At 66.6% G+C, this 57,671-nt stretch carries 48 protein-coding genes and 1 pseudogene (2 of these 49 cut by a window edge); 36 read left to right on the top strand and 13 right to left on the bottom strand.

Features of this window, described 5'->3' with window-relative positions:
• Positions 1 to 470: the 3' portion of an IS3 family transposase gene (locus tag OHB12_RS12230; protein ID WP_327119053.1), read on the top strand. Its footprint begins 151 nt before the window's first position; only the last 470 of its 621 coding nucleotides appear in the window; its start codon lies off the left edge, out of view; the stop codon is at positions 468 to 470.
• Here OHB12_RS12230 and OHB12_RS12225 read toward each other — a convergent pair.
• The 5 genes and pseudogenes from OHB12_RS12225 to OHB12_RS12205 form a co-directional block, all read right to left on the bottom strand.
• Positions 425 to 574, bottom strand: a pseudogene (locus OHB12_RS12225) (IS30 family transposase); the annotation flags it as partial. The gene OHB12_RS12230 and the pseudogene OHB12_RS12225 overlap by 46 nt on opposite strands.
• A 10-nt stretch (positions 575 to 584) precedes the next feature.
• Positions 585 to 1,637, bottom strand: coding sequence for an IS630 family transposase (locus OHB12_RS12220; RefSeq protein ID WP_327119051.1), 1,053 nt, complete (start codon positions 1,635 to 1,637; stop codon positions 585 to 587).
• Positions 1,638 to 1,817: 180 nt separating this feature from the next.
• Positions 1,818 to 2,444 (bottom strand): DDE-type integrase/transposase/recombinase, encoded by a 627-nt coding sequence (locus OHB12_RS12215; protein WP_327119049.1) that lies wholly within the window; start codon positions 2,442 to 2,444, stop codon positions 1,818 to 1,820.
• A gap of 235 nt (positions 2,445 to 2,679) precedes the next feature.
• Positions 2,680 to 3,741 (bottom strand): IS110 family transposase, encoded by a 1,062-nt coding sequence (locus OHB12_RS12210; RefSeq protein WP_327119047.1) that lies wholly within the window; start codon positions 3,739 to 3,741, stop codon positions 2,680 to 2,682.
• A 345-nt stretch (positions 3,742 to 4,086) separates the two neighbouring features.
• Complete coding sequence (locus OHB12_RS12205; protein ID WP_327119045.1) at positions 4,087 to 4,944, bottom strand: helix-turn-helix domain-containing protein; 858 nt, start codon at positions 4,942 to 4,944, stop codon at positions 4,087 to 4,089.
• Between the two features lie 670 nt (positions 4,945 to 5,614).
• Between OHB12_RS12205 and OHB12_RS12200 the strand changes: the two genes are divergently transcribed.
• Complete coding sequence (locus OHB12_RS12200; protein WP_327119043.1) at positions 5,615 to 6,100, top strand: hypothetical protein; 486 nt, start codon at positions 5,615 to 5,617, stop codon at positions 6,098 to 6,100.
• A complete protein-coding gene (locus OHB12_RS12195) occupies positions 6,097 to 6,537 on the top strand; it encodes a hypothetical protein (protein WP_327119041.1) in 441 nt (146 codons plus the stop codon). Before OHB12_RS12200 ends, OHB12_RS12195 begins: the two co-directional genes overlap by 4 nt.
• Here the strand turns inward: OHB12_RS12195 and OHB12_RS12190 are convergent.
• The 3 genes from OHB12_RS12190 to OHB12_RS12180 are packed head-to-tail and all read right to left on the bottom strand — an operon-like array spanning position 6,494 to position 9,425.
• Positions 6,494 to 7,897 carry a cytochrome P450 gene (locus OHB12_RS12190; RefSeq protein WP_327119039.1) on the bottom strand — a complete coding sequence of 468 codons (1,404 nt, stop codon included), beginning with the start codon at positions 7,895 to 7,897 and terminating at the stop codon, positions 6,494 to 6,496. The genes OHB12_RS12195 and OHB12_RS12190 overlap by 44 nt on opposite strands.
• Positions 7,894 to 9,066: an MAB_1171c family putative transporter gene (locus OHB12_RS12185; protein ID WP_327119037.1), complete on the bottom strand. Its 1,173-nt coding sequence runs from the start codon at positions 9,064 to 9,066 to the stop codon at positions 7,894 to 7,896. Before OHB12_RS12185 ends, OHB12_RS12190 begins: the two co-directional genes overlap by 4 nt.
• Entirely contained in the window at positions 9,051 to 9,425 is a 375-nt protein-coding gene (locus tag OHB12_RS12180) for a hypothetical protein (RefSeq protein ID WP_327119035.1), read from the bottom strand. Before OHB12_RS12180 ends, OHB12_RS12185 begins: the two co-directional genes overlap by 16 nt.
• A 1,088-nt stretch (positions 9,426 to 10,513) precedes the next feature.
• Between OHB12_RS12180 and OHB12_RS12175 the strand changes: the two genes are divergently transcribed.
• The 32 genes from OHB12_RS12175 (at position 10,514) to OHB12_RS12020 (ending at position 44,231) form a co-directional block, all read left to right on the top strand.
• Positions 10,514 to 11,452 (top strand): hypothetical protein, encoded by a 939-nt coding sequence (locus OHB12_RS12175; RefSeq protein WP_327119033.1) that lies wholly within the window; start codon positions 10,514 to 10,516, stop codon positions 11,450 to 11,452.
• A 44-nt stretch (positions 11,453 to 11,496) separates the two neighbouring features.
• Positions 11,497 to 12,696 carry a cutinase family protein gene (locus OHB12_RS12170; RefSeq protein WP_327119031.1) on the top strand — a complete coding sequence of 400 codons (1,200 nt, stop codon included), beginning with the start codon at positions 11,497 to 11,499 and terminating at the stop codon, positions 12,694 to 12,696.
• The gene (locus tag OHB12_RS12165; protein ID WP_327119029.1) at positions 12,693 to 13,838 is read left to right on the top strand and encodes a lipase family protein; all 1,146 of its coding nucleotides are present in this window, start codon (positions 12,693 to 12,695) and stop codon (positions 13,836 to 13,838) included. Before OHB12_RS12170 ends, OHB12_RS12165 begins: the two co-directional genes overlap by 4 nt.
• Before the next feature lie 71 nt (positions 13,839 to 13,909).
• Positions 13,910 to 15,517 carry a cutinase family protein gene (locus tag OHB12_RS12160; RefSeq protein ID WP_327119027.1) on the top strand — a complete coding sequence of 536 codons (1,608 nt, stop codon included), beginning with the start codon at positions 13,910 to 13,912 and terminating at the stop codon, positions 15,515 to 15,517.
• Positions 15,518 to 15,630: 113 nt separating this feature from the next.
• Complete coding sequence (locus tag OHB12_RS12155; protein ID WP_327119025.1) at positions 15,631 to 16,248, top strand: hypothetical protein; 618 nt, start codon at positions 15,631 to 15,633, stop codon at positions 16,246 to 16,248.
• Positions 16,249 to 16,251: 3 nt separating this feature from the next.
• Complete coding sequence (locus OHB12_RS12150) at positions 16,252 to 16,917, top strand: hypothetical protein (RefSeq protein ID WP_327119023.1); 666 nt, start codon at positions 16,252 to 16,254, stop codon at positions 16,915 to 16,917.
• Positions 16,914 to 17,210, top strand: coding sequence for a hypothetical protein (locus OHB12_RS12145; RefSeq protein WP_327119021.1), 297 nt, complete (start codon positions 16,914 to 16,916; stop codon positions 17,208 to 17,210). The genes OHB12_RS12150 and OHB12_RS12145 overlap by 4 nt, the downstream gene beginning before the upstream one ends.
• A gap of 3 nt (positions 17,211 to 17,213) precedes the next feature.
• Positions 17,214 to 18,221, top strand: coding sequence for an alpha/beta fold hydrolase (locus OHB12_RS12140; protein ID WP_327119019.1), 1,008 nt, complete (start codon positions 17,214 to 17,216; stop codon positions 18,219 to 18,221).
• Positions 18,218 to 18,451: a hypothetical protein gene (locus OHB12_RS12135; RefSeq protein WP_327119017.1), complete on the top strand. Its 234-nt coding sequence runs from the start codon at positions 18,218 to 18,220 to the stop codon at positions 18,449 to 18,451. The genes OHB12_RS12140 and OHB12_RS12135 overlap by 4 nt, the downstream gene beginning before the upstream one ends.
• 21 nt (positions 18,452 to 18,472) lie before the next feature.
• Complete coding sequence (locus OHB12_RS12130; RefSeq protein WP_327119015.1) at positions 18,473 to 19,111, top strand: hypothetical protein; 639 nt, start codon at positions 18,473 to 18,475, stop codon at positions 19,109 to 19,111.
• Between the two features lie 12 nt (positions 19,112 to 19,123).
• Positions 19,124 to 19,930 (top strand): hypothetical protein, encoded by an 807-nt coding sequence (locus tag OHB12_RS12125; RefSeq protein ID WP_327119013.1) that lies wholly within the window; start codon positions 19,124 to 19,126, stop codon positions 19,928 to 19,930.
• A complete protein-coding gene (locus OHB12_RS12120) occupies positions 19,927 to 21,384 on the top strand; it encodes a hypothetical protein (protein WP_327119011.1) in 1,458 nt (485 codons plus the stop codon). Before OHB12_RS12125 ends, OHB12_RS12120 begins: the two co-directional genes overlap by 4 nt.
• Positions 21,381 to 22,853 carry an SCO6880 family protein gene (locus OHB12_RS12115; RefSeq protein WP_327119009.1) on the top strand — a complete coding sequence of 491 codons (1,473 nt, stop codon included), beginning with the start codon at positions 21,381 to 21,383 and terminating at the stop codon, positions 22,851 to 22,853. Before OHB12_RS12120 ends, OHB12_RS12115 begins: the two co-directional genes overlap by 4 nt.
• A 53-nt stretch (positions 22,854 to 22,906) precedes the next feature.
• A complete protein-coding gene (locus tag OHB12_RS12110) occupies positions 22,907 to 24,559 on the top strand; it encodes a hypothetical protein (RefSeq protein ID WP_327119007.1) in 1,653 nt (550 codons plus the stop codon).
• A gap of 6 nt (positions 24,560 to 24,565) precedes the next feature.
• A complete protein-coding gene (locus OHB12_RS12105; protein ID WP_327119005.1) occupies positions 24,566 to 25,687 on the top strand; it encodes a C40 family peptidase in 1,122 nt (373 codons plus the stop codon).
• Positions 25,688 to 26,026: 339 nt separating this feature from the next.
• The gene (locus tag OHB12_RS12100; RefSeq protein WP_327119003.1) at positions 26,027 to 27,850 is read left to right on the top strand and encodes a hypothetical protein; all 1,824 of its coding nucleotides are present in this window, start codon (positions 26,027 to 26,029) and stop codon (positions 27,848 to 27,850) included.
• Between the two features lie 205 nt (positions 27,851 to 28,055).
• On the top strand, positions 28,056 to 28,724 hold the full coding sequence (locus OHB12_RS12095; protein WP_327119001.1) for a hypothetical protein: 669 nt from the start codon (positions 28,056 to 28,058) through the stop codon (positions 28,722 to 28,724).
• Positions 28,721 to 29,251 carry a hypothetical protein gene (locus OHB12_RS12090; protein WP_327119000.1) on the top strand — a complete coding sequence of 177 codons (531 nt, stop codon included), beginning with the start codon at positions 28,721 to 28,723 and terminating at the stop codon, positions 29,249 to 29,251. The genes OHB12_RS12095 and OHB12_RS12090 overlap by 4 nt, the downstream gene beginning before the upstream one ends.
• Positions 29,248 to 30,252, top strand: a complete 1,005-nt coding sequence (locus OHB12_RS12085; RefSeq protein ID WP_327118999.1) for a hypothetical protein — start codon at positions 29,248 to 29,250, stop codon at positions 30,250 to 30,252. Before OHB12_RS12090 ends, OHB12_RS12085 begins: the two co-directional genes overlap by 4 nt.
• Before the next feature lie 137 nt (positions 30,253 to 30,389).
• Positions 30,390 to 31,334 carry a hypothetical protein gene (locus OHB12_RS12080; RefSeq protein WP_327118997.1) on the top strand — a complete coding sequence of 315 codons (945 nt, stop codon included), beginning with the start codon at positions 30,390 to 30,392 and terminating at the stop codon, positions 31,332 to 31,334.
• A 14-nt stretch (positions 31,335 to 31,348) separates the two neighbouring features.
• Positions 31,349 to 32,326, top strand: coding sequence for a hypothetical protein (locus OHB12_RS12075; RefSeq protein WP_327118995.1), 978 nt, complete (start codon positions 31,349 to 31,351; stop codon positions 32,324 to 32,326).
• A gap of 278 nt (positions 32,327 to 32,604) precedes the next feature.
• Positions 32,605 to 33,855 (top strand): hypothetical protein, encoded by a 1,251-nt coding sequence (locus OHB12_RS12070; protein WP_327118993.1) that lies wholly within the window; start codon positions 32,605 to 32,607, stop codon positions 33,853 to 33,855.
• Between the two features lie 46 nt (positions 33,856 to 33,901).
• Positions 33,902 to 35,779 (top strand): type IV secretory system conjugative DNA transfer family protein, encoded by a 1,878-nt coding sequence (locus OHB12_RS12065; protein ID WP_327118991.1) that lies wholly within the window; start codon positions 33,902 to 33,904, stop codon positions 35,777 to 35,779.
• Entirely contained in the window at positions 35,776 to 36,669 is an 894-nt protein-coding gene (locus OHB12_RS12060) for a DUF4913 domain-containing protein (protein ID WP_327118989.1), read from the top strand. Before OHB12_RS12065 ends, OHB12_RS12060 begins: the two co-directional genes overlap by 4 nt.
• Complete coding sequence (locus OHB12_RS12055) at positions 36,666 to 37,601, top strand: hypothetical protein (protein WP_327118987.1); 936 nt, start codon at positions 36,666 to 36,668, stop codon at positions 37,599 to 37,601. The genes OHB12_RS12060 and OHB12_RS12055 overlap by 4 nt, the downstream gene beginning before the upstream one ends.
• Positions 37,598 to 38,221, top strand: a complete 624-nt coding sequence (locus OHB12_RS12050) for a hypothetical protein (protein ID WP_327118985.1) — start codon at positions 37,598 to 37,600, stop codon at positions 38,219 to 38,221. Before OHB12_RS12055 ends, OHB12_RS12050 begins: the two co-directional genes overlap by 4 nt.
• A gap of 24 nt (positions 38,222 to 38,245) precedes the next feature.
• On the top strand, positions 38,246 to 38,533 hold the full coding sequence (locus tag OHB12_RS12045) for a hypothetical protein (RefSeq protein WP_327118983.1): 288 nt from the start codon (positions 38,246 to 38,248) through the stop codon (positions 38,531 to 38,533).
• Positions 38,534 to 38,782: 249 nt separating this feature from the next.
• Entirely contained in the window at positions 38,783 to 39,646 is an 864-nt protein-coding gene (locus OHB12_RS12040) for an MBL fold metallo-hydrolase (protein WP_327118981.1), read from the top strand.
• Between the two features lie 82 nt (positions 39,647 to 39,728).
• Entirely contained in the window at positions 39,729 to 40,355 is a 627-nt protein-coding gene (locus OHB12_RS12035; RefSeq protein ID WP_327118979.1) for a GNAT family N-acetyltransferase, read from the top strand.
• Positions 40,352 to 42,091, top strand: coding sequence for a flavin-containing monooxygenase (locus tag OHB12_RS12030; RefSeq protein ID WP_327118977.1), 1,740 nt, complete (start codon positions 40,352 to 40,354; stop codon positions 42,089 to 42,091). Before OHB12_RS12035 ends, OHB12_RS12030 begins: the two co-directional genes overlap by 4 nt.
• On the top strand, positions 42,088 to 43,344 hold the full coding sequence (locus tag OHB12_RS12025) for a cytochrome P450 (RefSeq protein ID WP_327118975.1): 1,257 nt from the start codon (positions 42,088 to 42,090) through the stop codon (positions 43,342 to 43,344). The genes OHB12_RS12030 and OHB12_RS12025 overlap by 4 nt, the downstream gene beginning before the upstream one ends.
• A gap of 26 nt (positions 43,345 to 43,370) precedes the next feature.
• Positions 43,371 to 44,231 carry an alpha/beta fold hydrolase gene (locus tag OHB12_RS12020; protein WP_327118974.1) on the top strand — a complete coding sequence of 287 codons (861 nt, stop codon included), beginning with the start codon at positions 43,371 to 43,373 and terminating at the stop codon, positions 44,229 to 44,231.
• Between the two features lie 627 nt (positions 44,232 to 44,858).
• Here the strand turns inward: OHB12_RS12020 and guaB are convergent.
• The 5 genes from guaB to OHB12_RS11995 all read right to left on the bottom strand — a co-directional run bounded on the left by guaB (position 44,859) and on the right by OHB12_RS11995 (position 56,977).
• Entirely contained in the window at positions 44,859 to 46,364 is a 1,506-nt protein-coding gene (gene guaB, locus OHB12_RS12015; RefSeq protein ID WP_327118973.1) for an IMP dehydrogenase, read from the bottom strand.
• Positions 46,365 to 46,516: 152 nt separating this feature from the next.
• Complete coding sequence (gene asnB / locus OHB12_RS12010) at positions 46,517 to 48,322, bottom strand: asparagine synthase (glutamine-hydrolyzing) (protein ID WP_327118972.1); 1,806 nt, start codon at positions 48,320 to 48,322, stop codon at positions 46,517 to 46,519.
• 3 nt (positions 48,323 to 48,325) lie between these two features.
• Positions 48,326 to 55,348, bottom strand: coding sequence for a non-ribosomal peptide synthetase (locus tag OHB12_RS12005; RefSeq protein WP_327118971.1), 7,023 nt, complete (start codon positions 55,346 to 55,348; stop codon positions 48,326 to 48,328).
• A 1-nt stretch (position 55,349) separates the two neighbouring features.
• Entirely contained in the window at positions 55,350 to 56,015 is a 666-nt protein-coding gene (locus OHB12_RS12000; protein ID WP_327118970.1) for a DUF6875 domain-containing protein, read from the bottom strand.
• The gene (locus OHB12_RS11995; RefSeq protein ID WP_327118969.1) at positions 56,012 to 56,977 is read right to left on the bottom strand and encodes a TauD/TfdA dioxygenase family protein; all 966 of its coding nucleotides are present in this window, start codon (positions 56,975 to 56,977) and stop codon (positions 56,012 to 56,014) included. Before OHB12_RS11995 ends, OHB12_RS12000 begins: the two co-directional genes overlap by 4 nt.
• A 178-nt stretch (positions 56,978 to 57,155) precedes the next feature.
• Between OHB12_RS11995 and OHB12_RS11990 the strand changes: the two genes are divergently transcribed.
• Positions 57,156 to 57,671, top strand: the beginning of a protein-coding gene (locus OHB12_RS11990; RefSeq protein WP_327118968.1) for a hypothetical protein. It continues 864 nt past the right edge of the window; the window shows 516 of its 1,380 coding nt (coding positions 1-516); its start codon is at positions 57,156 to 57,158; the stop codon falls past the right edge of the window.

The raw sequence follows: 57,671 nt of genomic DNA, 5'->3' as shown, positions 1-57,671 counted from the left end.
CGCGCGGCGTCTACGGCGCGATGCGTGTTCACGCCGAGCTCATCCTCGGCCTCGGACTGACCGTTGGTCACGGCCAAATCGAGATGCTGATGGTCCGTGCCGGGCTCAAGGGCTTGCCCGGCAACCGGCGCCCGAGACCGCGTCACGAGACCCCGACCGCGGGCGATCTGGTTTCGCGTGCCTGCACCCGATCGGAGCCAAATCGTTTGTGGGTCACCGACATTACCGAACATCGCACCCGCGAGGGCAAGGTGTATTGCGCGGTCGTGCTCGACGCCTTCTCCCGGCGGGCGGTGGGTTGGTCGATTGATTCCAGCCAGACCGCGGCGTTGGTGACCAACGCTTTGGGCATGGCGATCGCCAACCGGGCACCCGAGCCGGGCGCCACCCATCATCCACTCCGATCACGGCGTGCAGGGCGGATTCAACTGGTCGTCGCAACACTTCTACGTTCGAGCGATTGTAGGTGATGGTCCATCGCTTCGGCCGGTGTGCGCCATCCGAGCACCTTTCGCGGACGTGTGTTGAGCGTGTGCGCGACCGCCGCGAGATCCTTTCCGGTCCAGCGTGATATTGAGCCGAAACTATGTCATTTCCTCCAGGGTCGTGTAGCGGACGTGTGGGGCGTGGAAGTAGCCGCGCACGATGTCGGGTTGCCGCTGGCGGCGGTGCGGGAACCGGCGGGTTTCGCGGGCGAGGTCGTTGCGGGAGCGGGCGCGGGCGGGGTGGACGTGTCGTTTGATGTCGGCGTTGAGGATCTCGTCGGGGTTGAGCTCGGGACTGTAGCCGGGCATCAGGTGCAGCTCGATGCGGTGGGCGTTGGCGGCCAGCCATGCGGTCACCGCCTTGCTGCGATGCACCGGGTGCCGGTCGGCAATGACATGGACCTTGCGGCCGGCCTGGCGGGCGAGCCGGTCGAGAAAGGTGATGAACACCTTCGCGGTGAAGCGGCCGGTGAACACCGAGAACCACAGTGCGCCACGAAAAGCGATGGCGGACATGATGTTGACGCGCAGGCGTTTGCCGTTCACATGCACCACCGGTGTGCTGCCCTTCGGCGCCCAGCTACGCCCTGGAGGGGCGGTGTCGCTGCGCAGCCCGCACTGATCGGTCCAGGCCACCACCGCGTTCTCGCTGCGGACGCGAGCGACGATGGCGGGGTACTCGGTATCCAGCCAGGCCCGCACCTTATCGGGTTTCTGCTGGTAGGCCCGCCGCGCCGGGCGTTGCGGAGTGAACCCGTGGCGGCGCAGCCATTTGCCCACACCCTGCTCGGTCATGACGACCCCGACGACCATGCGGATCAGCTCGGCGACCAGGGCGCGGGTCCACAACGGGCCGCCGATCAACAACTCCTCGGGGGTGTAGTCGGCCATCGCGGCGAACAACACCGCCCGGTCCTCGGCGCTGATCAGCTCGTCTCGGCCGGTACGAGATTTCACCGGCGCGGCAAGCGCTTCCCGACCCCCAGCCTGGTACCTACGCCACCACGTACCCACCGAACGCCGCGAGACACCGAACACCTCGGCAGCCTCGCCGTAGCTGCGTACCCGTTCCGACTCCAGCGCGGCCACCACCCGCAGCCGCACCACCTCCTGCGCAGCGGGTGACAACCGCCGCAGGTCCTGATCACTCACGCATCCTCAACGAGCAAGGCAATCAAGAAGTTTCAGTTCAAATAGCTTCGGTTTATCCGGGCATGTTCGCGCACTGGAAGCACGGCGCATTGCCTACTGGTTCAACAGCGGGAGCCGTGTAACGGGAGACTGTTAAGCACGGTTCTGAGAGCGGCGGTGGGTGCGATTCCCGCCGCCGACTCACCTCGTAGCTGTCGCCGACTGATCCCATGGATTGAGCAATCCCGTTGTCGACCAACTGATTAGCGAAGCGAACGCCGTGTAGGTCGAACCCCTGTCGAAGTGATGAACCAGCTCACCCTCACGCACGTCCCGAGACCAGACGCTGTATTCGAGCGCGCCGAGCACCAGGTCGGTGTCACAGCGATCCGACGTCTTCCACCCGACAATCCGGTTGGAGAACGCATCACCGACCGCGGCCAGCCAGAGCACGCCTTCCCCGGTCGAGATGCGCGTGGCATCGGCCACCCATAGCTTGTTCGGGCCGTCGGCGGTGAAGTCACGCTCGACCAGATCCGGCGCCGGCGTGGCCCGCGGATCCTGTCGCGTCGAGGGTGTACGCCACTTTCGCCGCAGGAACGCGCCCTGCAGGCCAGCGTGGCGCATCAACCGCTCCACCCGTTTACGGCCGACGGAGATGCCGCGGCGGGCCAGTGTTGAACCAAGATCGCGCGCCGCCAGATTCAGGTTTGGCTTGCTGCATCCGCTTTCAGGCACGGCTCGTGGCTGCGGTGACAGCGTGATTTTGCAGGGGTGTGATGAACGCACGTCATTCAGCCGATGAGGTTGCCGCCGCTCTTGGCACATCCAATGCGAAGTTTCTCGGTAGGGGCACCTTCGGCGACACGTGGCGAGTCGGCAATACCGCGGTCAAGGTGATCTGCGAGGACGGCTACCCTCCGGAACGCGTTCGACGTGAAGTCTCCGGGCTACTGAGGGTACTGGTCCAGCGCGGATTCGGCGAGCGGGGAGCAGCCGGAGGAATCAGGAACTCAACGACTGTTGGTTCATGGGCCCCAAACCCATGATACCTCTGTATTTGTCAAGCGGCATCGGTATGGCGGGTGAGTGTGGTTCGGGCCGCCTGTCTTTCGTCTCGGGTCATGGTTCGCCAACATCGGTCGGCGAGGCGTCGTTTCAAGCAACGCTTGGCTTCTTTTGGTGACTTCCCTGCGCCGATCTTCTTGTCGTAGTAGCTGCGCCCGACGCTGGTCCTCATCCGGATCTGGATCATCGCAATGGTGTGCAGAGCGGAGTTCAACTCCCGGTCGCCATAGCGCGAGAGTCGATGGCGAGATGACTCGGCACTAGCAATTTCGACAGGTGCGGTGCCGGTGTAGTTGGCGTAAGCGGCGGCGTTGGGGAACCGGCTCGCGCGGCGAGTGCGGCCGATAATCCGGGCGGCCATCACTGGACCGACTCCGGGTATCTCGCGAAGTGTGGTGCCGTGCAAATCAAGCAGCTCGTCCATCGCCGCAGCGTTGTCGGCGAGTTGGGTGTCATAGCGTTTGATGTCGGCCAGGAGATCTTTCGCGATGGACTTCCGTACTCGGTCGGTGGCGGTGATCGGGCGCAGGCGCCGCAGCACCGCTGCGGCCTTCGTCGCCGTCAGATCCGTAGGTGCGCCACCGGGCAGCAACTCCCGCAGCAGCGCGTGCAACTGGTTGACTGACCGAGTTCTGTTGCTGGACAAGTTCTTCCGCCGCTCATCAAGAAGTGCGAGAGAGTCCGCATGCGTTTCGGCGACGACCGGGCGGGCATCGCCGTGCAACGCCGCGACACTCGCGGCAGCAGCGGCGTCGATGCGGTCGTTCTTGCGGCGCCCGCCACGCGAAAGCTGTCGAACACGCGCTGTCGCGGCCGGCGCGACATCCACAACATCCTCACCGGAGGCCACCAGCCACATCGCCAAGTGATGACCGAGTCCCTCCGCATTTTCCACCGCCCAAGTTCGTTTGGGCCATTGCCGAGCCCATACGAGCAACCGTCGATAGCCAGTGTTGGTCGCGTCGATTCGGGCCGACCCCTGGTCGGTATTCGTCGCGGGATCGACCGCGGTGGCGGTGTGGCTGGACTTGTGCGGATCGACACCGATCAGCATCATCTAATTCAGGTTCCTCGCCTCGTCGGATGGGGAATCCGCGACCGACAAGTCGACTTCAAGAACCTCTCACAGCACCTTGATGTCACACCTCTGTCGAGTCAAGCCGCGAACGGAGACCGGGCGGGTGGACATATCACGGGCAAGTCAACCGCAAGGGTGACAGACGGTTCACGAGTCAACCCGCCCGATCTCCTGCGGCACGCTACGGGGCAGCTGACCCCGGACCACGAACCGCTCCCATCAGATAAGTCGACGGTTCATCTAGAGGATGAAGCTGGGTGTGGACGCGCCTGCCGGAGGCCGGTTCGGCGTAGCAGGCGCGTGTCGCAACAAATCTCGGAGTGGCTAGACGATGGTGGGTCCGCAGTAGGGTCTGCGCAGTGCGGTGACGAGAAGAACGTTCTGGGTCTGGTTTACCTCTGAGACGGTCATGATGTACGAGTTCGGCTGGCCGGTGGAGGGGTGCCGCCAGTGCAGCGGGTTGCTGGCGTCGCGGCCGTAGGCGACGTTGGTGCTCGGACCCCACAGCCGGTTGGCGTCACGGTTGGGGCGCAAGCGCCGCATGAGGTCTCGGACTTGTTCGGAGGCGCGGTAGCGGCCGAAGATCGCTTTCAGGACGGCCGCGGCGTGTGCGGCTTCTCGCTCCCATTCGATGACGATGGTCTTTGCAGTCGGGCTGTACAGCCAGGCCGGGATGGATTCGGCGGTCTCTTCCAAGCCAGGCAAAGCTGCTCGGCAGGAGTCGTTGCAGGCCAGGACGTTCCACATCGGGTCTATGTAGGCTCCGAGCACTCTCCGTTGCTCGAGCCCTTGAAGGTGCGACATCAGTACGTCGTTCGCAGTGAGGCACTCTCGCAGCTTGGCGGTCGGGAGAAGATCCTCGGCGGGTGCGCGTAGTTCGCGAAGATGGCGTGCCTGCATCAGGTTGAGACGGTAGCCGGCGATCAGTTTTTCCAGCGCCTCGAGGCTGGGTACGTGCTTGCCTCGTTCGATTTCGAACAAGTAGCCGTCGCTGAGCCCGGTGCGGTCCCGAGCCTCGGCCCGGGATAGGCCTAGGTCTTCTCTGATCGAGCGGCAGGTGCTGGATAGCTTCGGGATGCGGACTGCCGGTCCGGGTTTGAAGTGGTCGGACGGACGGTTTGCGGGATTCCGGCGCAAGCGGGCTCCCCCCCTTTTCTCTGGTTGCTTACGGAACAGGTACACGCAGAGATGTGACGATCGGCTTCCCCTGCTCTGATCCGGCGATCGTGCGCAATGCCACCGCGTGGCTAGTGCGTTGCCAGCCGCGCAGAATTTCCCGGTCCATGCGGTCAAGTCGTAGAAATCTGTTGTCGCTAAGTCAATTTCGCCGCTAGTCGTACCTGTGAGGTGGCTGCGCCGTCGGTACCGGGCGCCGCATCGGGGGTTACTCGACCGGGACGGTCGGGGAGTTGTTCTCCGTCCAGTGGCCTCGTCCAATCCGTCCTTCTCGCCAGTAAGGCTCTCGCAGGCGCGACTCCAGCAGCGCCCATCCTGAAAGGGCGCCCGTTTGCTAACATACGAAAATAATACGCAAATTGGCTCGAAGATCAACTGGAGAGCATGCGACTGCAGAACTCAGAACACCTGGCACATAGCGACACTCGGATCAGATGCCCGACATGCTGGGGCTCGTCTGCGCATAATTTTCGTATTAGGATGGCGCAGATGCCTGTGAACGGTCATACCCTCGGGAGGTGGCTCGATGGATGACGCATGTGCGAGGCGGTTGGCCGATGCAGTGCTCGCGCGCATGGCGGAGTTCACACCCCCTCGATCGAGGAGGCAGGTGTACCTGCACGGGGGTCCGACGGAGCCGACGCTGCTCGCTATCGAGCGTGCTGAGGCTCGGAATGTGAAGCCGAAGACCTTACGGAAGCTCAACGTGGGACTGGAGTGGGAGCCTGGATCGGCGGAGGACGTCTACTACAGCAGTGGCAAGCCCAGGCCGGTGGCGGGCAGATCGGGTATCGTCGTCGGTCCGCGCGGGGTGTATGTCGAGGGTGCGGTCGTTACTCAGCTGATTACCGTCGCACATGAGATCGGGGATCTAGCCGAATCCTGTGCCCCGGCCATGCGGGTAGCCACCGAGCGACTCGACGCTGCGATTCAGCCGTTGTATGCCCGGTACGTCACCCAACTGCTCGAAGCGAACCGCCGCCAGGGTGGGGCGTTGGGTCCGTTGGTGGCGGTTCTGGGCCCGTTTCTGGATCGTGTAGTCGACCAGTGTGATGACGAGGAGGAAGCGTTGTATCGGCGGTGGCTGGCTGGCTTACATATCGACCTCGACAAGTCGATGAGGCAGCGGTTCGAGACCCGTTTGGCGGAGGCGGAGGCATGAACCTGTCGTTGGCGGAACGTGTCGATGTGTTGTTCCGTGCATTGCACAGCCCTACCGAAGGCGAACCCGCCGTGGAGTTCGTTGCCGCGGCGCTGCGTGATCGAGGTATCGAGGTATCAGCCGACGATCTGACCGCGCTGCGCGCCGGTACCGCCGGCGCATCGTCAACGGAGTTGCTCACCGCGGTGGCCCGGCACTTCAAGCAGGAACCGTGGTTCTTGATTGAGGCCGGGGATGTGCAACGAGTGGTCGACGCGTACGTCCAGCTGGATCTGCTGCGAGCCTTGCGTGAGGCCGGAGTGCGCCGGGTCCGCCTGCGCGGCAGCCCGGGCACCTCCGACCGAAAAGCACTAGCTGACTCGCTACGCATGTGCCAACGGCACGGGATCGAACCTAGCTGCGCCGAGCTACCTTCAGGCGCAACCGATCCGGCTTGAGGGTGATCGTTTCCTTGACTTTCAGCCGATAGGCGGGGTCGGGTGTGAGGTCATAGTTGCGCAGGATCGTGGCCAGCACGAGCACGATCTCGTGATACGCGAACTGGCGGCCGATGCAGGCACGCATCCCTACCCCGAACGGCCGGTACAACTCGGGGTGGCGTGCCCGCACTCGTTCGGGCAGGAACCGGTCAGGGTCGAAGCGTTGCGGGTCATCGCCCCACAGTTGATGGCGATGCAGCTGTAACAGCACGATGAACACCCACTCACCGCGCTGGAACGGGTACTTGCCGCCCAACATCGTGTCCTGGCGGGCCTTGCGGAAATAACCCGGGGCGGTGGGCCACAACCTCAGAGTCTCATCGACAATGCGTCGCACGTAGCGCAGCTTGGCGACCTGCTCGAACGCCAGCTCGTCACCGGTCCAGATCTCGTCGATCTCCTTGCGTGCGCGGTCGACGATCTCCGGATGAATCGACAAATAGTGCAGGGCGAACGCCATCACCCCCGCCGAGGTCTCGTGGCCTGCGGCAAGGAAAGTGAGAATCTGGTAGCGGATGTTTTCCGGGTCCAGTCGTTGCCCGGTCTCCGGGTCGGCCGCGGTGAGCATCCGGTCCAGTAGGTCGCCGTGCTCGCCGGCGCCGTCTCGCTGCCGTTGCGCGATCACTGAGTCGACCTCTCGGTTGACGTAGTCGATGTCGGCCAGATGCCGAGTTCGCTGTTCCCGGTGCAGCGTCCGCTCCAGCAGCGGATGGCTGTAGGCGGAGCGGTTGACGTAGGTGAGGATTCGCAGCATTGCGGCCACGATCGGATGCGGATCGGTGCGATCGAACGAACCGAACGAATACCCGAAGCCGCAGCGCCCGATGACCTCGAGCGCAACCTTGTTCATGTCGTGGGGGATGTCGACCCACCTATCGCTGCGGCCTGCCCAGTGCTCGATCAGCTCGTTTGCGCGGGCCTGCATGGTGGCGTGGTAGCTGCGCATCGCTGTCGCGGTGAACGAGGGCGCCAAGATCGCGTGTGCCTTGGCCCAGTTCGGTTCACTGTTGAACGCGGTGAACAGCCCGTCGCGAGCCACCGTCCGCAGCGTGCCGATCGGGACGCCGAGGAATTTCGCCCAGTGTGTGTCATCGTTGATTTCGCGCAGTAGCTTCGGGTCGCACACATAGGTCACCCGTGTGCCGAAGATGTTCCGCTCGTAGAGGTCGCCGTAACGTTGCGCGCCACGCATGCCCCACTGGCTCGAATCCGTCACGTGCAGATCCCAGACATCGCCGAGGAACGGGATCCGGTACGGCGGATGCGGAAGCACCCGATCACTGGATCTAATCCGCTGCGGGGCCGGTGTTGTCGTCACTTCGCTCGGTCTCCATCCAGTAGCGGGGTGGCATGCACATGGTTTCGCGCCTCATGCCAGTGGTTGGCGATTCTGCGCAGGGCACGGGTTTCATCGACGATGTCACTGCCCGGCGCCGACGCCTGTAGCCGACGGTACTGCCCGGCCGCGGCACCGGATTGCTTGCGGTGCAACGCACGTGCGATCTGAATCGCCTCACCGGCTGGCCCTGCGACGTCCTCGGTGACCGGTTCGGTGTAACGTCCCAGCACCAGAAGTGAATCCCTGATCTCGACGGTCATCCGGTGTACGCGGCGCCGGGGGCTCACCGCGGCGGCTTGCCCCGTGGGGCGCGGGATTTCCGGACACGCCCCCACCAGCTCCTTCCACATCGGGGTCAGCTGCCGGATGGCGCGCGAGGCGGGATCGATCCGCAGCTGCCGCATGAACTCGGTCGCTACCCCAGCCGCGGCGACCAGGGCACCGCCGCCGAGCATGTAGGTGTAGTTGTTTTCGTTTGCCCCGACACGGAATTCGACGAAGGCACTGCCAGTGCCGGTTGCCGCGCACAGCGATGAGACAACGATCAACAGTGCTTCTTCCAGCGCCCAGATGCCGACGATCACGATCAACAGGTAGGTCAGCCGGTGCAGGGGCCGCAGGTGTCCGGCCCGAAGCTCCTTGACGCTCGTCGTCACCATCAGGACACCGGGCACGCCGCACCAGGCGGAGAAAATCGCGAAGTACACCGGGGTCTGCCAGCCCTCGGTCCGGTCGATGTAATCGCCCAGTTCCCGCGAGTGAGTTCCCACAATCAGCATCAGTGCAGCTGACACACAGACGGTGCCCCACACCAGCCGGCTCATGCGGGCAGCATGTGCTGGCGTGCGCTCCGACCACGAGGCCACCAGCAGCAGCAGCGGCGCGAACATGACCACCATGACCGCCGCCGACAACTGCCGGGTAAACGCGACACTGAAAGCACCTACCTGCGCGAGCCAATCCTGCACCACACGCTCACGCAGTAACCCCGACGCCGTGCCGAACAGCAGGCCATAAGTGATCAGACGTTCACTCGGGCGGGCACCAACCGAAAACCACAGCAGCCGAAACACCAACGCCGCCACGCTGAACCCGAGAACCGCCCAGGCAACCGGCGCCGGTGCCGACGAGGTCAATGCTCTCCCCACAGCGACGTCATCGGCCGGCTCGCCCGCCACCGCGACGTGCTCGACAGCATCAGATCGGCGAACACCTCCGCCTCCTCTTCCTGGCCGTCGGCGAACTCGCTTCGCCCCAGCACCCGCCGGATCGTCGCTGGGTCGATGTTCGGCAACAGCAGCCGCAACCCAGCCAGGTCTCCCGTGCCCGCGTTGTGGTTGAGCACCATGTGACCAACCTCGTGCCACAGGATCTGATCAACATGGAAGCTGGTGGTGCCAGCGGAGTACGCGACCACATCCGCTGACTCGGTGTCGAGCCACAATCCGCAGGGTGCACCGCGCCCGAGATTCCACACATCAGGGAGCACACTGGATTCCACTGGCATCAGCTGGATCGGACGACCGCGCCAGACCCCCAGCGCAGCCAGGAACCTGTCCCGGTCCCAGGGCGACGGAACCAGGTGGGCAATTTTGGCCCGGGCGTCGAATACTCGCCGTGTCGAGTCATCCACCCTGCATCACCCCGCGGCCAAGCCGCGAAGCTTCAGCACCGTCGCGACGTAACGCGCTCGAGGAGGTCGAGGGTACCGAGACGTGCCGCGGTTGATCAACTTGCCGAGTGACATGATTCCTCCTGTGTCCGTGCGTGTTTCGTCGGAAGGCGCCGCAGCGCAATTGGGCGACTAAAGGTTTGGACGTCATGGCGGATGATTCGGTTCCCTTGAAGTCGATGAGGATCGAACGTGCGGTCTCACATGGACTGATGCCTGGGACGACGGACCCAACTCTGCGTGCAACCACCGCAAAGAACTTCAGACGAAGTCCACGGCACCCGATACCTCGAACCCCACCATCGTCTGGAGCTTGCCCCCGAGCTTCCTCCTTCGCCCGGCCCAGCGTGCCAGAGGAGAGCCCAGCCCTGGGATTGTTTCGCTGCCACCAGAACGGGTCGACGGCGGCAAGGGTGATCTCGTCAGCGATCGCACAGGTAGCTGGGCGCCAGGCAGCAACCTGTGGCAGACAGCACGTGGAAGCGGCTGCACGGCAGCAGATTCAGACAGAATCTTCTCTCAAGATTTCTTCCTTAGTCCGTCAGAAAACTCCCTGATCAGCCAGGAAATAGCAATCTCACGATTCTGTATGTACATAAAAGTAGATGAGTCAGAACCCTAGCTTTCCAGCATGTTTCGCGGTTTGGATGAATGAGCAAAGTTCGAACCGATTGAAAGGAAACAGCGTTGGACCCGTTCGTGATTATTGGTTTGGTGAACACCGGCCTGTCGATGCTGTCTCACGGCTTGTCCGTGGCGACGCGGGCATTGGCGCTCATCCTGCCCTTTATCTGACACAGTCGCCCTGAGATGCGCTCTCCCAGAGGCAGACGCCCTTCTGGGAGAGCTGCGGCCCGGCTTCGTAGCCGCCATTCTCATCACTAATTCCCATGTCTTCCTTTCGGACGAAGGATTTATTTGGCATGTCCAAATTCAGGAAATTGCACATTGGGTCGGCTGGTGCCATCGGCTCCGAAAACCCGCGCCGCGGTGCGGCGAACTGGCGAATCAGCTCGAGCCTCAGCATCGGATGTGGCAGTCGCGTACTCCTGGCCGGGGCGGTGCCGATGGCGATGGCGATCGCCGCAGCCGGTACGGCCAGTGCCGCTGACACTCCCGCTGTGATCGCTGACCAACCAGGGGTCACCAGCCCCGCCCAACCGGGCACGACCACGCCACCACCGCCTCCGGAACCGGAGCCTTCGCCTGCCTCGGAAGCGGATCGGCCTCCGGTGTATTACGAGCAGCCGCCCGAGGTCCGCAACGAGGCGTCGTCGCGTCCGGCGCCCCCGCCGGAGGAGCCGGTGGAGCCGATCCGGATCGAGGAACTGCATCTGCCCGAACCGGTGCCGGCGGTCGCGCCGATCGAGGCGCCGGAGAACATGATCCGCGTCGGGCAGTGGCAAGCCCCCCGTCCGGAGTGGCTGCCCCCGGAATGTGCGGATGCGATCAACGACGTCGCGGCGGGTGCCGAAGCTCAGGTCGCGACCGCGCTGGATTCGGTCGGTATCCCCGCCGGGCGGTCGGATCGGGTCAGTGGCGCGACCTTGGCCGGTGCCGGGATCGGTGGCGCTGCGGGCGGCGCGGGCGTCGGTGCCCCGGTGGCGGCTGCGGGAGCGGTGGTTGGTGGCCTGATCGGCGGAACGATCGGCGGTGTCGCGGGCGCCGTGCTGGGCACTGTCGTGCCGGTGCCGGTTATCGGAACCGTGACCTCCGGCGTGGCAGGAACGGCTCTGGGTGCCGCGGTCGGTGCGGCTGTGGGTGCCGCGGTAGTGGGCATTCCTGCCGCTGTCATCGGCGCGGTCGCTGGTGGCACCGTTGGCGCCGGGTTCGGTGCCGGAGTGGGGGTCGGTCAGCCGTGACTACCTTCACGAACAGTTGCACGCGCACCGCCGCAGTAGCAGCGATGACCACGGCCATCGGCGTGGTGAGTGTCGCGACCGGAACCGGCAGCGCGGAGGCGGTGCCGATCGGGCCCGGTTGCCCCGCGCTCTACGTGCTGGGTGTCCAGGGCACCGGCCAGTCCTCACCGATTGCGGATCCGCTGGCCGACACCGGTGTCGTTGGTGCGCTGATCGCTCCGGTTCTGTCCGCGGCCCCGGGTCTGGTGCAGCGTAGTTACATCCCGTATGGCGCGGGCTTCGGTGGTGCGGTCCCCGGTGGCGGGCCTGACCCGTATGTGGTGTCAGTAACCGACGCCCGACGTCAGCTCGACGCCGCGGTCACTCAGATTGCCGACACCTGCCCCGGCACGATGATCGCTGGCATCGGCTATTCCCAAGGTGCGCAATCGATGTCGTCCTTCGCCCGCGACATCGGTGCGGGCACCGGCCCGGTCGGGCCGGAACGGATCGCCGGGATCGCCCTATACGCCCACCCGGACCGCGCCCTCGGCGCACCGATCTTCCCCGGGCGGCCGGGACAGACGGCGCCGGATCCCGCACCGGGCACCAGCGGGGCCGCAGTGTCGGCGGTGCAGATCGGCAACCTTCCTGCTGGTGGCGGCGGCATCGCTGATGGCGAGACCAGCTACGGGGCGTTGACCGGCAGAGTCGCCGACGTCTGCGCAGATGGGGACCTGGCTTGCTCGGCACCGGCTCGGGCCGCGCTGCTGCGGGTGGGCGCGGAGATCGCCGCTCAAGCCGACCTACGTGACCCCCTGGCCGCGATCGGCTCGCTCAATGCCTTGTTCTCCGCCGCCATGGGCGATGCCTGGACCACGGTGGTGCTCAACGACTTCCAGGTCGGCGGCGGCAACCTCGATTACACCCCGCAGCTGGGTTTGGCGGGCCGGCTGATCGACGCCGCCGACCCCCGCATCCCCGCCCCGCGCCCCGAGGAGGTCGGTGCGGCGGCGACGCGGTGGAACGAGATCACCGCCACCGTCGCCGCGAACCCGATCGGGCTGCTGCCCAAACTCGCCGTGCAACTAGGTGCGGCGTGGGGGCAGTTGGTCGCCGACAACGCCGACCTGCTAGATCCCGCGGTCTGGGTGCACTACGCCGACACCATTACCCGCCACAACGGCTATGCGATCAACGGCCAGCTCAACTCCGGCGTCGCCTGGATGGTGGCCCTCGCCCACGACATCGCCGGGAGCCGATGATGACCGATCCCGCCGCCCTAGATGGCTTCTACAGCAGCCCTGCGCTCGACTTCGCTCCGCGTTTGGGGGAGATCCTGCGCCGCCGCACCGTCTCCACCCCGCACCTACACAGCGCGAGCCAGGCTTGGCAGCTCGTCTACGCCACTCGCACCGCGTTCAGCGCCCCCATCCCCGCCTCCGGAATCGTGATCACTCCCCATACGGCGGAGTTCGCCCGGCGCAGTCCTGTCCTGGTGTACTGCACGGCATTTCATGGTCTCGGCGGTCGTTGTGCACCGTCGCAGCTGCTGGCGGGGGAGGGGACCGAACCGGAAACCGGGTTCATCGCCACCGCTCTGGAACGCGGATGGACGGTCGCCGTGCCCGACGAGCACGGCCTGGGCGTGACCGGGCTGGGGCCGCACCAGTTCCTGGCTGGCCGCGCCGCCGCGCACGCCGTGCTCGACCTTGCTCGCGCTGTGCGCGCGTTGCCGGAACTGGACTCGGCGCAGGCGCCGTGCGCGGTGTGGGGTTACGCCGATGGCGGGCGGGCCGCGGTCTGGGCCGCCGAACAGCAGCCCCGGTATGCACCGGAGCTGGATCTGCGCGGGGTCGCTGCCGGTGCTGTCGTGGCTGATCCTGGTGCGCTGATTGCTGAGATCGATGGCGGGCGGTGGGCGGGGCTGGGGTTGGCGGGGCTGGTCGGGCTGGGCCGCGCATATGCACATCTGCCGGTCGGCCACATCCTCACCGACGGCGGCCGCCGCACAGTCGAGCAGGCCCGAGAACTCGACGCGGCGGCGCTGCTGTCGACCTACCGCAACCAGCCGCTGGGGCGCTGGTGCGAGCGACCCGACCCGTGGAACGACCCCCTCTGGCGGTACGTGCTGGCCAACGAGACCAGCGGCCGCGTAGCCCCGCAAGTGCCCGTGCACCTCTACCACGGCACCGAAGACGCCCTCGTACCGGTGGCGATGGGACGCAGACTGTTCGCCGAATACCGCTCTCTCGGAGTCGATGTGAGCTGGCGCGAGTACGCAACCAGCCATACCGGCACCGCCGCCGACGGCGCGGCCGAAGCCATCGCCCGGCTGGCTAGCTCCCTGCAGCACCGACCCAGCATCACCACCCGCCCAGCACCACCGAGTCCGCAGACCACCTGAATCGCCTGCCCGCACCACGACCCCCGACCGGGGTGCGGGCAGGCCCCCAAACCAGATCGAGGTGAAATCTCATGCACTCCAGCACCATCCGGACTTGGACATTACGACGCGGCGCCGCGACCGTGCTGGCGTTGGTGACCGTGTCGGTGGCAGGTGTCAGCACTGTGCACCCCGACACCAGCGTCCCGCTCGGCACGAAATGCCCGAGCCTGTATGCGCTGGGGGTGCAAGGCAGCGAGGAGGCCGCCCCTGACGCTGCGATCACCAGCGATTCCGGTGCACTCGGGCAGATGTTCGGACCGCTCGCCGCCGCCGCGGGGGATCTCGTGCAACGCGCCTACGTCCCCTACGGCCGCGCGCCCGACAGGACGGCGCTGCCGTATGACGTCGCGATCACCGCTGCCGCCGACCGTTTGGAACAGATGGCCGCCGAGGTCGTGGCGCGGTGCCCGACCACGAAGATCGCCGCCGCCGGATACGCCCACGGCGCACCCGCGGTCTCGCAGTTCGCTAGCCGGGTCGGGGCCGGGAACGCACGGGTCGCCGCCGACCAAGTTGCCGCAATCGCCTTGCTGGCCAACCCGAATCGTGAGCCCAACGCCCCGGTGCTGCCCGGCCGCCCGGACAGCGCGACCCCGTCGGCCGCACCCGGGACCACGGGGCAGAAGGTTGCCACGATCTCGCTGCTCAACCCGCCGTTGTCCGGGGCCGGTATCGCAGCCTCCTCACCGTCGAGCGGATACGGGGTGCTGACCGGCAGGGTCGCGGACCTGTGCGTCGCGGGAGATGCCACCTGCGATGCCCCGGAAGGGGGCCCTCTGGCCACCACCGCCGCCAATATCGCTGCCCGCTCCGACCTTCGCGACCCGATCGCGGCGGTGTCCACGATCGCCCAAGCCCTATCGGCGACCGTCTACACCACCGCGGTGAACGTGGTCAACGAGGACTTGAGCGGCACCAGCCTCGATCAGCTGTCCTATCAACCTGCCAAACCCCTCGGTCAACGCTTGGCCGAAGCCTCCAACCCGAACACCACCCCACCCGGCCCGAACGATGCTCTCGCCGCCCTGTTCAAGCTCGGCACCATCGGCCTGAACGCCGTCGTGTCGGTCGCACAGAAGGTGTTCACCCCGACCACCATCGCCGAACTAGCGACCGTGGGGCTCGCGAATCCGTGGGCGGCAGTCGCATCGCTCGGTGCCAAGCTCGCCACCGCCATCATCGAGCTGGTGCCGCCGCAGACGGCCAGCCGCTGGATCAACCAAGCCTTCGACGCGATCACCAGCACCTTCACCGACCGCAGCGCGCTCTACACCCTGGCCAGCTCCGCCCAATACAGCGACACCACCGGCCGCCACGGCTCCTACCAAACCATCCCCGCTACACCGACCGGACGCTCAGCCCTGACCGCCACCGCCGACTGGTTCACCGCGCTCGCCCGCGACCTCGCCGCCACCGGGACACCGTCGGCCCCACCACAGTCCGCCGCCCACTCGACGACCACAGCACCCACCACCACGCCGCGCAGCGGCCCTGCCGCGCCGGCGGCCCCGACGTCGAGCGGCGGCCTTCAGACCCCTTCGGGCGGAGTCCGATTCCGCAGACGTACCCACGCCTGTCTGCTGATTCTCCCCTGGCACTCCCGCCCGAAGGGCCCTGCACTGTCCGCCATCACATGAGGAGGTGAGAAACCGATATGCCGAACACCCGAATCGAACCTGACACCAGCGGTGAGCACGGCTCGGGCTGGTTAAATCCAGCCGAAACGGTTGTCCGGCAACATGTCCTGCCCGTGACCGACGATGCGGATCTCGACGGCGGTATCGGATGGCAGTGGATCAACCTGCAACCGCCCCCGCCACCGCAGCCCACCACAAGATCGGGGCACACCCGAGTGCCTCGGCGCGTATGGGTCGGGCTTGCTGCCGGCCTTGGGGTGGCCGCCGTGGTCATCGGAGCGGGAATCAGCTCGGTTACCGACCGCCCGGATACGGCCACGCCGATCCCGACCCTGACCGCGAGCCCACAGACAATCACGCCATCGTCGGGCGGCGCGTGCGCCGGGCTGTCGGGGCAGACTGTCACCGACACCGCAGGCGACACCCACAGCCTGGTCGGGGTAATCGCGGCGTTCGAGCACGCCTACTACGTGCAGCGCAGCGGCGAGGCCGCGCTGCGGCTGGTCGCCCCTGAAGCAGGTCTCAATCTCGAGGCGTTGTCGGCGGGCATCGCCTCCAGCGCGACCGGAACCACGCATTGTGTCGCGATCACCCCGATCGCCGAGGGCGCCGCGGAGGTGCACCTGGTCGAGCGGCACCCCGGTGGGCAGCGCATCGACTACCTCCAATTGATCAACATCCGCCACGACCTCGGCAATGTCGTCATCACCAACATTCAGAAGCGGGGCTGAGCGATGGCCGCACCGATCCACCTCCACCTGCACCAAGACCACCGCGACCTTGGGCACCGTCTCGACCCGGGCACTGTCACCGCGCCCGCACCGGAACGGTTGGCGCCGATGCGGGAGACACCGCTGCCGACCACGGGTGCCCATCCCCCGCTGTTCGCCGTGCTCGGCGCGCACGGCGGTGCCGGGACCTCGACACTGGCGCGGTGGTGGGCCCCGGCCGCTGACACCGGCCTGGCCTGGCCGGCCTCACCCCGCAGTACCCAACGCGTCATCGTCGCCGCCCGGCTCTGTATGCCCGGTCTGACCGCCGCGGCCGATCGGCTGCGCGAATGGTACGCCGGACTGGCACCGGACGGCGTGCGGGTGATCGGGTTGGTGCTGACGGCGGCGCGCCCGGGGAAGGTTCCTGCGGCCGTGCGGCGGTATCGCGCTGTCGTCGCCGAGTTGGTCGACCACGTCTACGACATCGGCTGGCACGACGAACTCGTCGTCTGTGAACTCACCGACCTCGCCCAATATGTGCCGTTCGACCCGCCGCCGCGGCGCAGATCCCGGCTAGGTGAGTCAGTCCCCGTCGACGTGCACCGCGCGGGAACCCAGATCATCACCCACCTCGCAGCCTCCCGTAGCGGGGCTGCGGCACAACATGATTCGGAGCAAACGCCATGATCACCGCTTACGCGGTCGGCGAGGCGGTCACCGTGCTCGCCCAACAAATTCAGATCACCCCGATCTCACCGCCGGGCGCGGAGAAGCTGGTCAATCTCGTCAACTACTTGTCCTGGATCGTCATGCTCGCCGGGATCGCCTCGCTGGTCTACGCCGGCGGGAAATTCGGCTGGGAGAGATTCCATGGCGGCGCGGTCGAATCACCGAAGATCATCCTCGGCGCCCTGGTCGGCGGCATCATCGCCACCAGCGCTGGAGCGATCATGAACGCCGTCGTCACCGGAGGCGCATAACCCATGCGCCACTTCCGAATTCATCCGCAACCCTGCACAACCACACACGGCGCGCCTGACGCACCTGGTACCTGGAGCGCCGCCAGCGGATTTCCGTCCGCACAGATCGCTGCGCGCCAACACCGCACGATCAGCCAACCCCGCCTGAGCCCGTTCACCGTCCCCGCCCCAGACGGGATGCGGCTCTCGGCCGCACGCCTCGGCCCGGCCTTGCCTCCGGCCAGCGTGGTCTACGTCCACGGCATGCTGACCGACTCCACGTACTGGACGCCACTGACTGGGCGCCTGCACCAACACCTCGACGGTGGAATCGCCCAGATCGTTTACGACCAGCGCGGGCACGGCACACTGGAGAATTCCGAAGCCGGAGTCCGAACCACGTTGCCGATGCTTGTCGATGACCTGGACGCAGTCATGGCGCGCACCTACGGCGCGGTCGTCTTGGTAGCGCACTCGGTGGCATCGCTACTGGTGGGGGCATGGGTCAAGCAGTACCCACGCCGTGCCCGCGCCTTGACCGGCATCGTGCTGTTCAACGCCTGCCCCGAATTCCCCTGGCTCCCAGCGTCCGATGTGCCTGCCGCTGGACGACGCTCCCGGGACCCGGGGCGGCAGCTCGTCGAGGAACTGACCACTTACCTGTACGAGCCGCCGGCCCGCTATGGCTTCCCACGCCGGAGCCTGTTCAACACCGTCCGCCACCGGACGCGCAGCGACAACCTCGACGCCACGCTGACCGCCCTCGCCGCGTACGGCAGCGCAGCCCTGACCGGCGAAACGGCCAGCATCATGCGCAGCATCCCGACCTGGGTGATGACCGGCCAGCTCGACCCCGTCGTCGCACCGAGCAGATCCCAGCACCTGGCCGAACGCATCTGGGGCGACTACGACAGCGTCCCCGGCGCTGGACACTCCCTGCCCTATATCGAGGCCGCCAAGGCATCTGAGCCGATCCTGGCCGCACTTGAGGTCGCCTACCGCACCCAACAACAGAACGGTGGCCAGCTGTGATCACCAAACCGCTTCCCGCGCAGGTGCTCTCACCACTCACACAACTCCTGGGCTACCTGGTCTGGTTCGTGCTGCTTCTGTGCATCGCCCGCGCGGTGTGGGTCGGCGGACTTCTAGCGATCCGCATGTACCGCGAAGAAAGCGTCGAAGGACTCCTCGGCGCACTCGCAGGCGCAGCCCTGCTCGGCTCGGCCAGCACGATCGCCATCGCCGTCCTGCCTCCCACCTGACCCTCCCGAGGAGACCCAGCCGTGAATCCCTCTCGCAAACACCGAATCGGCGTAATGGCCGTACTCGCATTCACCGGACCGGTTGCTGCGGCCGGCCTGCCCGCCTGCAGCGACGAGGACACCAGCGAATCCGCACAGCCGAGCGCAACCGCGACCGTCACCGTACCCACAGGATTGCGTTGGCAGACCTTCCAAGGCGTCGACCTCCCGGTCGCCGACCAAGGCCCACGCCACACCGATGGACCGGTAGCCAGCGGATTCGCACGGTCACCGGCAGGTGCGGCGCTGACCGCGATCCACGCGACCGTGCGGATATCGATCGCGACCGACAACCAATGGCCTGCGGTCGGGCAGCGCATGCTCGCCCCGGGGCCGGGCCGCGACAGCTGGGCCACCGCCCGAGCGCAGATTTCGATCACCACCCCGATCACCAGTGGCGCACCCAAAGTCCTCGGCTACGTGATACCCCGCTACACCCCCGACGCCACCGACGTCGACATCTACACCATCCACCCCGACAACTCCGTCACCCGCAACAGCACCCACGTCACCTGGCAAGGCGACGACTGGCGCCTGCGGCTACCCGACAACACAACCACCGCCACCGTCGCCGCCGTTGCCGTGCCACCGGTCGACATGGTCGCGCTCACGCCGCGCTGAGGAGCCCAACGCATGAGATCCCATCGCCTGCTGATCATCCTGCTCGCCAGCATCTCCGCCATCGTGATCGCCGCATTCGTGCTGACCATCACCAACGACGACAGCCCCCGCGATATCCCCGCCGATCCCGGCAGCACCATTGCGCCGACCGAGCGAACATTCCCTGACCTTCCGCCGACCACCGCGCCGCTGCCGCCGACCACCGATCTGTTCGGCAACCGCCTGGAAGTGCCACACGACGAATCCGGTGTCGCCCTTCCACAAGACCCGAGCACGCGGCCCGAGCCCACTCGCCCGGATTACCTGATCACCCCACCCGCATGGATGCAGTGGCAGCGCGGCTGGGGCGGTGCCGCACTACCGGTATCGGGCAGCGACGGACCCGCGCGTATCCACTACGGCATCGCGACCGGATTCGCCCACACTCCTCAAGGCGCCGCGCTTGCCGCCGCCGACGCGCTCGCCCGCGCGCTTGCCGCCCCCGAGGGCGTGTGGCAGGAGGCGGTGCGCGAACGCTACTACGGCGGCGGACAAGCGCTGCTCGATCGGTTCAGCCGTTCCCGCAAGCGCACCCGCGACGCCGCCCGCTACGTCGTGGTCCCCGACGGCGTCCGGATCCAGCCTGGCTACCGCGACGACCTCGCGGTCGTTCAATTCGCCGCCCACGACAACATCGGCTACACGATCTCGGCCTGGCCGATGGCCTGGATCGACGGGGATTGGCGCGTGCGAGTACCAGACAACGTCGAAATACTCTGGGGCCCAGGCGCTTCTACCTCGTCCTTAGCGGGTTTCGGAGTATGGAAGGGCATGTCGTGACCGATACTGCCCTCGCCGGTGCACCGGTCGCCGCGATGACGATATGGCGGACGCAGCTGCCGCCCATCCCCAATGTCTGCGACGTGCCGTTAGGCCCCCAACAGGCATGTGAACAACTCGGGCAGGCTGCAACCAAGGCGGCGAGCTCTGCACTCGATGACTTCGCCGACATCCTCCTCGAAGGTTTCACCAAAGGTCTACGGATCGCCATGACCTGGTGGACCACAATTCCCTCACCACAACTCACGGGCGCGGGAGGCGAGCCGGGCACAGCGCTGTCGTCGATTCGCGACTACAGCAGCGGGCTACAGGTGCTGTTACTGACGACCGGGATCATGTTCGCCGCGGCCCGGCTCACGCTGGCCAAACGGGGCGGGGTCGCGGGCGAGGCACAGGAGAGCTTTCTGATGCTGGCTCGGGCGGTGTTCGCGTCGATGGCGTTCGCTGCGGTGATTACCGCCGGAACACGCGCCGGAGATAGCTTCGCCAACTGGGTTCTCTTCGACGCCAGCCGCGGCGACTTGGCCGGCGTCGTAAACCGCCTGACCGGGTTCGACGCTAACACCCGCTCCGGGCTCGGGACCGGGCTGCTCTTGCTGGTGTGTCTGCTCGGCTTGGTCAGCACCTTGATTCAACTAGTGATGCTTGTCGTCCGGCAAGCCCTCCTGATCCTTGTTGTGGCCGTGATCCCCTTGGCCGCCGCAGCCTCCGGTACCGGGCCAGGCTCGCAAGCCTACAAGAAGCTGTTGAGTTGGTCGTTGGCGTTCGTGCTGTTCAAGCCAGTGGGCGCTCTCGTTTACGCGATTGCGTTCACTGTGATCGGGCGCGAGGAGCAACGGGATCCGCAGTTGGTGTTGCTCGGGTTGATCCTGCTGGTGATGAGCGTGGTGGTCCTGCCCGCGCTGATCCGGTTGGTCGCACCCGCCGTGGCGACCCTCGGTGGTGGTGGCGGTGCCGCAGCCGTGCTGGCCGGTGGGGGCGCCGGTGTCGCGATGGCGGCCGCGGGTGACCGCTCGGGAGCACGCAAGGTCAGCGAAGGCGAGAACGCCCCTGGCGGATCACCCAATGACCCGCCTCCACTAGGCGGCTCGCCCGGTGGTGGTGGTGGCCGTCCGATGCCCGGTGGCGGAGACAGCGGTAGCTCCAGTTCAGGGGCGGGTAGCTCCCCGACCGGCGGTGGTGGGTCGGCGGGGTCTGCCAGTGGCGGCAGCGGCGGCGCACGGCAGACCGGGGTCGGAGCGGCGAAGCCATCGAGTGCGTCCGGCGCGGGAAGCGGCGGGGGCGAGACGGCCGGTGCTGCCGGCGCCGGTATCGCCGGTCCGGTCGTGATGGGTGCGCAGATGGCCAAAGACATGGCACACCAGGGGGCTTCGGCGATCGACAACCAGACCCGGGATGCGACCGCTGGCGGACTTGATCCAGATGCGTTGGGGCCAGGGGAGGTTCGGCGATGACCGCCCGCATGTACGGCCGATGGGAACGCCCCCGCTCCGCCGGGTTCTTCGGTCTGACCTGGGGTGTGTCCATGCTCGGGCTTGGCCTGATCATCACCGTGATGGTGGGGTTCATGATCACCCGATCGCTATCGGTCGCCGCGGGCCTGATCGTGGCCGCCGCGCTGGTGTTCACGCCGTTGGCGATCACACGCAACGGCCGCACCGGCTGGGAGATCGCCTTGTTGCGTGTCCAGTTCGCCGCCGCCCGCGCCCGCGGTGAGCACGTCTACCACGCTGGCCGGTTCTCCAAGATTCCCGGCGTCGCGAAACTGCCCGGCCTGCTGGCGGACTCGCGGCTGTCGGAGTACGAGACGGCAGGCGGTAAACGGTTCGCGATGATCCACATCCGTCGCAGCGACCACTACACCGTGGCCCTGCGAGTGGTGCCGCGCGGTAAAGAGCTGGTCGACCAAGCCCAGATCGACGCCTGGGTCGAGGGATACGGCCAGTTCCTAGCGACCCAGAGCCGCGGCGGGGAAGTTGTCGCGGTGACCGCGGTGCTCGAGAACGTTGTCGAAACCCGCCTCAAGCAAGCCCGTGAGGTCTCCCGCTTGGTCCGCCCCGACGCCCCGGTGTATGCCCAGGCGGTTATGCGGGAAGCTGCCGCCGATGTCGGCGGGGTCGGGGTGCGGATCGAAGCGCGCATCGCCATCACCTACCGCGCGATCGGAAAGGGCCGCATCCGCCGCGACGAGGCCGAGCAGGCCCGCGAGATCGGTCAACGCCTGCAAGGAGTCCTCTCCCAGCTCGCCCGCGCCGGCCTACCGGCGACGCCACTGCAAGCGTGGGAAGTCCTCGGTTTGGTGCGTACCCGCTACGACCTCGCCGCCCAGCGCGATGTCGAAGCCGCCGGGGCGGAGGTCACCCGCACGCAGTCGTGGGACTCGGTGGGTCCGCTGGCGCATCAGGACCGGTGGGATCACTACGTCCACGACGGCGCCCGCTCGATCACCTGGGAAATGGACGCCGCACCGCGCGGCGCGGTCATGGAAACCGTCCTCGAGGAGCTGCTGCGGCCCCGGGCGGACGTCCCGCGCAAGCGCGTGGCGATTGTCTACCGGCTGCATTCGGCCGCTGAGGCCACCACCCTGGTCGACTCCGACTTCCGCGACGCCGTCGCAGCCGAGCAAACCGAACGCGGCATCGCCACCGCCTCCGCACGGATCCGGGTCGGCAACACCCAAGCCACCCGCGAAGAACAGGCACGCGGCGCGGGCCTGACCCGGTTCGGGGCGCTGATCACTGTCACCGATCACCTCGATGGGGACTTCCCGGGAATCGAAGCGTCAGTGAAAGGGATGGCCGCCGCCTCCCGGCTGGGAGTGCGCCGCTGCTACGGCACTCAAGCCGCCGCGTTCGCCGCCAGCCTCGGGATCGGGTTGATCCTGCCCGAACACACCTCCATCTCCAAGCGGGTCTCGGCATGAAAGCCCGCCGCACGAAGACTTCTCGGCGCGCGCGCACTGAAACGGTCGCGGGTGTGCGGGTGCTCACGACGCAGGCGCGTGCCGCGATCGAGGCGGCCGCCGCCAAGCCCGGTCTGCGTGGTTGGCGGGCACGGTTGGCGATATCGAGTGATGATCATCGCCGGGCCACCGCCGCGCGATGTGCGGAGGACTCTGGACGCGATGGCTTCGACCGATCGCCAGCGCAGCTGACCGACCGCGGGTACCGCGGGCTCGGCGGCGGCCGCGCCGCGGTCGTGCCCAGTACGCCCGAATGGCGGGCGACCACCGTGCAAGTCGCGGGCCTGTGGCCGTTCACCGTCGGGGCCAGCGCCCCCACGGTCGGCACACCGGTCGGCGCGCACTACATCACCAGCGCACCTGTGCATTTCGATCCCATGTCGTGGTTCCTGCGCGGCTTCATCACCGCACCAATCGCTTTCGTGCTGGCCCTCAACGGTTTCGGTAAATCATCACTGATCCGGCGCATGGTGACCGGCGCGGCCGCGGCCGGGGAAACCGTGCTGTGCATGGGCGACACCAAACCCGACTACCGCGACCTTGTGGAGCGGTTGGGTGGGCAGGTGGTCGACGTCGGGTACGGGCACGGCACCATCAACCCGCTCGACGTCGGTGCGCTCGGCGCGGTCGTCGAGCGGCTTACCGACGCTGATCAGCGCGGCCAGGTCACTGCCCGGGTGGAGGCCGGTCAGGTCAACATCGTCGCCGGCCTGATCGAGTTGGTGCGCGGGTCGCGGGTGGCCGACTACGAAGAAGTCCTCCTCGGCGCGGGGCTGCGTGAGCTCTACAGCCCCGCTGGCGGATTCAGCTACGAAAATCCACCGCTGATGTCGAACCTGCTGGACGTCATCTCCGGCGGCGGCGAACAACTGCGCCAGTTCGCCGAGGAAGACGACGAAGCCACCTACCGAGCCAGCACCAAAACCCTGCGCCGCTCCCTGCGCGCGCTGGTCGAAGGCCCGTTCGGGGCGATTTTCAACGGGCCGACCACCACCTGCCTCGACCTGGCCAGCCCGGCGGTGTGCGTGGACGTCTCCCGCATCCCCGAAGGCGACACCAAACTTTTGGCGGCTGTTCTGATGGTCTGCTGGAGCGAGGGGTTCGGCGCGGTCGCCGCTGCGCATGCGCTCGCTGACGCGGGGCTCGCGCCGCCGCGCACGTTCGAGGTCGTTATGGATGAGATCTGGCGTGTGCTCGGCGTGGGGGAGTTCATGGTCGACCGCGTCGACGCGCTGACCCGATTGAATCGCGTCCTGGGCACCGGGCTGATCATGTGCAGCCACACCATCAAAGACCTCGCCAGCTTCGATTCACCCGCCGCTCAAGCCAAAGCCCTCGGGTTCTTCGAGCGGGCGCGCGCCAAGTTGATCGGGCCGGTCGGGCCGGAGGAGATCAACCGTATCCGCAATGCGGTCGGCATCACCGACACCGAGAAGCTCCTCGTCACCTCCTGGGCCGCGCCGCGACCACCCAGCGACGACGACCTCGTCCTCTCCCATCGCGAAACCCCACCCGGCACAGGCTGCTTCCTACTCAAGACCGGCGAAGCCAACGAACCAGGCATCCCGTTCCGGCTGGTGTTCACCCCCACCGAACGTACCGCCGATATCCACAACACCAATCGGCGTTTTGACAACCTGCCCGCGGCAGGGGAAGCGAGCAGGTGATGATCGATGGACACTTCCTCGCGGGCAGTGGGGGCGACCGCGCTCGGCCTTCCGGTGGCGCTGATCTTGCTGCTGATGATCATTGGTGCCGACCCGGCACTGACCTGTACCAGCCCGCTCTCAGCGGGCGGTGCAGCCGGGATGGGTCGCTCGACCGGGCAATCGGTGGCGGGGCTGTCGGAGCGGCAGTTGCAGTTGGTGCGCAACGGGGTCGCGATCGGCAAACAACGCCGGATGCGGGAGTCGGTGATCATCGCCGAGTTGGCTGCCCAAGCCACCGAATCAACCTTCCGAAACCTGGCCAACCCGTCGGTGCCCGAATCGCTGAACTACAGCAACGACGGACTCGGCTACGACCACGACTCAGTTGGCCCGCACCAGATGCGTGCCAGCGTCTGGGGATCGTTCGGCATCGCCACCTTGATGGACCCGATCTACCAGATCAACTGGTTCTACGATCACGCTCAACAGCTCGGTGGCGCAGCGCAGCAGATGTCGCCAGCCGAGCTCGCTCAAGCCATCGAGCGTTCGGCACCGAACGCCTATGGAGCGCAACTGGAGTTGGCGCGGCAGTTATATGCGTTGTTCGCCGACATCGACATCTCCTCAATACCCCGCGTGTCGGCCGGATCACCGGCGGCCGGGTGCGGGACGACCGGATCCGGGACGCTGTTGCCCGCGGAAGCGAGTGCGTTCGGGCGCGCGGTGATCGAGCACGCCGCCCGGTGGATCGGCACCCCGTACGTGTGGGGCGGCGGCGACACCAACGGCCCCACCGGCGGCGGGTTCGACTGCTCGGGCCTGACGCTCTACGCGATCTATCACGCTTCAGGCGGGCGGATCCGGTTGCCGCACTACACCCAAGCCCAACAAGACCACCCGACCGCGCAACTGGTCCCGTTCGCCCAGCGGGCACCCGGGGACCTGATCTTCTTCACCGCCCCGGGCGACACCGATTCCCACCATGTCGGCATCTACTACGGCCGCGACTCCCAAGGCAGCGACCTGCTGCTGCATGCACCGCAAACCGGCCAGACCGCCACCCTAACCCCGCTGAGCGCGTGGGACGGCGAACACATGGACGTGCGTCGCTACACCAGCCCCTCCACTGTAGGTTCTCATGACTGATTGCGTCTTATCAGTCATCTTGCGTCGGTATTGCGTTTACCCAAGTCCGGTGAGAATCGTGCGTCGAGGACGGGTGCCGTACTGGCTTCCGGGGCGCGTGGTGACCGGTTCAGGTGAAACCGTCTGTAAGCAAACGATTTTGACTCATGCAGCGCCAGGATCGCCGGTATCGGTGCGGTATCAGCGTGAGGACGCCGTGTGCGTGAGCAGGGACGCGCGGCGGTTGCCGATCGACGAGGCTGTGGCTCGGATCCGGGCGCGTGAGTTCTCCTGGCTGGGCCTCTGCTTCAACCCAGGCGTATACCGGCGCTGTCTCCCTGTTGAGGGAGGTGGATAACGATGTCCGACAACGTGTTTTACGAACAAAGAGAATCAGTACAGGGGTTCGTGCGTTCTCCGAGTTCAGATGTTCGGGTGGCCGGAGGAACCGGGATCCGGCAACGGATGGCGGTGCTGCTCGCGGCTACCGCCTTGCAGCAGGCGCACACGCGGATCGCGGAGGACGCTGCGGCGCAGCAGCTGCCCGACGACGTCATTGCCGACTACAAGCAACGCCGCATCCGGGCCGCCGCCGATGAATCGATGGATCTGCCATTCCTGTTCGGGACACATGTTTGCCGGGAAGACCTCGCGCTGGCGTGGGAACGAGCCATTGTGTGGGAAGACAGTTCGGATGTCGCCGAGCTGGCGCTCGGCGATGTGCTCGACCGGTATCGGCGCGAGTACGGGCTGGTGATCGACCTTGCCGCGGGAACCATCGCGGTCGATGACCACTTCGATGCCCCCCGCCATCAGCTCGATCTGTCTCGCGCTACCAGTAGCCGCCGGATCGAGGCGGCCGTCGAGGCAGCAACCGGCGTGGTCGATACCGCGGGGCTGACGGAGGCCGACACGGTGGCGGCGCGGAACGCGGTGAGCCGATGGGCTTCGGTGGTCAGCACCGGTGGCGACCCCGAGGAACCCGGGAATCGACTGGGGACGCAGCTGGCCGCTACCGGGTTGAATGAATCTGATCGCGCAAGCATCGAATTCGTCACCGGCTACCTCGGCTCGACCAGCAAGATCGACTTGGCCGCGGCACCGATGCTCGTCGACCCAGGCGACGCTATCAAAGCGGAGATCGCCGGGATGCTCGAGGACATCCGCGACAGGCCGGTGTTCGGGCGGCCTCGACCGAACATCTCCTGGCTGTTGCCGCAGGATCGACAGCTGATCCGGGACCGGCAGGCGCAGATCACGACAGGTAACAGTGAGCACTGGCTCGAGGTGTGGCCCAACCACGTCGACCGGCCCGAGCTGATCGACAGCCTGCATGAGTACGCCGCCGGTGTCGCCGAAGCGCACCATTACGCCGACTATCTCGCCGAGACCACGAATCCGCAGATCGCCGCGTTCGTGCCATCGCTGATATCGGGCTTGAGGCACCACCGCCACGCACTGATGCGCGCCCTCAGGGACGGCATCGGTCTGCTCGACATCGAACGTGCCCTACTCACCGAGGTAGTCGCAGGCCTGGACCTAGGCGAACCGATCCCCGAGCTGCTGCTGGTCGACGAACAGTCCAAAGCCGCCGCCGATCTCGGGCGCCACCACCACCGTGTCGAACTTCTGCGCCGAGACGCCGAGGCAGATCTGTCCGCCACGCTGACCCAAGCCGACATGCCGATTACCAGCGACAACGAACATCGAGCGGGTTCGGCCGGACTCGAGGACGACCTGTACGAATTGCGGGAAGCAGGGTGGCGGATCGCCCACGGCGCCAAGGCCGACTCACAACCGCAGCGACAATACCGCTCCGCCGCCCGAAGGATCGACGAGCGGCTCACCGCCTCCCGAGTACCGGACAGGGCGCGCACGATGCTGCAAACGCTCATCAACACTCAACTCGATGATGCCGACCGCCTCGGCCGCGCCCAGCTCGAGCGTATGTCGCAATGGCACGACCGCATCAACGCCGTCGTCGACAACCGCGACCACAACCCCACCGACGTCGCTGCCGACCCGTCCGACGAGCAACTACAGCAACTCGCCACCGGCACGTCGATCGTCGAGGCCATCGACGCGGCACTCACCGGCACCAGACACGACATGTCCGCCGACACCGTAGACACCCAGCCGGCACACCCATCGCCCCCGCAGCTGCAAACAGGTCCGGACCCGTGACGCCGCTGCACCTTACTACCGACTCATCCCGACCGCTTACGCGCCGCAAGCCGCGAACTCGACCACCCCAGAGGAAACCGCAAAACCAATGAGAAACCAGCGACGCAAAACCAATGGGAAACACCATGATCCGCCCAGCTCACCGCCGTGGGTACCGCAAACAAGAACAGGAACCTACATCCACCCCGACCCCGGGAGGTCGAGCATGAAATCCACACCTACAGTGGCGACTCCGCACGCCGGCGTTACGCCGGAGATGGTCGTGCGCGTGCGGGCCGCCGAGCTGCACGGGTTCACCAACACCTGCCAGTTCGATCGGGTCGCCCTCGAGCACGGGTTCACCGACGAATGCACCTTCGAGCAGTACCTGACCGCGCTGCTGGTCGAAGCGGGAATCGACTACGAGGGCCTGCGGCAAATCGAGGCCGTAGGCCGCACCGTGCGCCACCGGCTGTCCGTGATGGGGCCGCGGGGGCCGCAGCTGACGCTGTGGTCAGCAGCCACCATGACCACGTTCACCATCTGCCGCGCCGACGGACGAGTCATCTGGCATGACCAGTTCCCCCAAGGCGCCGTCATCGGCAGCGGGGCAGATGCTGCGGAAGCCTCAGCGCGACAAGGAATCTGGCTGGCAGGACAGGCGCGCGCCCAATGGGGCGCCGAGGCGGCCACCCTGCACCTGATCCTGGCCCGCAGCCGTGGCGTCGACGTCGAGAGCCTGCACCATGCCGCGCTCACGGCGGCCCTGGTCCTGGACGTGGGCACTGGCCCGGTCCATAACCCGGCCGCCGAACAATGCCTTCGCCGCGATGCCGTCGACTGGTACGTCACCGACCTTGACGAGCTACTCCGCCCGAATCGGGAGTCTGTATGACTACCAGGACATTCCTGACCGCACTGGTCAGTGTTGGCGCCGCCGTCGTCGGCGGATGCGCCACGAACACGCCACCACCAGCGGCCAGCGACCAACCGGACTGCCAGGCACCGAGTTTTGCGCCGCCCTTCACCAAGGTAGATCCTTGCTCGGCCGCGGCGGTGCTGACCGCGGCGGTAACCACCATGTTCAGCTATCGCCCGATCGAGCACGCCGACCAGCGGGCGGCGTTCCGAGCCGCAAGCCTGTTGATGGCTTCACGATTCGCCGACCGCGCTGAGCCCGCGGCCCTGGTATGGGCGCCGGTGTGCGCCGAGCAATGGCAGCAGTGGCGCAGCGACGCCACCACGATCACGACATCGGCTCGCGTGACCAGCGACGACCACCCCACTACCGCGAGCCGCGTCATGGCCGTAGAAATCGAACCCAGCAACCAGCCCCCGATCAGGTGGGCGGTATACGCCCACGCCACCCGCACCACTGCCGCCTCAGCGTGGCTGCTGTCCGGAATGGAGGTTCTCGCGTGAGTGGCGATCCGGTCGAAGAGAGCAGCCAGGCGATGCGCAACGGCTTCGTCCAAGCGCTGCAAACCTCGCACACCACCGCGGCGCTGATGCGCGGACGCGGCGGGGAAGCGCGGTCAAAGGCGGAGTCCGAGCAGCGGATGCGCCACGCAGCAGGCAAGGAGCAGCGCTCGTTCATCGAACACCGGCTCCGCGTGATCGACGCGGTGGAATCAGCAGGCCAAGCCCGGGAACTCAACACCGCCAAGGTCGACGAAGTTCGCGCCCGCATCGAGCGCGGCAGCGAAGTGCACGAGCTGGAGCAGCAGCAGAAGAACCGACAGATGGAACGTGCTGATGCCGACCTGGACCGTCGAGACAAGGCAGGCAAGCTCGAGCGGAAACACAAGATCAAAGTCCACAGGTTACAGGTCGACGGTCACACCAACCGGGAGGCCCGCGCGGTCCAGTTGCATGAGCTCGACGTCGAATACAAAAAGCTGCTGATCGACATCCGCCGCCGCGCAGCGGGTTTCAGTGACACCCTGACCGCGCACGGCGAATCCGGCGAAGCGATGGCTTCAGCAGCTGCGTTCGCGGCTGCGAAGGGGGCCGGCGAATTGTCCGAGCAACACGCGCGCGACGCCGACGCCTACGCCGAGCGGTTCGTTGAAGACACCGGCACCGACTACATCGAGGTCATCGACTCCACCATCGTCGAAGACTTCGGTGACTTCGATGACCTCGATGCGGGGGTGGGGGAGCAGGCCAGGTTATCGGTGGCGATCGAGGACATCGTCGGTCTCACCGAGGAGCTCAGTTTCTCCACCCATCTCGCCCACGAGTTCGCAGATCTGCCCGAGGAGGCGGACGCCGAACCTGACGAGGGGCCAGCGATCGGGGAAGCGGTCGACGCCGCTGGACTCAGCGGCGACGGCCTCACGGGGGCAATGGATTTCTCTGTGGATCCCGACCCGCCCTCAGTGCCCGCATCACCGGTACCTGATCTGGGGATTGAGCCATGACCAGCGAACGATGCTCAACCAGGGTGCGGCCGCGTGATGGGGCGGGAGCCCGTGACCGCTCTGCCACGGGAGGCAGGCGGCGTACCGGATCCGAAAACGACAGGGCGCTAGCCGCTTTCACGAGAAGGGCGCAAGCCATGAGTCAACCTTCATCGGAGTTGGAAGGACTGCCCAGTTGGAAGCTGCGGCTGCTCGAACGCATCCAAGACACCTCCGCCGACCACGCCCGCGTCTTGCTGCAGGGCTACCCCACTTACGAGCCGCATCACGGCAGCGGGGAGATCCCGATGCAGACCTGTCGCACCCACCTGCGTGCCCTCGAATCCGACCGCACCGATATCGAAACCCACGCCGCCGCGGTCGGTCTGCCCGCCTCTGCGATCGATCAGGCACGAGCCGCTGGGCAACGCGGCTTGCGATGGGCCGACAGCGTGCACTCCGCACGCATCATGCGCCACGGAGAGGACCTAGATCGCGCACACATGGTTGAAGGGGTGGCCGCTGATGTCTGGCAGCTCGAGCATACGGCCGCGATCAACGCCGAACGGCGATTCGGCCGAGCGCCGAGTCGAATTCGCCACCGCTCCGAAGCCGAGGAGGTCGAGCAGTTCGGCCGTAACATGGCCGCGTTGCGGAACCGGGCCCGCGACACCGCGCACGTGATCGGCCTGTCTTCCGAGGAACGCGCTCAGCTGTGGGGACGTGATCGTAAGGGCTGGCAGCGGCTGGTGGAGCTGGCCATTGCCACCTATGACGACGCCGGATTGCAGGAGCGGTGGCGTGCTTACGCCTGGCGTGGCATCGAGCACGAAGTTCGTCTCTGCATCGACAGCCTCGCCGCGGGCCGCGTGAACCCGGACGAACCGGGTGTGGCGCCGCCGACGCCGTATGTGCTCATCGAACGTGCCACCGACGCTGTCATCGCTGCCGGGCGCGGTGAGACAAAAGCCGACCAGGTCATCGGCGAGGCGATCGGGATTGCGCCGCCTCACGACCTGGGCCCGATTTGGGACAGCGAACCGGTCACCGCTCCCGATGCCCGCCCGCCCCAACCTGGCTCGTCGGCCGGGTACGAGCTGTAGGGGCGAGGAAGACGATGACGACTCCCGAATCCGAATTCTCGCCGCCGCAGACGGTGGTCCAATGGCAAGCTCAGCTGCTGTTGCGCATCCGGTTGCTGGCCGCCGAACACGCGCGCATCCTGGACACTGGGTGGGAGAACTTCGAAGCCCTCACCACAGATGGCGATCCACAGCAGGTGTGGCAAGCGCATTTGGATGGGTTGGAGGCCCAGCGGGAGCAGGTCGAACAGACCGTGCTGACCGCCGGTATCGAGGCGGCCTGGATCGAAGATGCCCGTGAGCTCGGCAGCCGCAGCACCCGCCCGCGCGTCGATGCAGGGGTGCGGCAGAACCCGTCTCGCGACAACGCAGCTCAGGACTTCTACGTCGACATGCTCGCCCTGGACCTGTGGCATCTGGAACGGATGGCCGGTCTGTCGGCTGCCCGCGCGGACCGTATCGCCACGGGACGGTGGAGCTTCGGCACCAATCCCCAAGCGGTAGCGCAGTTCACGCAGAACATGCAGCTGTACCACGAGCGTGTCACCGCTCTTGCGCACGCCGCGGAGATCACCGCCACCGAAGCCGACCTGCTCTGGGGTCCGGATGCCGAAGGTAGCCGGCGACAGCAGGCGGTCTATCTCGAAACCTACGACGAACTGACGCTGGTCAACGAATGGAATTCCTACGCGACCGCCCGCGGCGATCTTGCGGTTCCGCCCTACATTCCCACCGACCCCGATACCGGCACCCTCACCGCTGGCGCCGAGGTCACTCCACCGACACCGCAACACCTGATCCACGCTGCCACCGCGTCGCTGCGCGCGGAATTCGTCGACGACGCGCTCGGCCGCGATGGCGAACTCGATCGCGTCGCCGATCCCACCGCCATCACCGAAGCCGTCGACGCCGCTCTGCCCGCAGGCGGGCACACCTGGGACAGCGAGCCCGACCATGCCGAACAGCTCACCAACCTTTACCACCCGATCGATCTGGGCACCGACCCGTACTAGCCGCACTTCGCGCAAGGAACAGCCACCGACTACTGATCCCACCACACGCACTCACAGCACACGCCTACGTCGACGCACTGGTCACGGGTACTGACCGGGACGCCGAAACCGCCCTGCCAGGGGACATCAGAACACCGCCGCGCTGTCATCACGACGGTTCACGGCGCACACGCCTTCCCTCACCGGAGGTCGACGATGTCCAACGCCACATCCGATTCCGTTTCCCTGCAACGCCGCCAACCGTGCCGCCGCCACGACAGCGATCGGTGGGCTGCGCAATGAGCTGGCCCGAACCGCGAACCGGAACCACCGATCCCGCCTACTACCGCGACGCCGCCGACAGCGTCGAAGCCCAGCTACGGGCCGATTTCACGCGCTACTACCAGCTGCGGCTGTTCGTGCCGTTCGCCGAAACACCCGTACAGAAGCAGGAATTCACCGCCCAGGCCGATGGACTGGCCGCACGGTGGGGCCGTCACGAATCTCCCGAGCACCGCAGACTGTGGGAGCAACTACAGGCCGCGGTCTCCGGGTGGGAGCTTCGCCCGGAAGCTACCCGAGCCGCCTACAACCGGATCGCCCAAGCCAAAGCCGACGGAGACCTCGGTGTCGATGCGGTGGTGTGGCGCAACCTGCGCCAAGCAGCCGAAGTCACCGGCCACATCGAAACCACTATCACCGGCTCGGCGCAAGACGCCGCCCGCTGGCGCCCACCCGACCGTGCCGTCGGACCGGAAGCGGACCGGTCCAGTCTGCTGGACCGCGCCCTCGGCGGTCGCGGCCCGGAACTGGCCAGTGTGGCGGAGGTCGATGCGATCATCGCCGAAACCGATCGGTTGCTAGCGGCCGAGCACGAACGCGGCGACCGCGACACCGGCGCAGACGAGCACGCCGATCTGCTACCCGAGCGCGTGCGGTCGGCGCCGGTGGCCTACACCTACAGCGCAGAAGCCGACCACGAAGCCCGCCAGATCGCGGCGCTGCGGCAGCTCCAAGATGTGACCGCCGAGCACGCCCGGCTGGCCGACCAGTGGGACGGCTCACCCGAGCAGGATCAGGCCCAGCTCGTCCGCCTGGAATCGCTGCTCGACGCCGCCCGCGCGGCTCGCATCGACGCGGCTGAAGCGGGTGTTCCGGCGGCCGGTATCGAGAATGTCTACCGCACCGGACGTGACGGCGCCTACTGGCACGAACAGCCCGGCGATCTTCGGCTAGGGCGCATTGCGCGGTTGGTCGAGGAGCGCGACCGCGCCGCAGCGGAAGCCGACACATTGCGCGAGGTCGTGGAGGATCTGCGCCGCTCCGGACCCGCGCCTACCTCGCAGGCAGGGCAGGCCCCGTCGTCGGCTTCTCGCGACCCGGCCGAACCGGAACCCAGTCCGGACCAGCGTGGCGCCGATATCGGTGAGGCCATCGCCACGGCCATGCCCGAGGCGGAGTCGGTCGCGTGGAGCCCCACCGACGGCATCGAGGACAACCTCGCAGCGGCACCGCGCGAAATCGGCGTCGATGCCGACGTGTCGCTGTGAAAACCCGCTCCGCCCAACGCTTCACAGCCATTTGGAGGACGTGATCATGATCTCGACACGAGAGACCCGCCGCCGCACCAAACGCGGGTTCGGCGAGGAAACCCTGCTGCTGCTGGCGTTTCTGGCGTTGGTGGCCTTCGTGCTGGCGTTGTGGGCAGCGTTGATTCTGGGTAGCTGGTGGGCGGGACTGTCGGTCACCCGACACCCGGTCACCGCGCTGCTCGAGGTCGTCGCCGGCCAGCACCCTTGGCCATGGCAGGCCAGCGTGCTGGCCGTCGCCTTCACTGCCGCAGGAGCGGCGCTGGTGGTCGCGTGCTGGCGGGCTTTTGCCGCGGGCAGTGAGATCGACGCGGCGGCGCGGACGATGCAACGGCCCGCAGCGATTCGGTTGGCCCGTGCCCGCGACAACGAGCGCGCCAACCAGCGGCTGTTGCGTGACGCCGACCCTGAGGTTCAAGCCTGCAAAGGCCCACCGCTAGGGGAGACGGTGATCGGTGGGGTGGAGTTGTTCGTGCCCGCCGAGTTGGGGGTGACGATCGCGGCGGGTACCCGCACCGGGAAGACGATGGCGTGGGCGATCCCGGCGGTGTTGTCGGCGTGGGGGCCGTGCTTGGCCACCTCGAACAAACCCGATCTGTATCGGCACACCGTGTACGGGCGTGAACAGCGCGGCCGGATCTGGCTGTGTGATCTGCAAGCGGTCACCGGGACTGTGGAGTGCGGGTTCTGGGTCGACCTGCTCACCCAGGTCACGAGCTTGCCGGCAGCCCGCAAGCTGGCCGGGTTCTTCGTCTCGGCCGCCTCCGGGTCAGCATCCCAAGCCGCCAACGCCAAGGTCGACAGCTATTTCGACGGCGGCGCACAAGAACTCCTCGCCCTGTACCTCTACGCTGCGGCGTGCGCGGGAGGGGATCTGCTGCACGTGGCCGAATGGCTCGGCCGCGACCAAGACCAAACCCCGGCGTTGATCCTGCGCCACTACGGCCACCATCGTCCCGCCGAGCGAATCCTCGAATCCCAAGCCCTCTACGCCCGCCAACGCGACGGGCTCTACGACATGGCACGTCGGTTCTTGAACGTGCTCTCCGACGAGGGCTATGCCCGCATGGTCACCCCACCACGGCGCCACCTGCTGGCGGTACGGGAAGAAACGGACAAGAAGAGCAGCAAAACCCGCATCGTCATCGACAAGACAGAACAGGACCCGACCCACAATCTGCCGGAGTTCACACCGGCCGAGTTCGTGACTTCGACGGACACGTTGTATGCGCTGTCGATGGCCGGACCCGACGGCGCCACTCCGTTGACCTCGGCGCTGGTCGGGCAGATCCTCGAGGCCGCTCTCGATGCGGCGCGGGCGCGTCCGGATGGGCGGCTGGCGGTACCGCTGCTGGGGGTGCTCGACGAGGCCGCCAACTGCGCTCGCATCGCCGAACTGCCCTCGTATTACACCTACGCCGGTGGCTGCGGGATCATTCTCATGACGATCTTGCAGGTCCTTGAGCAAGGCGAAGACCTCTGGGGCGCAAACGGTTTGAAAACAATGCGCGCCCAATCGATCGAGGTCTACGGCGGCGGTATCGCCGCGGTCGACTACCTCGAACACTGGTCGGCGATGACCGGCCCCCATGATGTGGCCGACCGCTCCCGCAGCCACGGCGCCGGTGGAGTCAACCGCACCCTGACCTGGCGCCCCGAACCCATCCTCGACGTCGCCCTGCTGGCCGCGCTCCCCAAAGACCGCGCTGTGGTTCGACTCCCGAACCACGGGCCGGTGGTCGTCCGCAAGATCTGGTGGTCCGACACCGAATACGCGCCCCTAATCCGCACATCCCTGGCCCGCTTCGAGAAAGCCGCCCACCCGATCACCCGGCCCACCGAGGCCGTCGACGACGATACGGCGACTGGCGGTGAGCCCCAATGAGTGCGGCGACCGCAGCGGCGGGCAAGAAGCCGCCGATGCCACCGGCGTACCGGCATTTCACCGAGTTCACCGAAAAGTGGCTGCTGCCCTCGATCAACGTCCGGTTGGCCGAAGCCAACCGGGAAAACACCTACACCTGGTGTCGCCAGTGGTGGGCCCATCGCGGCGTCGCTGTCCGAATCGCGCACCTGCACATGGCGTTCGAGGCTCAACGCCGCGCCCATGCCGCCACCAGCTTGAGTTCGTTTCTGCTCTCACACGTCGACGCGCATTTCAAGGTCATCCTCGATGCCGCCAACGGGCCGCTGCACCGATGCACCCGCACCACCCACCTCAGCGCACCGTCACTGCCGTTCGACCCGGTCCCGCCCGGGTGGTTCAAGCCGGCGGGTCGCCCTTCCGGCGCCGTCGCGGGTGGTGAGCAGGGGGAGAAGAAGCCGCCGCCGCGGTTCGCGCATTACGGCGAGTTCGTGCAGGACTGGTTGCTGCCGGTCACCGCCGTGCGGATCGCGGGCAACAACCGTGAAGGCCAATACAGTTGGTGTCGGCAGTGGTGGCGCCATCACGCGGTCGCGGTTCGTTTCGCCGGCCTGCACGCGGTGTTCGAAGCCGCCCTGCGCGCCGAGGACAAGTCAGCGATGAGTGGGCTGTTCGTCCGCCACATCGACCCCCATGTGCGCTACGTCCTCGACGCCGCCAACGGCCCCCTGCACCGCTGCACCCCCGAGCAACACCTCGACATCCCTGGGCTACCCGCGGCACCGATCCCCACCGCATGGTTCGGCGCCCCTGGCGCGAAAACCCTGACCGAACACCTCGGGTTCGGACCCGACTTCCGCGCCTTCGGCAACCGAGCGGCAGCCCGACAGGTGTCAGGAGGGCCAGGATGAGGACGCCGACGCGTGCGCAGGTGAAAGTGCTGAAGTCCCTGCAGAACCGGTCGGTGACCGTCACCAGCATGCTGGCCGAAGCAACCCGACACCAACAGCAAACCGGGCACCGACCACCGCAATCCTGGTACGAGAACTTCCACGACCACGCGATCCTGCGTGAAGAACTGACCAACGCCGCACACGCCGCCGGGGTGCCACGAGCGTGGATCGACCACGTCCGTGAGCGCGGCCAACGTGGAGTGAGCTGGCGCGCCGACCTCTACCTGCGCACCCCTGATGCTGTCGACTGGAACCAGGTACTGAGCAGCCTCGATGTGGATGTGCAGCGGCTGCGCGAGTGGACCGCCCTCGCTGCGGCCTATGGTCCGATCGGTGCTCGAGCCGAGATCTCGGTCGCGGCCGGATTCGACCGCAACCTGCGCGTATTACGGTCCAGGACTGCGGGCGTGGCGAACCTGTTGGGTCTAAGCGTCGAGCAAGGCGACCAGTTGTGGGGCGCCGAATCCGACTGGGTGGCCGCCGGGGTGGCGATGGTCGACGGTGTTCCGGTCGAAGGGCTCGCGCAACGCTGGCGCCAGGCAGCACGCGCCGACACCCGCGTCTACGCCTTGCAAGCCACGGCCTTGGCTGACGCCGGGATCACGATCGACACCGCGGTAGCACTGCCCTCCCACGAACAGCTAGGGCCCCCGATCAGTGCCGCGCTCACACCCCTGCAACCGCTGTTCCAGCCAGCCGCCACACCAGGTGAAGAGATCGAAACCGCGATCGGTGCCGCGAATCTGACCTACAACGCCGACACCGATGCCGAAATAGCTATCGGGGCACCGACATTCAGTGACGCACCCGGAACCGATCCCTGGACCAGCTATCAGTCACCCAGTGACGTACCGGCCGCTCCGCCGATCTGGCAGGGGATCGAGCTATGAGCCCGAACCCGCCGCTGCGGATTCGTGATATCCCCCTCGAGCAGGCCGCGGTCCTGCGCCGCATCCACCAGCTGGCCGCCCTCGGCACCCGGCTGCGTCAGGCCATGCAAGCGAGGACCCCAGGCTCTGCGGACAGCACGCGGAAGTTCGGCCAGGTCAGTGAGGTCGACCGCGATCGGGACTTGACCGAAATCCACGCCCGCCTAGACGGGCTGCCCGCGAGCTGGGTCGACCAGGCGTGCGCGGCCGGGCAATCCGGCCGCGCATGGACCGACGAGCTACTACTCCCGGCACCTCGGCCGGCAACAGGCCGCCGAAATATCAAACGGGTCCTTGACGACACTCGCCAGCTGGCCGACATGGCCGCTATCACCGTCGCCCGCGAACACCGTCTCGCCACTCACGGTGTCACCGCAGAGCCGGAACCTGCTGCCGCCGGGCAGCTCCGACGAAACATGGAAGCGATATGGACGCGCGCCGCGGCCACCGCCACCTCGATCGGAATGGACCGCAAGCAACGCGCCCGCGTATTCAATGCCGCCAGCAGTGACGTAAACGAGCGTGCCGAGAGCTACCTGCACGACAGCCTCGACGACCTCAACGCGCAGTGGAGCAGCTAGACCATCCCCACCATCGCTGCCAGCGTGCGGCGCTCGCTAGGCAGCCTGCGCCGCACCGACCGCAGCGCTGACACCCCCACCGTGGTCTCCGACGCAGAACAACCACCGACACCGAAGGCCCTGATCGAACGAGCCCGCGACATCCTGAACAGGGAAGCTGCCAACAGCTTCGAGGCGGGGACTGACATCGATGCAGCAATTGCCGCCGCGATGCCCGCCGCGAGGGCTCGCGGCTGGGACACGCCGGCGGATGTCCACGGCGGCGAGTCTGCCGTCATCGAGGCGTACCCGGATGCCGGACCCGATCCGTAGCCGCCGATTGCTGTTGTCCACCTCTGATTTTCATTGCGAGACGCCCATGCATTCCTCCGACACCCGCATCACCGTCGTCGCCGACTCGAAACACCCGGCGACCCCAACGACCTGCACGCCGTCACCATGACCCGGCCACCTGGCCGTCGCGACACGCGCCACCCGAGGACCCACGCGCGCGTACTTCACCGCAGCGCGTCTCGGCGCCGACCGCGCCCAGTTCACAAACAGAAAACAGGAGCCGCCACTATGACTCTCAGTCTCGACCACTTCACCCGTCCCGCCGCAGCACACGATCACCAGCTGGGCGAGCACCGCATCACCTACCTGCCCGACGGCGTCGCGCTGCTCGAACCCCGCGTCTGGCTCCCCGACTCCGGTGACCAGATCTGGGCCGAACACCGCCGTCTGATCAACCCGGACGGCTACCTGGTCGCCAGCATCGGCGCTCTGCTTGTCGAGTTCGGCAACCGCGCCATGCTCATCGACGCCGGACTCGGACCTCTAGCTGTGCCGACCCTGTTCGGGCTGCAGCGCGGCGGGCAACTGCTCGACAGCCTCGCAGCGACGGGAAAACGCCTGGCCGATCTCGAACTGATCGCCATCACCCACCTACACGTCGATCACATCGGCTGGCTATTGCAGTCCGTGCCCGGTACCTCGACCAGTCTGTTCGCTGATATCCCGGTCCTCGTCGGGGGCGCCGAGTGGCAGCAACATGACCTCGCCGTCGCCGCCGGCGTGAGCCCCGAGATGCTGGATGTGTTTGCAGCCCAGGTTCGCCCCGTCGCCGATGGTGAGGAGATCTTTCCCGGCGTCCACTCCATGGCCACGCCCGGACACAGCCTCGGCCACCTCGCCTACACCCTCACCTCACCCAGCCACCGGCTGATCGTGTTCGGCGACGCCATACAAACCCCGGCGCAGATCACCCACCCCGAACTGACCGCCGCCGTCGATGACGACCCCGCCGCATCCATGGCCACCTGCCGCCGACTGATCGACGAACTCGCCGCACCCGACACCCTCGGCTTCGGAATGCGCTTCGCCGACGTCCAACTCGGCCGAGTCGCCTCCAACCGCAGCGGCGGACGAGTCTGGCAGCCCGAATAGTCACGCACCCAGAGCAATTCGGCCGACCTCGCGCAACCGGACTCGCCGACCTTCCCTACCCAATGACACAGGAGAGACAACAATGCCATCTTTCCCCCGATCCACCGAGGTGACAGTCCAGGTCCGTCTCGCCCGTCGCCGCGTCGAGCTGCGTGAATTCACCCGATGGCATCACCTCGCCGGTGTGCCGCACGCACGCCCGGCCGGACACAACCTTCTCCAGGTCAGCGACGCCGGAATCCTTTCCACCGGGCTCTTGTCCAGCTACGCGCTATCGGTGCAGAACACCGCGAGCGGAGCGAGCCATGTGCCGACTGTGCTGGCAGCGCGGACGGCGGCGCTGGTCGCGGCCGCCGATGGCCACCCCATCGGCGGCCTGTCGGCTGGGCCAGCGTTTTTCCTGTGCGTGCGGGCAGCGTTGACAACGATCAAAATCCATGCGCTGGCCGTTCCCCCCCGCTACGCGCGTCACGGCGTCGGAACAGCGCTGCTGCGGCAAACGGTCACCACCGCCTGCCACACCGGAGCCCGCTTCGTGTACGGCCACTTCGGCCCCATCACAACAGGAGTAGCCAAGTTCTACCGCCGCAGCGGCATGAGCCTCGGCGAACCCGGTGCACCACTGGACCTCCGCACGCACATCGACATACCCGCCGTCGTCTCACCCGCACCCGGTGAGACCCTGTTCCACGAGGCGGTGAACCAGTGAGCACCACACCGGACCGTCGCCTACCGGCGAAACAGACCGCCACTACGCCGATCCCGGATCTTCAGGTGGCCGTCGTGGGTGCCGGGTTCGGTGGCATCGGCATGGGCGTCGCGCTGCGTCGCGCAGGCATCCACCGCTTCGCGATCTACGAGAAGAGCACTGAGGTCGGCGGCGTCTGGCGCGACAATACCTACCCGGGATGCAACTGCGACGTCCCCTCGCACCTGTACTCGTTCTCCTTTGCCCCCTACCGCAACCGTCACATGCGATATCCAGGGCAGCGGGAGATCCTGGCCTACTTGCGCTCGGTCGCCGCCGAGCACGGCCTGGCACCACATCTTCGGTTGGGCACAGCGATCAGCGAAGCCACCTACCTCGAGGACCAAGGACGGTGGGAGCTGATCACCGCCGCCGGGCAGCGCGTGCTCGCGGATGTCGTGATCTTCGCCGTCGGCCAGTTACATCGCCCGAACCTCCCCGAGATCCCCGGACGAGCCGACTTCGCAGGCGCCTCGTTCCACACCGCGCGATGGGACCACGAAACGCAACTGCACGGCCTGGACGTCGCGATGATCGGCACCGGATCCACCGCCGCCCAAATCCTGCCCACCCTCGCAGCGACCGCGCACCGAGTGCGGGTCTTCCAGCGCACGCCGCACTGGGTACTCCCGAAACCCACCACTGAGTTCGGGTCGCTCGCGCGTGCAGCGCTGTTGCTACCAGGCGCTCATCATCTCTACCGGCAAGCGCTCTACCACGGGGCCGACACCGTGCTCGCCCCTATCATGCGCCGCGGCTGGTCGGCGCGTGCCGCCGAATGGGTCGCCCGCCGATACCTGCGCCGAACGATCGGTGACGCCGTGTTACGCGCCAAACTCACCCCCGACTACCCGATCGGCGGCAAACGCATAATCCTCGATAGCCATTACTACCCGGCGTTGACCCGCGCGAACGTCGAGCTGATCACCGACCCGATTGCTCGCATCACCGGCGACGGTCTCGTTACCGGCGACGGTGCACATCATCACGCCGACGCGATCATCTGCGCAACCGGCTTCAAGGCACCCGAGTTCCTCGTGCCGGTCCTCGTGCGTGGCCGCGGGAGAGTCCAGCTGCACGAGCAATGGCAAGCAGGTGCCACAGCATTTATCGGCGTAGCCGTCCCGGGATATCCGAACGCTTTCCTCATCGCGGGACCGAATTCCTTCAACCCTGCGGGCAGCAACCCGGCGATGAAGGAACGCCAAATCGACTACATCATCGACTGCTTGCGCTGGCGCGACCAGACCAGCACTGCCGCAATAGAAGTCACCGAGCGTGCAATGCGATCCCACCAACAGTGGCTCGAGCAAGCGATCGCCAGGACAGTGTGGCCGGTCGCCGGGCACAGTTGGTACAAGCACCCCACCGGGCGTGTTACCAACCCCTGGCCGGCCTCCGCACGCACCTACGAGCGAACCCTGCGCCCGCCACCCGCCCGCCGACAGTTTCCGCGCGGTTGCGGTGAACGGGACGACCATCCAGACCCCTCAGGGCACGCGCTGCACTCGCTTCACACAACAGGCCAGCGACTATCGGAGTCTCTGGTGAATGTCCGGTCGAAACGGCCGGTCGAAATGTCCGGTGTCCGACGAATGTCCGGTCGATATGTCCTTCTCTGCCGCGCGACGGGTCGACATCCTCAGAAAGGCACCCGCCCATCGATTTCTGTTCCATTCCTGGAGTCACTTCGTTGACCACACCACAGCACGTCACCCGAGCCGGGACATGCCCCGTCGCGCATGGGTCGCCCATCGACACAGATGGTCCTCGCGTCGCGCTGGACTCCTCGGAGTTCGCCGCCGACCCACACCAGGCATATCGGAAGATGCGGCATCAGTACGGCTCGCTGGTGCCGGTGGACCTGGCGGTCGGGGTTCCGGCCACGCTGGTGATCGGTTACGACACCGCGCGGCGCATTTTGTACGACCCAGAACACTTTCCCGCCGATCCGGGCCGATGGCAGCAGAACGTGCCCGCGGACTGCCCGATACTGCCCATGCTGGAGTCGCGTCCGAACGCGCTGCGCAGCGCGGGACAAGAGCACGCACGCTACCGGCGGCCGAACATCGCGGCCATCGGCGCGGTCGATCTGCACGCCCTGCACGACACCGTCGAGGAGATCGCTCTCGCGCTGATCAACACATTCTGTGGGCGCGGGTCGGCCGACTTGATCGGCGACTATGCCTTTCCGCTCACCTTCGCCGTGCTCAACGCCACGCTCGGCTGCCCCCCGGACATCGGACAGCGATTGGTCGGGGCGTTTGCCGCGATGTTCGAGGGCACCGACGCTGGCACGGTCAACTGGACTCTCATGGCTGCGTTGAGCGACCTGATCACCCGCAAGCGAGCCGAACCCGGCGACGACATCACCTCGCGCCTGCTCGCAGACCCGGCCGCGCTCGATGACGCCGAACTGATCAATCAACTCCTAACGATGTATGCCGCCGGGATCGAGCCGCTGCAGAACTTGATCGTCAACACCCTGCTGCTGATGCTCACCGATGAACGGTTCGCCGGCGACATCCTCGGCGGCGCCCTCACGACACGCGCGGCGCTCGATCACGTGCTGTTTGCCGACCCGCCACTGGCGAACCACTGCGTCACCTACCCGAGACAGCCGATCCTGATCGATACCGTCTGGCTGCCCGCAGATCAGCCGGTTCTCATCAGCATTTCCGGCTGTAACAACGACCCCGCGATCAGCGCCGGGGACTACACCGACAACCGCTCGCACCTGGCGTGGAGCGCGGGACCACACGCCTGCCCGGCACAGGCGGCGGCGTACCTGATCGCCCAAGACGCCATCGATCAACTGCTCGACGCGCTCCCCGAAATGCGGCTTGCCTGCCCGGCCGACGAATTGTCCTGGTGGCCGGGACCTTTCCATCGCGCCGTGGCGGCGCCACCGGTCACCTTCCCCGAATCCCCACCCCTGACCATCAGGTAAGGGGGCACCCCTATGGAGGAATCGCCATGTCAACAGCACTGATCCACGGCACGGTCCAGGTCAACGGAACGACGCTGGCCTACACCCAGGCCGGGCCACACAAGGTCCGCCGCCGACCGGTGGTGTTCTCGCATCCGCTGTTTTTCAACCGAACCCAGTGGTACGAGCTCATGGCGCGATACGCGCAGCGCGGCCACCCCGTGTACGCCTACGACCATCGAGGCCAGGGCGAGAGCGTGCGGGCCGCGCGGAAGGATCTGTCGGTTTCCACGCTGACCGAGGACGCGGCGGCGTTCATCGAGCATTTCGGGCTGCAAGGATGCCATTTCGTCGGCGCCAGCCTCGGGGGTTTCGTCGGTCTGTGGCTGGCGGCGCTGAGGCCCGATCTCGTCAGCACGATCACTGCCATCGGGTCCTCGGCGGAGGAGGAGTACACCGAGTACGACACTCTGGTCGATCACCTCACCGCACACGGCACGGCCGGGGTGGTCGACCCGATCCTGAACATCATGTTCAGCGCCTGGACCCTGGAGAACAACGCAGCGCTGACCACCCATTGGCGGGCCGTCGTCAGCAGCCTCGATGAGAGGATCGGCGACGCCGCCCACGGCGTCATCACCCGCCCGCGCATCGTCGAGAAATTGCAAGATTGCCCGGTGTCAGTGCTCGCTATCGGAGGCGACGACGACCATGCCTACCCCGGCGACATATCCGGAAAGAACATCGCCAAAGCAGTCGGCCACAACGGCCGCCACGTCACCATCGAACACGCAGGCCACTCCGCAGCCCTCGAACAGCCCGAGGTAGTCGCGCGGCATCTCGACGAGCAGTTCGCCCTCATCGATGGAGTCTTAGCGGACAGATGGGACACCGCCGCTCAACGATAGGCACGCCCGGTACTGGTAGGTCAGGACTCGTAGCGACCAGCCATGCAGGCTCCTGCGTAGGTGAATCGCTTTCACAGGCTGATGAACGTTGCTTTAGCGTCGTCAGCCGGGCTTGTTCGTTGTAGCGGGCGAACTCGCGGTTTGCGGCCAGTGCGTCGATCTCGGGACCCCATTCGATCGGGGCGGCTCACCGATTACGATGACGATACGCGCGCCTGTGGCCAAGCGCCGTCTTACCCGTTCCAGCTGGGCCGCTCACGACAGCGAGCACCGGAAGCACAGGGGAATCGCCGTATCGCATTCTGGCACTTCAGCCATCATCGTGGATCCGACTGTCGCTGGCCTGGCGAGCCGATAGGGGATGAAGCTGGGTTGCCGGGTCAACGTGGGCCATTTCCTCGGTGGATTGGGGCTCGATGATCGCCTCGATCGAAGACGGGGTCGTCAGTGAGGCAAATCTGTCGAACCGGAATTCAACACAGTCAACAGCTCCCCGGTTCATCGCCAGCAGTACCCTCAAACGACTTCTCGCCGTCGATGTATGCTCGGCCGCCGTTTCGTGGGTGTTATGCCGCCCGCTGCGGACCAAAACGGTCAACGGCTCCGCTGCGGGGGCAAGATCGCCGATTACGGCTTCGATGCGTAGTTGGGGGCGTCGGTGGTGATGGCGACGTCGTGCGGGTGACTCTCACGCATGCCGGCTGCCGTGATTCGCATCAGCTGCGCATGCTGCAACTCAGGGATCGTGGTTGTGCCTGCAAACCCCATCCCGGCGCGCAGGCCGCCCACGAGCTGGTGTAGGACATCCTCGAGCGGGCCTCGGAAGGGTGTGCGGCCCTCGATACCTTGGGGGACGAGCCGTTCCTCTGAGAGCACGTCGTCCTGGAAGTAGCGGTCCTTCGAGTAGGACTTGCCTTCACCGCGGCCGCGCATTGCGGCGAGTGAACCCATTCCCCGATACACCTTGTACTGCTTGCTGCCGACCAGGACGATGTCGCCGGTCGACTCGGTAGTGCCTGCGAGCAGACTGCCCAGCATGACCGAACTGGCCCCTGACGCAATCGCTTTGGTGATGTCGCCGGAGTACTGGATGCCGCCGTCGGCGATGACGGGTACGCCGGCCGGGCCGCAGGCGGCGTATGCCTCGGCGATAGCGGTGATCTGTGGAACTCCGACACCGGCCACCACACGGGTGGTGCAGATCGAACCTGGCCCGACACCCACCTTGACGCCATCGGCACCGGCGTCGACGAGCGCTTGGGCTCCGGCGCGGGTGGCGACGTTGCCGCCGACAACGTCGACTCTGTCGCCGAGGTCTTTCTTGATCCGGGCGACCATATCGAGGACGTCGCGATGGTGGCCGTGCGCGGTGTCGACCATGATCACGTCGATGGAGGCGTCCGCCAGTGCCATGGCGCGGTTGTAGCCGTCCTCGCCGACGCCGATCGCCGCTCCGACGAGCAGACGTCCTTGGCCATCACGCACCGCGAGTGGATAGTTCTCGGACTTCACGAAGTCCTTGACCGTGCGCAGCCCGGCTAATTTTCCTGCTGCGTCGACGATCGGGAGCTTCTCGACCTTGTTGGCACGCATGATGTCCAGGGCTTCGTCCGGTGTCACTCCGACTCCGGCGGTGACCAGCCGCTCCGTGGTCATGACTTCGGCGACGGGCCGCGACATGTTGCGTTCGAACCGCATATCGCGGTTGGTGATGATCCCGACGAGCCGTCCGGTCTCATCGACCACGGGCACGCCCGAGATCCGGAACCGCGCGCACAGGTCGTCGACGTCCTGCAGCGTCGCATCCGGTGTACAGGTGACGGGATCGGAGACCATTCCCGACTCGGAGCGCTTCACGATCTCGACCTGTCCGGCCTGCTCCTGCACGGGCAGGTTGCGGTGCAGGACGCCGAGACCGCCGTGGCGGGCCATGGCGATAGCCATGCGGGCCTCGGTGACGGTGTCCATTGCCGCCGAGACGATCGGCACGCTCAGAGTGACGTTGCGTGATACCCGGGTCGTGGTGTCGACCCCACTCGGGATCACATCCGAGGCCGCCGGCACCAGCAGCACATCGTCGAATGTCAGCCCGATCGGCAGGCCGGACAGTGCTACCTCAACGGGGGTATTCATGGGGGTGACCAGCTCCTCAGCAGGGGGTTCGAGCGGAACGGTGGTGGGAGTGTAGCAATCGCCGCGATAGTGGCGACCATGGGTGAATCCGAAAATCTCGGAAGCGGGAGACACACTTTGCGTCAATGAAATACTCAGGGCCAGAAGGTGATTCATACGAGCTGAATCTCACGGTGTGTCGGGGAATTGAGTCGGTCGTGCCACCGCCACATCGCCAAGACGAGCCATAGCTGGTTCACCGACCACGTCGAGAGGTCGCTGTCGGCTGGCATGGCAAAGAACGCGTCCACGAGCGGGTCTGCGCGCAAGAATCGCTCGTACTGGCGGGCCAGCGCCACCAGGCCGCGGTGCAACGCATCTTTCGCCGGGTAGGGGAAGACCGCTTTGGGCCGTGACACCACGGTGTCGGGAATGATCCGCCACATGCCCGCGCGCAGCATCACCTTGCCGCGGCGGGCCGCCGGATGGATATGGCGCTCGAACGGTGTCGCGAAGCACCATTCGACGAGCGGATGATCGAGGAAGGGGAACCGGGCCTCGACGGACATACGCATGGCGAGGAAGTCTTCGAACTGCACGATTCGGGGAACTTGGGTGCCAACCAGGAGGCGGTGTACGCGTTCGAGGGCTGTTCCCGGCTGGCTGTGCAGGACCTCCAGCACTGCGGTGTGCGCGGCGCGACGTTCACTCAGAATGTCGGCGGAGAGCCCGGGTGCTTGACGTGAGGCGGGCAGGCGGTGGACCAAGTCCATGCCAGGTGCTCTGACATCGAGGATGTCGGCGACGAAGTTCGGTTGGCCGACGTAGCCAGCCATGGTCTCATCGGCGCCTTGACCGTTGAGCACGACGCGCAAGCCGAGATCACGCACGACACGGTAGTTGGCCAGGATGCTGACCAGGCGAACGTCGTCGTTGACGGCGGCGAGGTCACAAACCGCGTCGATGTCGGCGAGGGTGATCGTGTTGGGCCGCACATGGATGCGGTGGTCGATATCGGCGTGGAGGTGCTCGATCAGCAGGCGGCTGAACCACTCGTCGTCGTTGAGGTCCGATACCGCGGCGCAGGCGGGTTCGCTTGCGTCGTAGGCAATGGTGACCGCGGTGAGCGGGCCGTGACGTGCCGCGAGCGCGGTGATCGCTGAGGAATCCAGTCCGCCGCTGAGGAACGTGGAGACCGCAACGTCGGCCGCCTGCATCCTCTGCACGCTGTCGGACAGCAGCTCTTCGAGTTCGGCGACCGATCCCTGTGCATGCGCGTCGGTTTGAGGCAGTGCCCAGTAGGTGGTGGCGCTGGTTGTGCCATCGGCGGCGACGACCAAGTAGGTCGCGGGCGGGACTGAGCGGACTTCGGCGAGTGCGGTGCGCCAGGGATCGACCTCGAGGGTGGACGAGCACAGCAGCCGGTGATTGATCGTGTCGAGGTCAGGCCGGCGGGGAACGCCCGAGCAGTGCAGCAGCGCTTGGGCTTCGGAGGCGAACGCGAATGCGGCGGGGCCTTGGTGGAAGTACAGGGGTTTGATGCCGAGCCGGTCGCGCACGAGCGTCAGGCGCTGGGCCCGCCGGTCCCAGATGGCGAAGGCGAACATGCCGCGGAGTCGCTGCAGGGCCGCGGTCCCCCATTTTTGCCAGGCTCGTAGCACCACCTCGGTGTCGGTGCCGGAGCCGAACACGAACTCTGCGGCGAGTTCTCGCCGCAGCTCCTGGAAGTTGTAGAGCTCGCCGTTGTAGGTGATGGTCAGATGTGCTCGGGTCATCGGCTGAGCGCCGGCCTCGCCCAGGCCCACGATGCTGAGCCGGCGGTGCCCGAGCACGACGGCGTCCTGGCCCCAGATCCCTTCGGCGTCGGGGCCACGGTGGGTGAGCGCGGCGGTCATCCGTCCCACGTCGGTGTGATCGGGGACCGGTCCGGGTGCGCGGTGGTGAATCAGAGTTCCCGCGATGCCGCATCCGCTGTACATACCTCACTGGCCCCGATCGTCGAGGACATCGCGCAGTACAGCCAGGCCCTCGCCCGACAGCATCGAGAAGTGATCGCCGGGAACCACTTCCAGACGTACCTGGGTGCGGCTGTGTTGACGCCACCTCCCGATGTCCACCAGCTCGTTGGCGTTCGTGTTCTGGGGGACGACCACGGTGAGGGCGTCGACCTGGTCGGCGGGGTGCCAGGCCGCCAGCGCTCGGCGGTTGGCGAGCAGAACACCGACCTGCCGCTCGATCAGCGACAGTTCATCGGCGCCAAGGTTCGCATCTGTCAGCTGCTGCACTAGCGCCCGAATTCGTTCGGGCTCAGGAAGGTCGGCTGTGGCCTCGACACTGGAGGCGGCGGCGGTCATCGGGATCCAGGGCATGAGCTGGTGGAGTTGGTCGACGAGGGATGCCCTGTCGTCGGCTCGGTCCGTCGAGGTCGTCGGCGGGTCGATCAGCGTCACGGTGGTCACGCGGTCGCCGGCGTCCTCGAGTTGTCGCGCCATCTCATAGGCGACTGCGGCGCCGAATGACCATCCGGTGATCGTGTACGGGCCGTGGCGCTGGATGCGGCGGATCCGTGCGCAGTACTCCGCGGCGAGTCCAGCCACGCTGGTGTCAGGGTTCGGCTCGGATTGGGGAAGCCCGATCCACCGCCACGGGGTGCCCAGCTGCGATGCCAGCGGCTGCGCCCAGGTGATGGTGCCGTCGACGGGGTGTACCAGGAAATGGTTCGGGGAGCCCGAGCTGCCACCGAGGGGCACCGTGGCAGCGGTCTCCTCGATCGCCTCGACCATCACGTTCAGCGCGGCCTCGGCGGCCGCGATGTCGATCCGTGCCGGATCGAGGGCGCATCGTGCGACCATTGTCTGCCCGGTGTCGACCACGGTGATATCCAGCGGTGTCGGTAGGACGTTGGCCGGTCCGATCGCGAACCCGGTTGCGACAGGCAGCGGGGTGAGGACGTCGGTGGGCAGCGGCGCGGTGCGCTGGCCGAGGTAGTTGAAGGTGATCTCGGGTTCGGCGATCTCGGCTATGAGGGTGCCCAGCGCAGAGGCCGGCTCGAGGTAGCGGGCGATGCCGTAGTGAGTGCCGTGGGCGGGAACCTCTCCCAGGCGGCGCTCGACTTCGTCAGCGGCGTCGATGAGCTCGGCATCCTCACCGACCGGCAGGGATACCGGATACAGCGCGGTCAGCCAGCCGACGATCTCCTCCGCGCCGGGCAGGCAGTCGCGGCCGTGGCCTTCGAGCAGCACGCAGAGGTGTTGTCCGAGTGTGCGAGTCAGCCCGCGTGCGAGCGCGGCCAGCAGTACAGCTCGCGCGCCTGGTCCTCGCATCAGCGGCAGTTCACGAACCAGGAGCCGCCGCGCTAGCGGCGACAAGGTGCGTTCGGTGCGGTGCAGAGCGCCGAACGGTGTCCGGTCGGCGGCGCTGATGGTGATGCTCGGTCTTGGGGTATTCGCCAGCGCCTGCCAGTGCGTGTACTCGGTGGCGTCGGGTTGCAGCGCGAATCGCTCCGGCATGCCAGCAACGGGACGGTCTGGGACCGTGACATCTCCAACGGAGTGCCGGTGGTGGCTGGTTTCGATGTCGCGGGTCAGGACGTCCCAGGAGACGGCGTCGACGATGAGGTGGTGCAGTGCCAGGCAAAGCCATCGTCGCCCCGAGCCGGGGTCGGTGCACAAGTCGATGCGCCACAACCGGTCCTCGCTGATCGACAGGCCCGCGGTCATCGCGTTCAAATGCTGGCGGATGGCCGAATCATCATGTGCCGCAGTGAGAGTCACGCCGGTGATGGCCGGGACTGGTGCGGCGTGTAGCAGCCGCGCCTGCCACTGACCGTCGATCTGCTCGAACACGGTGCGGAAGGCGTCGTGTCGTGCCACGGTCGATTCGATCGCGGCGACCAGATCGCGGTCATGAGCATGTGGGTCGAGCTGAAAGACGCGGACCTGGTGGAAATGGTCCGGGTCGGCGAACTGCTGTGCGAAGAACCATCCTTGGATCCCCGAGAGTGCGAGCACCGACCCGCCGGGCCGCCGCTGTCGATCCGCCGCCGCCGGGGTGGTGGCGAGGGTTTCGGTGAGTGCGCGGATGGTGCGTGTGCGGATGACGGCGGGGACTGACAGGTCCAGTCCGTGCGAGCGGGCCATCGTTACCGCTCTGATCGCCAGCAGCGAATCGCCTCCGAGTGTGAAGAAGTCGTCGTCGACGGTGATGTCCTGGCGGCCCAGCAGGCTTCGCCACAGGTGCAGCAGGAGATGCTGTGCCGAATCGGAGTGCTGTTCAGGCTTCTCGGTCGCGGCGTGCGGGCCGGTCGGGGTCGGCATCCGGTTGCGGTCGATCTTGCCGGTGCGGGTGCGCGGCAGCTCGTCGACGATCGCGTACAGCGACGGCACCATGTAGGCGGGCAGCCGATCGCACAGCCAACGGCGCAGCGCCGTGGCCAGGGTGTGGTCGTGGCCAGGTGCGGACACGAATGCCGCTAACTGCGGGGTCCCCGTCACCTCTTCGAGCGCCACGAACGCCGACTTCACCGCCGAATGCGCGGTAAGACAGTGGGTCACCTCGCCGGCCTCGATCCGGAACCCGCGGATTTTGATCTGGTCGTCGAGGCGGCCGAGGATCTCGAATTCCCCACCGGGGAGCATACGGGCGGCGTCACCGGTCCGGTACACGCGTTCGGCGGCCCGGGGGCCGATCGCGAGCGGCCCGAAACGGCGGCAGGTCAGCTCCGGTCGCCCGAGGTAGCCCGCCGACACCCCCGCGCCTGCGATGACCAGCTCGCCCCGCGCACCGATCGGCGACAACTGTCCGCGCGGATCCAACACGAACAGCGCACTGTTCGCGGTCGGTCGGCCTATCGTGACCCGCTGCGCGCCGGTCGGCCGTGTCGGTGGGTGCACGCGCGCCACTGAGCACCACACCGTCGCTTCGGTCGGCCCGTACTCGTTGTACAGCGCCACCTCGGGCAACACCTCGGCGTGGCGGCGCACCAGCTCGCTCGTGCACGGCTCACCGCCGACCGCGACCGCCTGAAGCGAAGTCGCCCCGGGGTTTTCGATGCTGTCGAGGAAGACCTTGTAGAAGGTGGACACGAAGTTCAGGTGCGTGACCTCGTGCGCATCGATCAGCGAGCGCAGCGCATCGGGATCCTGTTCGCCGCCTTCGATGTCGGGGAAGACTACGGTGCCCCTGAGCCACAGCGTCCACATCACCATCGACGCGGCGACGTCGAATATCACCGGCAGCGTCACCAAGGTTCGTGGCGGGGTCCATCCGAATTCGACGGTGCGCGCATGGATAGCAGCGACCGCATTGGCGTGGGTGGCCACGACCGCCTTCGGTGTTCCCGTCGACCCCGAGGTGTAGGTCAGATACGCCGGCGCACCGGGTTGAATCACCGCCAGCGGCGGCCGCATCGGCGCGGCGACGGCCTGCTCGGGGCAGATGATCGGCACTCGGCAACCGCGAAACGCGGCGACCGCGTCGGATGCGCACAGCACCGCGGCGGACGAACTGTCGTGGACCAGCGTCAACAGCCGCATCCACGGTTGCGTGGGATCGACGGTGACATAGGCCGCGCCGCGGCGCAGCACCGCCAGCCACGCGGCGACCAGTTCCACCGACCTGGGGTAGGCGACCGCGACGGTCGCGCCCGCGCCGAGCCCGACTTGGTCGAGCACGCTTTCGAACCGTGCCACTAGTTCGTCGAGTTCACGGTAGGTGACCTGGCGCGATCGGTGGGTCAGTGCGACCGCATCCGGGGCCTGGGCAATGGCGTGGTCGACGCCATCGGTGATCGTGGGGAACGTAGGCGCCGAGTCCGGACCGGTCCCGGCGCTGAAGATTCGGCGAGTCATCGTCGGCCCGAGCAGATCGAGGCCTTCGATCGGGGTGTCCCAGTAGTCGGTGATCGAGGCGACGATGTGGGCGAACTGGGCGGCGTGTTCCTGGGCGGTCGCGGGGTCGAACAGCGCGCTGTTGTACTCCCACAGGATGTCGATTCCCACGCGGCGCGAACCATCTGGCGTCGCAACCAGTTCCGGCACGCACACGACATTGACATCGTTCTTCGCCGACCCGTTGTGGTCGATACGCAGCTCACCGTGCAAGCCCTCGAGATCGAACTGCGGGCGCGGACTGTCGTGGAAGGCGAACATCAACCCGAACAGCGCATTGCGTGCGGGATCGCGAGGCAAGTTCAGGGCCTCGACCAGGTCGACCAGCGGGAATTCTTGATGGTCCTGCGCGCCGAGCAGCACCTTCATGACGCCGTGCACGACCGAACCGACCGTGGCGGAGTCCTCGACCCGCAGCCGCAGCGGCAGCGCGTTGACGAACATGCCCAGCAGGCTCGCAGTCTCGGCTTGGCGGCGGTTGGACAGTGCTGAGCCGATCACCATGTCCGGCTCGTGCGTGTGCCGCCACACCAGCAGCGCGAACGCGGACAAGAACACCGCGAACCGCGTCACCCCATGACGGGCACACGTCGCATCGATCACCGACACGACATCTGGGATGATGCCCAACCGGACACAACCTCCGTCGAAGGTCTGCACAGGTGGGCGGGGCCGATCCGGTTCGAAGCCGACACCGATCGGTGAACAACCCTGCAGCGTGCTCATCCAGTACTGCTGCTGGCGGCGATAGTGCTCGGTTCCGCGCCACCGCCCGTACCAGTGGGCATAGTCGCGGTACTGCACCGGCAAGACCGGGCGGGGGATGGGTCGGGCATGCCGCGCCGCGTCGTAGGCGTCGCGGATCTCGCCCAGCAGCAGCGTCGCCGACCAACCATCGTGGACGAAGTGGTGTTCGACCTGGAACAACTGCCACCGCTTCGGCGAGAGCCGGTACAGATACCAGCGCACCAACGGCAGTGCTGCAATATCGAATCCCCGGCTCATCGCCGCGCGCTTGTGCTCGGCCAGGGCGCGGCGCTGATCGTGCCCGTCGCGCGCGGACAGATCCACATGCTCGACGTGGACCCGCCACGGGGAATGGACGCGTTGGACTGGGCCATGCGGGCTGTCGTGGAAGGTGGTGCGCAGGATCTCGTGGCGGGCGACGATGCCGGTCAGGGCTGTTTCGAGCGCTTCGGCGTCCAGTTCGCCGGTCAGGTCGAGGGTGCACTGGGTGGTGTAAGCCAGCACCGACGGCGCCAGGTGATGCAGGATCCAGATCTGGCGCTGCTGGGCACTGAGCGGGGCGGTGTCACCCTCGCGCTCGGTTACCACCAGCGCCGGCCTACCGGTCTGGTCCGCGCCACGCACGTACTCGGCGATCTCGCGCACGTCGGACGCGGCGAACAGCACGCCCATCGGGATCTCGATATCGAAGCGGTTGCTGATCGCCGCCGAGAACCGAACGTGCGACAGCGACGCGAGCCCGAGCCCGAGTAGATCCGTATCGACCGCGATCTCCTCAACGTCGGTCACTTCGGCCAGTATCTCGACCAGGACCGCCTCGACTTCGTCGGCCGCTATCGCGCTAGACCGAACAGGCGCTGTCGGCCGAGGAAGGTGGCGTTCGTCGATCTTGCCGTTCGCGGTGCGCGGCAACGACGCCACGGTCATCCACGCGGTGGGACTCATGTACTGCGGCAGCCGGGCCGCCAAGTGTGCCTGCGCCTGGTCCGCGGTGACGACCACATCGCCAACGGTTACCAGGTATCCCACCAGCGTTGCGTCCGTGCCCAGGTCCTCGCGCACGCTCACATGGGCCTGCTCCACGCCGGGGTGGGTCATCAGCGCGGTCTCGACGTGGCCGGGCTCGACCCGGTTGCCACCGATTTTGAGTTGGCGATCAGCCCGGCCGAGGAACATGAACTGGCCGTCGGTGGTGGCTTCGACGAGATCGCCGGTGCGGTAGGCCGATTCGCCGTCGGGCAACTCGAGGAACCGGTCGGCGGTGAGTTCGGGCTGGGCGAGGTAGCCGATCGCCACGTTCGGGCCGGTGATGGCGAGCTCCCCGGTCGCGCCCGCCGCGCTGTCGATTACCGTGCCGGTCTCATCGAGCAGGACATAGCCGGTGTTGATAAGCGGCGCGCCGATGGTCAAGGCGAACCGCTGTCCTGACGTGCCGCAATACACCAGCGCGTAGCTGGAGAACACGCACGCTTCGGTCGGGCCGTACTCGTTGTACAGCGACGCGTCTGGCAGCAGCTGGGCGTGCCGTTCGATGAGCACCTCGCTCCACCGTTCGCTGCCGATCATCACCGTCGTCAGCGACTGCGGCGGATCGGCTGCAATCCGTTCCAGGAAAGGCGGATACAGCGACGCCGCGTACACCAGATGCGTGATCTGCTCTCGTCGTACCAGCTCCACCGTGCTCGCGACATCAGCCAACGGCATCGGGTTGACGATCAGCGTGCCGCCACCCAGCAGCGCATAGAACACCACCCCGGACGCGACATCGAACCCCGGCGAATGCAGCAACGGAATCCGTTCCGGTCTGCCGTACGCCAGCAGCCGCGCCTGAGTGGAATTGAGCATCGAATGGTGCGCGAGCACAACTCCTTTAGGCTTACCCGTCGATCCAGACGTGAAGATCACATAGGCCGGATCCTCATGACTCGGCTCGAGCAATTGCGCATCCGCGCGGGCCTCAGCGGTGAGCTGCGCAACCGTCACCCACCGTGGCGACCCTGCAAGGGATTGTGGGATTCGATCCTCGCTGGTGACGACCACCAATGGCCGCACTTGATCGAGCAGATCGGCGATGTAGTCCGGCGGTGTGGCCGGGTCGATCGGCACGTAGGTCATGCCCGCGCTCACCGTGCCGATCAGCATCGCGACGAACTCTACCGACCGATCCAGCAGCACCGCAACCATTCCCGCATCGCGGTCCGGGCCAGCCAGCGCGGTCAACCCTTGCGCCACCGCGTCGGTCAGTCCCGCGAGTTTGCGGTACGTCCACATGTCGGAGCCGGACTGGACCGCGATCCGGTCGCTGTTGCGCGCCACCGCGGCGGTGAAGGCGGTTCCCAGATTCGACGTTGTGTCGAGCGAGATGTCCATGTCATCGTCCCATCGCTGCGAGGGTCCGCTGGACCCGGCCGATGACGGGCGCGGGGGCTCGGTCGCCGACATGCTCGAGGTAGTAGCCCAGCAGTTCCTCACGCTGCTCTCCGGGCCGATCCAGAAACAGGATGTCGTGGGCGCTCAGCGCTCGGACCGCGAACATCGGCACCGGCGACTGCATCACCGGAAACGCTGGATTGTGCACGCTGCCAACCGAACTGGACTGGTGGAACTCGCCGAGCATCAATCCGCGCCGCACGAAATCCGGTCGTAATCGCGCATGGCCGCCGTCGATGAACTCCGCCGCACCGTCCGGGTCGATATCCGTGTAGACAGCCAGCAGCGCCCCACGTCGGAACGACTCGGCCTCATCGAACAGCTCGACGTACAGGTCTGCCAGGGCAGGGACGGTGTCGAGCGCCTCGTCCACCGTCGGCCGGGTCGTGCGGACCGCGACGAGCCGGACCAGGTTCTGGTCGATCGCCACCGCCAGTCGGGGGCACACCGCTCCGGGGCGGCGCAGCCGCGAATCCGGTGTGAGGACGAAGTCCCCGACCCATCCGAGCACGGACTGGTACTGAGGGAATCGCTCGAAGAGCTTGTACGCGTTCGCGATATCGGTGAGCGAGCCGGGAAGAAACGGGAAGTTGTCGGTGAGGCTCATCGGTCAGCGCTCCCGAACGGGCGACCAGCCACCGCGTAGGAGGAAAACCCGTCAGGCCCCACGGGAATGTCGCCGACGATGGTGACTCGGTGCAGAATTCGTGACCCGTCAGCGGCGTTCACGTCAGCCGCGGCGATATGTGCTGTCGAGCGGTTGTCCCAGAACGCGACCGCACCCGGCTCCCACCGCAACCGCACGGTGTACTCGGGCCGGGTGATCTGCTCGTACAGCAGATCCAGCAGCCGACGGCTCTCGACACGGCTCATGCCGAGGATGTGGCTGGTCCGCGACGGGGATACGAACAGCGCCTTCTCGTCGGACTCGGGATGTACACGAACGACCGGGTGAACCGCGACCATCGCCTTCGCGTTCACCATCTCCATGATCGAGCGATCCAGCTCGTCGTGCTCCGACATCTGATAGCCCGCCCAGAAGGTGTGCTCGGCACGCAGATCATCGACGAACCGCCGCAACGGCGCCGACAGCCCCTCATACGCCGCGACCAAGTTCGTCCACTGCGTATCGCCGCCGAACGCCGGTGCGGTCTCCGCGCGAAGGATCGAGGCCATCGGCGGGTTGACGGCGTGTGTCATATCGGTGTGCCATCCACCGATCGCCGACACCCACCGGCTCCGATAGTGAGCTTCGATGTCGCGGCCGTATCGCGCGATATCGATGGTCGGGGAAATGGCGCAGATCTCCGGGAACTCGTCGAGATCACCGCCGCTCTGCGGGCGCGGGCGAAGAGTCAGCTCGCCGAAATTCCGCCCGAATGCGACATGCTCGGCGTGGCCGATCTTCTGACCGTGGAAGAACACCACCTTGTGTGCCAGCAGCGCATCGCGGATTTCGGCGACGGTGTCGGGGTCGAGGGGAACCGACAAATCGACACCGTCGATGTCGGCACCGATGTGACCGGCCACCCGGGTCACGCTGATGCGCTGATAGATGTTCTGGCTCATGGGAAGTCCTCCGTGTTCGACCGACTGCGACCAAGCACTTCGAGAACACCGCGAACCCCACCGCAGCCAACAGTGGTGTATTTGGTGCAATCCGGTGCACTTGGTGCGATCGGTCGCCGTCCTGGACTAAAGTCACGCGCATCACACCGCCGATGAGCTGGGGCAGGAGGCAGGCGCGGTGAGCGAGTCACAGCTGGCGGCATCACTCGAAGACCTGGGCTGGCGGCCAGAAACCTTGGCACACAAGCTGGTCGAGTACGCCGCGCTTCATGGACGCCGCGATCACCTCCATGAAAAGACCCCGTACAAATGGCTGGCGGGGCACCGCCCGCGACCACCGTGGCCACAGCTGATCGCTGCCCTGCTGAGCGCTGAGCTCGCCCGGCCCATCAGCCCTTCAACCCTGGGCTGGCCTCCGACCGGCAAGAACGACCAGCAGCCGTTGCTGCCCGCGCATAGCGGACTGGCACTACCGTGGACAGTCGAAGGGGCCGTGCACGCGATGCGGGCAGTTACGGAGGCTGATCCCATGGACCGGCGGGTATTCCTCACCGTGATGGGGGCCGCTATGAGCGCCCCCGCCCACGAATGGCTCCTGGCCGCCCCGGTCCCGCACCTCACCCGCTCAGGAAAGTCCCGCCGTGTGAACCTCGGCACCGTCGACGAACTCGACCTCATGAACGCCAGCCTGCGC

It is taken from the genome of Nocardia sp. NBC_01730, assembly GCF_035920445.1.
GTDB lineage: Bacteria > Actinomycetota > Actinomycetes > Mycobacteriales > Mycobacteriaceae > Nocardia.
The sequence above is the reverse complement of the archived record's forward strand: the minus strand, read 5'-3'. Positions and strand labels throughout refer to the sequence as shown.

What these genes read in the sequence shown, in the direction of transcription:
- OHB12_RS12075 (WP_327118995.1), top strand. Translation starts at nt 31,349, where the DNA reads ATGACGACTCCCGAATCCGAATTCTCGCCGCCGCAGACGGTGGTCCAA.
- OHB12_RS12165 (WP_327119029.1), top strand. Translation starts at nt 12,693, where the DNA reads ATGATGACCGATCCCGCCGCCCTAGATGGCTTCTACAGCAGCCCTGCG.
- guaB (WP_327118973.1), bottom strand. Translation starts at nt 46,364, where the DNA reads ATGAATACCCCCGTTGAGGTAGCACTGTCCGGCCTGCCGATCGGGCTG.
- OHB12_RS12080 (WP_327118997.1), top strand. Translation starts at nt 30,390, where the DNA reads ATGAGTCAACCTTCATCGGAGTTGGAAGGACTGCCCAGTTGGAAGCTG.
- OHB12_RS12125 (WP_327119013.1), top strand. Translation starts at nt 19,124, where the DNA reads ATGAGATCCCATCGCCTGCTGATCATCCTGCTCGCCAGCATCTCCGCC.
- OHB12_RS12140 (WP_327119019.1), top strand. Translation starts at nt 17,214, where the DNA reads ATGCGCCACTTCCGAATTCATCCGCAACCCTGCACAACCACACACGGC.
- OHB12_RS12100 (WP_327119003.1), top strand. Translation starts at nt 26,027, where the DNA reads ATGTCCGACAACGTGTTTTACGAACAAAGAGAATCAGTACAGGGGTTC.
- OHB12_RS12115 (WP_327119009.1), top strand. Translation starts at nt 21,381, where the DNA reads ATGACCGCCCGCATGTACGGCCGATGGGAACGCCCCCGCTCCGCCGGG.
- OHB12_RS12020 (WP_327118974.1), top strand. Translation starts at nt 43,371, where the DNA reads ATGTCAACAGCACTGATCCACGGCACGGTCCAGGTCAACGGAACGACG.
- OHB12_RS12070 (WP_327118993.1), top strand. Translation starts at nt 32,605, where the DNA reads ATGAGCTGGCCCGAACCGCGAACCGGAACCACCGATCCCGCCTACTAC.
- OHB12_RS12170 (WP_327119031.1), top strand. Translation starts at nt 11,497, where the DNA reads ATGACCACGGCCATCGGCGTGGTGAGTGTCGCGACCGGAACCGGCAGC.
- OHB12_RS12090 (WP_327119000.1), top strand. Translation starts at nt 28,721, where the DNA reads ATGACTACCAGGACATTCCTGACCGCACTGGTCAGTGTTGGCGCCGCC.
- OHB12_RS12105 (WP_327119005.1), top strand. Translation starts at nt 24,566, where the DNA reads ATGGACACTTCCTCGCGGGCAGTGGGGGCGACCGCGCTCGGCCTTCCG.
- OHB12_RS12040 (WP_327118981.1), top strand. Translation starts at nt 38,783, where the DNA reads ATGACTCTCAGTCTCGACCACTTCACCCGTCCCGCCGCAGCACACGAT.
- OHB12_RS12005 (WP_327118971.1), bottom strand. Translation starts at nt 55,348, where the DNA reads ATGGACATCTCGCTCGACACAACGTCGAATCTGGGAACCGCCTTCACC.
- OHB12_RS12175 (WP_327119033.1), top strand. Translation starts at nt 10,514, where the DNA reads ATGTCCAAATTCAGGAAATTGCACATTGGGTCGGCTGGTGCCATCGGC.
- OHB12_RS12180 (WP_327119035.1), bottom strand. Translation starts at nt 9,425, where the DNA reads ATGCCAGTGGAATCCAGTGTGCTCCCTGATGTGTGGAATCTCGGGCGC.
- OHB12_RS12210 (WP_327119047.1), bottom strand. Translation starts at nt 3,741, where the DNA reads ATGATGCTGATCGGTGTCGATCCGCACAAGTCCAGCCACACCGCCACC.
- OHB12_RS12195 (WP_327119041.1), top strand. Translation starts at nt 6,097, where the DNA reads ATGAACCTGTCGTTGGCGGAACGTGTCGATGTGTTGTTCCGTGCATTG.
- OHB12_RS12095 (WP_327119001.1), top strand. Translation starts at nt 28,056, where the DNA reads ATGAAATCCACACCTACAGTGGCGACTCCGCACGCCGGCGTTACGCCG.
- OHB12_RS12050 (WP_327118985.1), top strand. Translation starts at nt 37,598, where the DNA reads ATGAGCCCGAACCCGCCGCTGCGGATTCGTGATATCCCCCTCGAGCAG.
- OHB12_RS12215 (WP_327119049.1), bottom strand. Translation starts at nt 2,444, where the DNA reads ATGTGCCAAGAGCGGCGGCAACCTCATCGGCTGAATGACGTGCGTTCA.
- OHB12_RS12060 (WP_327118989.1), top strand. Translation starts at nt 35,776, where the DNA reads ATGAGTGCGGCGACCGCAGCGGCGGGCAAGAAGCCGCCGATGCCACCG.
- OHB12_RS12000 (WP_327118970.1), bottom strand. Translation starts at nt 56,015, where the DNA reads ATGAGCCTCACCGACAACTTCCCGTTTCTTCCCGGCTCGCTCACCGAT.
- OHB12_RS12035 (WP_327118979.1), top strand. Translation starts at nt 39,729, where the DNA reads ATGCCATCTTTCCCCCGATCCACCGAGGTGACAGTCCAGGTCCGTCTC.
- OHB12_RS12150 (WP_327119023.1), top strand. Translation starts at nt 16,252, where the DNA reads ATGGCCGCACCGATCCACCTCCACCTGCACCAAGACCACCGCGACCTT.
- OHB12_RS12055 (WP_327118987.1), top strand. Translation starts at nt 36,666, where the DNA reads ATGAGGACGCCGACGCGTGCGCAGGTGAAAGTGCTGAAGTCCCTGCAG.
- OHB12_RS12065 (WP_327118991.1), top strand. Translation starts at nt 33,902, where the DNA reads ATGATCTCGACACGAGAGACCCGCCGCCGCACCAAACGCGGGTTCGGC.
- OHB12_RS11995 (WP_327118969.1), bottom strand. Translation starts at nt 56,977, where the DNA reads ATGAGCCAGAACATCTATCAGCGCATCAGCGTGACCCGGGTGGCCGGT.
- OHB12_RS12145 (WP_327119021.1), top strand. Translation starts at nt 16,914, where the DNA reads ATGATCACCGCTTACGCGGTCGGCGAGGCGGTCACCGTGCTCGCCCAA.
- asnB (WP_327118972.1), bottom strand. Translation starts at nt 48,322, where the DNA reads ATGTACAGCGGATGCGGCATCGCGGGAACTCTGATTCACCACCGCGCA.
- OHB12_RS12160 (WP_327119027.1), top strand. Translation starts at nt 13,910, where the DNA reads ATGCACTCCAGCACCATCCGGACTTGGACATTACGACGCGGCGCCGCG.